We start from the raw sequence: 55,192 nt of genomic DNA, 5'->3' as shown, positions 1-55,192 counted from the left end.
GCAGAACGGCACCCCGGATTCCACGCACTCGGCGAACAGCGGATAGTAGCGGCGATCGGTGGGCGGCGCGTTCCACAGCCAGGGCACCACCCGCAGGCCGACGAATCCCTCCCGCACGCGGCGCCGCAGCTCGCGGACCGCCTCCATCGGCCGGTCCAGGTCGACGGTCGCCAGGCCGGCAAACCGGTTGGGGTGCAACCGAACCCACTCGGCTACCTCGTCGTTGGACACCAGGTCCTGACCGTTCGGGCCGCGCCACGCGCTGAGCAGGCCGACGTCGACGCCGCCGGCGTCCATCGCCGCGACGGTCGCCTCGATCGGGATGTCGGTATCGGGGATCGCGCCGCCGGTCCAGCGCCGCAGCGACGCCAGCATGTCGCTGCGCAGGAAGCGCAGGGTCGGATGCTGCATCCAGGCGTCGATGGTCACCGACCAACAGTAGCCGCCGGTCAGGCGGTCAGCGCGGCGCGGGCGGCGGCGTCGGTCTGCCGCGCGTACCCGCCGCCGAACAGCACCACGTGCGCCAGCAGCGGGTACAGCTGATGCAGGCCGATGCGGTCGCGCCAGCCGGGGCTCAGCGCCCGCACCCGCTGGTAGCCGTCGACGATGGCGTCGTAGTGCGGGCAGCCGAACAGCGCGAGCATCGCCAGGTCGGTCTCGCGGTGCCCCGCGTGCGCGGCGGGGTCGATCAGCACCACCCCGTCGGGGGTCCACATCACGTTGCCGGACCACAGGTCGCCGTGCAGCCGGGCCGGCGGATCGTGGTCGTCGAAGTCCCCGGCGCGGCAGCGCTCTATGACGGCGTCGATGGCCGCGCGGGTCGAGGCGTCGAGGCGGCCCGCCGCAAGCTCGGCCATCGGCGCCAGCCGCTCTCGCGCGTAGAAGTCGCCCCAGCGCTCGTGCCGGCGCAGCGACATCGGCAGCGGCTGTGAGAGCGGCCCGAAGAACCCGGGCCCGTCCCAGCCGTCGGGGCCCGCCCCGAAGGCCGGGGCGCCCGCGTCGTGGGTGACGGCCAGTTGGGCGCCGAACGCCCGGGCGGCCCCCGCGCTGGGCGGCACCGAATCGAGCCGCCGCAGCGTCAGGCTCGTTGCATCGACCGACTTGACCTGGGCGCAGAGCACCCCGCCGTCGATGCCGGAAAGCCAGCGCAATCCGGCGGCCTCCCAACCGAAGTAGCCGGCGGGCGCGTGCGGGTGGCGCTTGACGAAGTCGGCCACGCCGCTCAGGTTGTCACGTGGCTCGCATGCACGTCGTCGGCGGGACGCGCCTCGGTCTGTTCCTTGGCCCAGCGGTAGTCGGGTTTGCCCGCGGGCGAACGCTTTACCTCGTCGACCAGCCAAAGGCTGCGCGGCACTTTGTATCCCGCGATCTCGGTGCGCACGAAGCTGTCCAGTTCCGACAGCGACGGTCGCGTGCCCGGCCGGGCCTGCACGACGGCGGCCACGTGCTGCCCGTAACGCGGATCGGGCACGCCGACCACCAACGCGTCGAAGACGTCGGGGTGGCCCTTCAGCGCGCCCTCGACCTCCTCGGGGTAGATCTTTTCGCCGCCGCTGTTGATCGACACCGAGCCGCGGCCCAGCATGGTGACCGTGCCGTCCTCCTCGACGAGGGCCCAGTCGCCGGGGATGGCGTAGCGGACGCCGTTGATGGTCTTGAACGTTTCGGCGGTCTTCTTCTCGTCCTTGTAGTAGCCGACCGGGATGTTGCCCTTTTTGGCGATGAAACCGCGCACGCCCGAGCCGGGCGTCACCTCGTTGCCGTCCTCGTCGAGCACGACGGTGCGGTGGTCGATGGTCACCCTCGGCCCGCCGGCGTGCGGCGCGCCGGAGGCGACCACGCTGGTGCCGCCGAACCCGGTCTCCGAGGAGCCGATCGAGTCGGTGATGACCCGGTTGGGCAGCAGCTCGAGCAGCCGTTCCTTGATGCTCGGGGAAAACAGCGCCGCGGTGCTGGCCAGCAGGAACAGCGACGAGAGGTCGTAGTCGTTGTTCTTGTCGAGCGCGTCGAGCAGCGGCCGGGCCATCGCGTCGCCGGTGAAGAACAGCAGGTTCACCTTGTGGTCGTGGATGGTGCGCCACACCTCGTCGGCGTTGAATTCCGGTGCGAGCACGGTGGTTTGGCCCGAGAAGATCGACATCCAGGTCGCCGATTGGGTGGCGCCGTGGATCATCGGCGGGATCGGGTAGCGGATCATGGGCGGGTTGGCGGCGGCGGCCTTGGCCAGGTCGTACTCGTCCTTGACGAATTCGCCTGTGGCGAAGTCGGTTCCACCGAACAGCACCCGGTAGATGTCCTCGTGGCGCCACATCACGCCCTTGGGGAAGCCGGTCGTGCCACCCGTGTACAGCAGGTAGATGTCGTCGGCGCTGCGCTCCCCGAAGTCGCGATCGGGCGAGCCCTGCGCGATCGCGTCGTAGAACGAGACGCCGCCGTAGCGCTGGAAGTCGTCGTCGCTACCGTCCTCGACGACCAGCACCGTCCTGACGTTCGGGGTGTCGGGCAGCACGTTGGCGACCTTGTCGCTGTATTGGCGCTCGTGCACCAGCGCGACCATGTCGGAGTTGTCGAACAGGTAGCGAAGCTCGCCCTCGACGTAGCGGTAGTTGACGTTGACCAGGATGGCGCCGGCCTTGACGATGCCCAGCATCGCGATGACGATCTCGATGCGGTTGCGGCAGTACAGCCCGACCTTGTCGTCCTTCTTGACGCCCTGATCGATCAGGAAGTGCGCCAGACGGTTGGCCTTCTCCTCCAGTTGGGCGTAGGTCAGCTTCTCGTCGCCGCAGATGAGGGCGACACGGTCAGGCACAGCGTCGATCGCGTGCTCAGCGAGGTCGGCAATATTCAGGGCCACGGCCACCAAATTAGAACGTGTTACATTTCTTGACAAGCTCGCCCCCACCGTCGACCGAAAGGCAGTAGCCGTGGCCGAGACGCCAGCAAACGGACAGACCGGGCCGGACGCGATCGTCGAACAGCGCGGCCACACCCTGATCGTCACCCTGAACCGGCCCCACGCCCGCAACGCTCTGAGCACCGAAATGATGGAGATCATGGTGCAGGCGTGGGACCGCGTCGACAACGACGACGACATCCGCTGCTGCATCCTCACCGGCGCCGGTGGCTACTTTTGCGCCGGCATGGATCTCAAGGCGGCGACGAAACGGCCACCCGGTGATTCCTTCAAGGACGGCAGCTACGACCCGTCGCGGATCGACGCCCTGCTGAAGGGGCGACGGCTGACCAAACCGCTGATCGCGGCCGTCGAGGGGCCCGCGATCGCCGGCGGCACCGAGATCCTGCAGGGCACCGACATCCGCATCGCCGGCGAGAGCGCCAAGTTCGGCATCTCGGAGGCCAAGTGGAGCCTGTACCCGATGGGCGGTTCGGCGGTGCGGCTGGTGCGGCAGATCCCCTACACCGTCGCCTGCGACCTGCTGCTGACCGGGCGCCACATCACCGCCGCCGAGGCCAAGGAGATGGGGCTGATCGGCTACGTCGTGCCCGACGGGCAGGCGCTGGCCAAGGCGCTCGAGGTCGCTTCGTTGATCGAGAACAACGGACCGCTTGCCGTGCAGGCGATTTTGCGGGCGATCCGCGAGACCGAGGGCATGCACGAAAACGAGGCCTTCAAGATCGACACCCAGATCGGCGTCAAGGTGTTCCTGTCCGACGATGCCAAGGAAGGCCCGCGGGCGTTCGCCGAAAAGCGCAAGCCGAACTTCCAGAACAAGTAGCGCCCCTCCCTCCCCTCGCCGAGCCCCCTCCCTCGCCGAGCCCCCTCCCTCGCCGAGCCCCCTCCCTCGCCGAGCGTGAACTCATGGCGAGTTTTCGGCGTCTGAGGGCCGATTTTGCGCCCTCACGTCACGCTCGGCGCGGCTGTCGGTGGCTCTCGACAGACTCCCCTGCATGAGCGAGGCTTTCATCGGCAGCGAGGCCATCAAATCGGGCCGCGTGACTCGGCACCAGCTGCGCACCCGATTCGTCGCTCTGCATCCCGACGTCTACACACCGCGGGACACAGCCCTCACCGCGGTGACGCGTGCCCACGCCGCCTGGCTGTGGTCGCGGCGGCGCGGAATCGTCGCGGGACACTCCGCATCGGCGCTGCACGGCGCCAAATGGATAGATCACCGGGCGCCGGCACAGTTGCTGTACCAACACCGTCGGCCCCCGGCCGGCATCCGAACCTGGTCGGACACCGTCGCCGACGACGAGACCCAGTTGATCGGCGGCGTGCTGACGACGACCCCGGCCCGCACGGCATTCGATCTGGCCTGTCGCAATCCCCTCGGTAAAGCCGTCGCCGCCATCGACGCCCTCGCTCGGGCAAGCAGACTGACGGTCGCCGATGCGGAACTGATCGCCGACCGCTACAAAGGCCACCGACACATCAGGCGGGCAAGACGAGCGCTCACCCTTGTCGATCCCGGCGCGGAGTCACCCCGCGAAACCTGGCTGCGGCTGCTGGTCATCAAGGCCGGCTACCCGCGGCCACAGACCCAGATACCGGTGTATGGCGAATACGGAGAGCTTGTCGCGGTAGTCGACATGGGTTGGGACGACAAGAAAATCGCGCTCGAGTACGAGGGCATCCATCACTGGACCGATCCCCGCCAAGTGCGCAGGGATGCCGAGCGCTACGAAGCACTGTCCGAACTCGGGTGGATCACGATCCGGGTGATGGCCGGGCACACGCCGGGCGGCATTCTGGCGCGGCTGGCAACGGCATGGGCCCGCCGAACGCGAACGGCTACGAAAGAGGCGCGCTCGGCGTGAACGCCACCGGCATCTTCTCGAGGCCGGACACGAAGTTGGCCGGGCGCAGCGGTAGCGCGGCGTCCGACGCCAGCCGCATGTCGGGCAGGCGCTGCAGCAGCCGCGTCTGCATGATGGACAGCTCGAGCCGGGCGAGCTGGTTGCCGAGGCAGAAGTGCGTCCCGAAGCCGAACGCGAGGTGGTTGTTCGGGTAGCGCTCAATGTCGAAGCTCTCCGGGTCGTCGAAGACCTTCTCGTCGAAGTTCGCCGACTCGAACAGCAGGATGATCTTCTCGCCCTGGGTCAGCGCAGTGCCGTGGAACTCGGTGTCGGCGGTGACGGTGCGGGCCATGTTCTTCACCGGCGCCGTCCAGCGCAGCATCTCTTCGATCGCGTTGGGCAGCAGCTCCAGGTCGGCCGCCAGGCGCCGATGTTGATCGGGGTGCAGCAGCAGCTGCCGCGTCCCGCCGGACAGCGTGTGGCGCGTGGTCTCGTCACCGCCGATCAGCAGCAGCAGCACCTCGGTGACGATCTGGTGGTCCTCCAGGCGCGATCCCTCGACCTCCGCGTGCACGAGGACGCTGACCAAGTCGTCGGTCGGCTCGGACTTGCGGGCCGCGATCATGCCCATCATGTATTCGGTGTAGGCGGCGAAGGCGTCCATGGTGACCTGCATATCCGCCTCAGCCGCGGTGCTGCTCAGCGAGCTGACCAGGTCGTCGGACCACTTGAGGAACATCTCGCGCTCGGTGGGACGCACACCGAGCATGTCGCCGATCACGGCCATCGGCAGGGGCGCGGCGAGGTCCCAGACGAAGTCGCACTCGCCGCGTTCGCATACCGCATCGATCAACGTGTCGCACAGCGACGTGATCGAAGACTCGAGGTCCTTCACGCGCTTGCGGGTGAACCCGGAGTTGACGAGCTTGCGGCGCAACAGATGTTGCGGGTCGTCCATCTCGATCATCATCTCGACGCCCGGCTGGTCGGGCCGGATGCCGCCGGCGTTGGAGAACAACTCGGGGTTGCGCTCGGCCTCGATGACGGCCTGATACGTCGACGCCGCGGCCAGCCCGTTGCGGTCGCGGAAGACCGGCTCGTTCTCCCGCATCCACTTGTAGACCGATCGCGAATCCCCCGCGTAGAAGGTGCCGTCCGTCAGGTCTACGTCGGGTCGGGTCGCTGAATTCAAACTCATGGGATCTCCTGGGCGTCACCGAACGACATTTGGACGTTCTCGGCAGAGCTCGACAATAGCGCGCGCTTCGGAAGGCCAAGCGACGCCAGCTCTTTCGCGTAGGGATGGTCGCCCAGCCGGATGCGCGCCCCGCCGAACCGCGTGCGCACCCCCTCGAGCGTGTGCTCGAAGGCGGTCTCGCGGGTGACCCCGTCGCGGTGCGAATACGAGAGCTGCGCCTGGTGCCGCGGGGCCAGGCTGAAGGGCAGGCCCCGGCTGAATTCCATGTCGGCCACCAGTTGTCCGTCGACGCTGATGTCGAAACCGAACCGGCGCCCCTCGCGAACGGTGAAGTCCGCCATGACTTTCGGGTAGCCCCAGATCTTGGTGCCGGCCTCCAGCGTGAACGGCTGGTCGACGGGCAGGTGGTGGATGAAGGCACCGGCCGACCCCAACGCGCGCGGCCCGCGAGCGTCGGACCCGGGCGGGTTGACCATCACGCTGGTGCCGAATTCGTGGTACTCGCCCAGGTCGCCGTCGATGTAGTGCATCAGCATCAGGACCACGATCGCCCGCCCGGGCAGGTAGCGGCACACCCGCAGGCCGCTGTAGTCGATCAGGCGCTGCGCGGCGTCGGCGTCGACCGAGAACATGGCCATGTGCTGGTTTGCCTTGCGGATCTTCACCGGCATCGTCAGTACCGTGCCCGCGATGGTGTGCTGCGAGGCTGTCATCGGGCCAATCTAGAACGCGTTCTAATGCCCTGGCAAGGTTGGCCTATACCAGCGCCGCCACCTCGCGTAGCTGCTCGGTATTGCGGCCGCTGATCACCATCATGGTGACGCCGGCGGCCGCCCAAACCTCGATCTGCTTACGCACGTAGTCGACGTCACCGACGATCGCGGCGTCGTCGACGAGCTCGTCCGGAATGACCTCGGCGGCCTTGTCCTTTTGGTTGCTGCGGAAGAGCTTCGTCACGTCGTCGACCACCTCGGCGTAGCCCATGCGGCGGTACACGTCGGCGTGGAAGTTGGTGTCCTCGGCGCCCATGCCGCCCATGTAGAGCGCCAAGTAGGGCTTCATGGCCGCGAAGGCGGCGGCGCGGTCGTCGGTGATGACGATGTTGGCCGTCGCGCAGATCTCGAAGTCCTCGCGGCTGCGCCGGGCGCCCGGGCGGGCGAAGCCCTCGTCGAGCCATTCGTTGTACATGTCGGCCAGCCGCGGCGTGTAGAAGATCGGCAGCCAGCCGTCGCAGATCTCGGCGGCCAGCGCGACGTTCTTGGGCCCCTCGGCGCCCAGCATGATCGGGATGTCGGGGCGCAGCGGGTGGGTGATGGGTTTCAAAGGCTTGCCCAGACCGGTCGTCCCGGGCCCACTCAGCGGCAGCGGGTAGTGGGGGCCGTCGCTGGTGACCGGCTTCTCCCGCGCCCACACCTGGCGCAGGATGTCGATGTATTCACGGGTGCGGGCCAGCGGCTTGGGAAACGACTGGCCGTACCAGCCCTCCACGACCTGCGGGCCGGACACGCCCAGGCCGAGGATGTGCCGGCCCCCGGAGAGGTGGTCGAGCGTCAAGGCCGCCATCGCGCAGGCCGTCGGGGTCCGCGCGGACAGCTGGATCACCGAGGTGCCCAGCCGCAGCTTCTGCGTGGCGGAGCCCCACCAGGCCAGGGGCGTGTAGGCGTCGGATCCCCACGCCTCGGCGGTGAAGACCGCGTCGAAGCCGACTTCTTCGGCCGCGGCGACGAGTTCGGCGGCGTTCTGCGGCGGTTGAGCGCCCCAATACCCCAGCTGCAATCCCAGCTTCATTTGTCTCCGCCTCTCCAGGGCCACCCAGTGTTGAAACGATTCTTAGAACCTGTTCTACTCGAAGGCGTGACAGCCAGCTCGAGCAGCCCGACCCTGATCGATCACCCTGAGCCACCACTCTCCGCGCCACTGACGCTCGCCTTCGACTACACCCGTTCGGTGGGCCCCACGCTGAGCAAGTTCTTCACCGCGTTGCGTGAGCGCCGCATCCTCGGGGTGCGCGGATCGGATGGCCGGGTGCACGTCCCGCCGCCGGAATATGACCCCGTTACCTATGAGCCGCTGGGCGAGATGGCACCGGTGGGCGGCGTCGGCACCGTCGCGTCCTGGACGTGGCAACCCGAGCCGCTGGAGGGGCAACCGCTGGACCGGCCCTTCGCCTGGGCGCTGATCAAGCTCGACGGCGCCGACACCCTGCTGATGCACGCGGTGGACGCGGGCGAGCCGGAGGCGATCAGCACCGGAACCAGGGTGCACGCGCACTGGGCCGACGAGACGGTGGGCGCGATCACGGACATCGCCTACTTCGCGCTGGGTGAGGACGCCGAACCGGAGGGCGCGCCGAGTGACCAGGACCCGGTCACCATGGTTGTCACGCCGGTCTCGCTGACGATCCAGCACAGCGCCTCGCACGAGGAGAGCGCATACCTGCGGGCCATCGCCGAGGGCAAGCTGCTGGGCGCCAAGACCGGTGAAAACGGCAAGGTGTATTTCCCGCCGCACGGCGCCGACCCGGCCACCGGCCTGCCGACCACCGACTTCGTCGAACTGCCCGACAAGGGCACGGTGACGACGTTCGCGATCATCAACATCCCGTTCCAGGGCCAGCGCATCAAGCCGCCCTACGTGGCCGCCTACGTGCTGCTCGACGGCTCCGACATTCCGTTTCTGCACCTGGTCGCCGACGTCGACGCGCACGAGGTGCGCATGGGCATGCGGGTCGAGGCGGTGTGGAAACCCCGCGAGGAGTGGGGTTTTGGCATCGACAACATCGAGTACTTCCGGCCGACCGGGGAACCCGACGCCGACTACGACACCTACAAGCACCACCTGTAAAGGGCCCACCTGCACATGAGCGCTCGCAACGTTGCGGTCGTCGGCTTCGCCCACGCCCCGCATGTCCGCCGCACCGACGGCACCACCAACGGCGTCGAGATGTTGATGCCCTGCTTCGCCCAGCTCTACGACGACCTGAACATCACCAAGGCCGACATCGGCTTCTGGTGCTCGGGGTCCTCCGATTACCTTGCCGGCCGGGCGTTTTCGTTCATCTCCGCGATAGACTCGATCGGCGCCGTCCCCCCGATCAACGAGTCGCACGTCGAGATGGACGCGGCCTGGGCGCTCTACGAGGCCTACATCAAGATCCTGACCGGCGAGGTGGACACCGCGCTGGTGTACGGCTTCGGCAAGTCCTCGGCCGGGATACTCCGTCAGATTCTCTCGCGCCAGACCGACCCCTACACCGTCGCGCCGCTGTGGCCGGACTCGGTGTCGATGGCCGGGCTGCAGGCCCGCATCGGGCTGGATATCGGCAAGTGGAACGAATTGCAGATGGCGCGGGTCGCGTTCGATTCCTTCGCGAACGCCAAACGTGTCGACTCGGTGGAGCCCCCGGTCAGCCTCGACGAACTGCTGGAGCGGCCGTTCTTCGCCGACCCGCTGCGCCGCCACGACATCGCGCCGGTCACCGACGGCGCGGCCGCGATCGTGCTCGCCGCCGACGACCGGGCGCGCGAGTTGCGCGAAAACCCGGCCTGGATCACCGGCATCGAGCATCGCATCGAGACGCCGGTGCTCGGCGCGCGCGACCTCACCGAGTCGCCGTCGACCAAGGTGGCGGCGCACGTGGCGACCGGCGGCAATACCCACAACCTCGACGTCGCCGAGATCTGCGCGCCGTTCACCCACCAGCACCTGATCCTGGCGGAGGCCATCAGGATTCCGGGGAAGACGAAGGTCAATCCGTCCGGCGGTGCGCTGGCGGCCAACCCCATGTTCGTCGCCGGCCTGGAACGCATCGGCTTTGCGGCACAACACATCTGGAACGGTTCAGCCGAGCGGGTGCTGGCGCACGCCACCAGCGGTCCCGCCCTGCAGCAGAACCTGGTCGCGGTCATGGAAGGGAAGAACTGATGGCCGGTGCAGGGGCACACCTCGCCGCGGTATTGGGTACCGGGCAGACGAAGTATGTCGCCAAGCGCCAAGACGTTTCGATGAACGGCCTGGTGCGCGAGGCGATCGACCGGGCGCTGGAGGACTCGGGTTCCACCTTCGACGACATCGACGCCGTCGTGGTGGGCAAGGCGCCGGACTTCTTCGAGGGCGTCATGATGCCCGAGCTGTTCATGGCCGACGCCGTGGGCGCCACCGGCAAGCCGCTGATCCGGGTGCACACCGCGGGGTCGGTCGGCGGCTCCACCGGAGTCGTGGCCGCCAGCCTGGTGCAATCCGGCAAGTACCGGCGCGTGCTGGCGATGGCCTGGGAAAAGCAATCGGAGTCAAACGCCATGTGGGCGTTGTCGATTCCGATCCCGTTCATCAAGCCGGTGGGTGCCGGCGCGGGCGGGTATTTCGCCCCGCACGTGCGCTCCTACATCCGTCGATCCGGCGCGCCGACGAACATCGGCGCCATGGTCGCGGTCAAAGACCGGCTCAACGGCGCCAAGAACCCGCTGGCGCACCTGCACCAGCCCGACATCACCCTGGAGAAGGTGATGGAGTCGCCCATGCTGTGGGACCCGATCCGCTACGACGAGACCTGCCCCTCGTCCGACGGCGCCGCCGCCGTCGTTATCGGCAACGAGGAGGCCGCCGAAGCCCGCCTGGCCCAAGGCAATCCGGTCGCGTGGATCCACGCCACGGCGCTGCGCACCGAGCCGCTGCAGTTCTCCGGACGCGACCAGGTCAGCCCGCAGGCCGGGCGTGACGCGGCCGCCGCGCTGTGGAAGGCGGCCGGTATCACCAGCCCGATCGACGAGATCGACGCCGCCGAGATCTACGTGCCGTTCTCGTGGTTCGAGCCGATGTGGTTGGAAAACCTCGGGTTTGCACCCGAGGGCGAGGGCTGGAAGCTCACCGAGGCCGGCGAGACCAAGATCGGCGGGCGGCTGCCGGTGAACCCGTCGGGCGGCGTGCTGTCGTCGAACCCGATCGGCGCCTCGGGCCTGATCCGCTTCGCCGAGGCGGCGATCCAGGTGATGGGCAAGGGCGGGGACCACCAGGTCCCCGGCGCGCGAAAGGCGTTGGGGCACGCCTACGGTGGCGGCTCGCAGTACTACTCCATGTGGGTGGTCGGCGCCGACAAGCCCGAGAAGGCCTGACCGTGCACCCCGCGCACGAGGCCGGCCGCCGCTCCCGCGAGGCCGTCATGGCCAGGGACAAGGACGCCTGGCTGGCGGTGTTCGCCGACGACGCCATCGTCGAGGACCCCATCGGGCCGTCGCACTTCGACCCCGAGGGCAAGGGGCACCGCGGGCGCGACGCGATTTCGGCCTTCTGGGACAAGGCCATCGCCCCCACCACGAAGATCGAGTTCGTCTTCCGCGACACCTACCAGTGCGGCAACGAGGAAGCCAACGTCGGGCACATCCTGATCACCACGGGCGACTACCAGGTGACCGCGGAGGGCGTGTTCACCTACAAGGCCGACGACGAGGGCAAGATGACCGCCCTGCGAGCGTACTGGGAACTGGACCGCGCGACCGCGTCGGTCAAGAAGGTATCGGGCTAGATCGGCTCCAGCCCGGCCAGGTGCCGCTGCGCCAGGTCGCGATAGGCCTGCGGGTTGACGTTGACCCACATCTCCGCGCCGGTCCCCGCAATGGGGCCCTTGACTTGCGCCGGCGACCCGACCGCCAGCATCCCGGGCGGGATCTGGGTGCCGGCCAGCACCAGGGACCCGGCCGCGACCAGGCTGCGCGCGCCGATCACGGCGCCGTCCAGAACCGTGGCGTGGTTGGCGATCAGCGCCTCGGGCCCGACGTGGACGCCGTGGATGACGCACACGTGGGCCACCGTCGCCCCCGGGCCGATGTCCACCGGGATGCCGGGCGGCGCGTGCAACACCGATCCGTCCTGGATGTTGGCGCCCTCGCGCACCACGATCGGCCCGTAGTCGCCGCGCAGCACGGCGTTGAACCAGACCGAAGCGCCCGCCTCCACGGTGACGTCGCCGATCAGGGTCGCGGTCGGGGCCACGAACGCGGTGGGATCGACGCGCGGCGAGCGGCCCTCGAAAGCAAACAGCGGCATCGTCTACATATACCTCAAGGCGAATATGTCGTGGCCAGGGCCGCCGTCATTGCGCCACCCCGACCCAAAACTGTAACGTGTTCTAGTTAGAGACTAGTTGGAGGTGACAGGTGAGTACCGACACCAAAGCGGCCGGCATCCGGGAAATCGACCCCGGCGCTCTGCCGACGAGGTATGCCCGGGGCTGGCATTGCCTGGGCGTCGCCAAGGACTTCCAGGACGGCAAGCCGCACGCGATTCAGGCGTTCGGCACCAAACTGGTGGTTTTCGCCGACTCGCACGGGGACCTCAAGGTGCTCGACGGGTACTGCCGGCACATGGGCGGCGACCTGTCCGAGGGCACCATCAAGGGCGACGAGGTCGCCTGCCCGTTCCACGACTGGCGCTGGGGTGGCGACGGGCGCTGCAAGCTGGTGCCGTACGCCAAGCGCACGCCCAAGACGGCGCGCACCCGGTCGTGGACCACCGACGTCCGCGGCGGCCTGCTGTTCGTGTGGCACGACCACGAGGGCAACCCGCCGGACCCGGCGGTCCGGATCCCCGACATTCCCGAAGCCCACAGCGACGAGTGGACCAACTGGCGGTGGAACAGCATCCTCATCGAGGGGTCCAACTGCCGCGACATCATCGACAACGTCACCGACATGGCGCACTTCTTCTACATCCATTTCGGGTTGCCGACGTACTTCAAGAACGTCTTCGAGGGCCACATCGCCTCGCAGTACCTGCACAACGTGGGCCGGCCCGACGTGAACGACCTCGGAACCTCCTACGGCGAAGCGCATTTGGATTCCGAGGCGTCCTATTTCGGTCCGTCGTTCATGATCAACTGGCTGCATAACAGCTACGGCGGCTACAAGGCCGAGTCGATCCTGATCAACTGCCACTACCCCGTCACGCAGAACTCGTTCGTGCTGCAGTGGGGTGTCACCGTCGAAAAGCCCAAGGGCATGGACGACGAGATGACCGACAAGCTGTCGCGGGTGTTCACCGAGGGCGTCAGCAAAGGGTTCCTCCAGGACGTCGAGATCTGGAAACACAAGACGCGCATCGACAATCCGCTGCTGGTCGAGGAGGACGGCGCGGTCTACCAGCTGCGTCGCTGGTACCAGCAGTTCTACGTCGATGTGGCCGACATCCAGCCGGAAATGGTGGAGCGCTTCGAGATCGAGGTCGACACCACCCGCGCCAACGAGTACTGGAACGCCGAGGTCGAGGACAACCTGAAGGCCCGCGCCGAAGACGTTCCGGCCGAGCAACACTAGGGCCATGCCCGACGATCCGGTGCCCGACGTCGATCGGCTCGCCCGGTCGATGCTGGCGCTGCACGGCGACCACCACGACGACGACACGCCGCACGACGGTAAACCCGGCTCCGGATCCTGGTCGAAGTCAAGGGATTTCGCCGGTGATCCGCAGCGGGCCGCCGCGGTGGCCGAGGCCAGCCGCGCCGATCGCGAGCGCTACCTGACGTCGGGGCTGCTGCCGGTGGATTGCCGGTTCTGCCACGTCACGGTGACCGTCCGCAGGCTGGGCCCGGGCCACACCGCGGTGCAGTGGAGCACGCAGGCGGCCCAGCGCTGCGCGTACTTCACCGAAATACGGGACTCCGGCGGGCATACCGCGCGGGCGCGGGCATGCCCGAAGCTGAGCGACAGCATCGAGCACGCCGCCGCGGAGGGGTATTTGGACCACCCCGAGGACTGAGGCCCGGCGCTCTCACAGCCCGGCGAATCGCTCCTTGACCGCCTCGACGGTCAGCCCGTAGTCGGCCAGCGAATACGTGTGTTTGGGCGCGCGCTCCCCGGACTGGCTGTCGGCGTGGGTCTTTTCCATCGCGGCCCGCGCCTCGTCGGTCAGCGTCAGACCGAAATGGCGATAGATGTCGGCCACGGTGCCCATCGGGTCGGCGATCAGCTTGCGGTAGTCGACGTCGTAGAACTGGGCCGGATCGTATTTGGCGCGCGCGGTATTGAAGTGCTCCAGCCCGCGCGACCAGGTTTCCATTGCGTCAGCGCCGATTTCGGCGCCGACGAAGGTCGTCGACCAGCCCTCCGAGGTGTGCTGCGCCAGCGAGCACATCGAGGCCATGATGGTTTCGACGGGCCGGTGCGTCTGGATCACCAGCGCGTCGGGGTAGGTCGCCATCAGGGCGTCCAGCGCGAAGAGGTGGCTGGGGTTCTTCAGCACCCATCGCTTGTCGGCGTCGTTGAGCCCGATCAACTGGAGGTTCTTGCGGTGCCGGCGGTACGACGGCGTCCAGTCCTGCTGCGCCAACCACTTTGAGTAGGTGGGCAAATGCGACAGCGTCTCATAGGACACCGAATGCAGCGACTGCCGCAGCAGCTGCCAGCACTCCTCCAGCTCGTATGCGGCCATGAAGTGCAGGCCGGTGTAGCCGGGGTTCTCCGCGTGGTGCTGCGTGAACTGCGCGTCGAGCTGGCGGTACAGCGGGTGGGAATCCCAGGTTTCGCGGGGCGGGCGCGGCTGCGGGAACTCGGCCAGCCACATGTGCAGCCCCTGGTGCGCCGGGTCGGCCCCCAGCAGTCGGTGCAGCGCGGTGGTTCCGGTGCGCACCAGCCCGGTGACGAAGATCGGCCGCTGGATCGCCACGTCGGCGTGCTGGGGGTGCTGCTTCCACGCGGACTCGGACAGCAGCCGGGCCACCAGCGCACCGCGCAGGAAGAACCGATTCATCTTGCTGCCCAACACCGTCAGGCCCGCATCGCGCCGGTAGGAGTCGAGCAGCACCTCCAGCGCCTCGCGGTAGTTGTCGTCGTCGGCGCCGAAGTCGTCGAGGCCGGTCAGCTTGGTGGCCGATGCGTGCAGGTCGTCGACGGTGCCGACGTCGGTCCGATCGGTCATCAGGTGTGGTACTCCCCGCAGTTGACGTCCAGCGTCTGCCCGGTGATGCCGCTGGACATGTCGCTGGCCAAAAAGAGGATCGCCGAAGCCACCTCGTCCTCGGTGGGCAGCCGCTTGAGGTCGGAGCCGGCCGCCGTGGCCTCGTAGATCTGCTCGGCCGTGGTGCCGTACTTGCCGGCCTGGTGGTTGAAGTAGCCCTGCAGCGTCTCGCCCCAGATATAGCCCGGTGCAACGGAATTGACCCGGATCCCCTGCTCACCCAATTCGGTGGCCAGTGAGTGCGACATCGCCAGCAACGCGGACTTGGCCATCTTGTACGCGCCGTACTTGGCCTGCGAATGCCGAAGCACCATGGAGTTGACGTTGACGATCGACCCCTTCGACTCGGCCAACGCCGGCGTGAACCCCTGGATCAGCCGCAGCGCCCCGAGTGCGCTGAGTTCGATCGCGTCGCGGATGTGCTGAAAGCTGGTGCCCGAGAATGGTTTCAGCGACGGCACCCGGAACGCGTTGTTGATCAGCACATCCACCCTGCCGTAGGCCTCCAGCGTCGCATCGACGAGGTTTTTCACCTGGTCTTCGTCGGTGATGTCGGCACGCACCGTAGTCGCGCGGCCCCCGAGGTCGGCGATCTGCTTGGCGACGGCCTCCAACCGGTCCAGGCTGCGGGCGGCCAGCACCAGGTCGGCGCCGTCGCGTGCGCAACGGTGCGCCAGCGTGGTACCAAGGCCCGGGCCCACACCGCTGATCACCACGACCTTGCCGTCGAGCAACTTTGTCATCCCAGCATCCTTGCCTGAATTTGCTGTTGACGCAACGCGATTCGCGCTCGCCACCCGTCCTCGGAGATCTTGTTGTGCTCGAAGTACGGCAGCGCGCCCGGCACGGCATCGAAGTCGACGAGCTCGACCGTCGGCCCGTCGGCCTCGATGAGCTCGCGGGACACCCGTTGCCAGCGGAACTGCAGGAAGCCCCGCCGATGTCCCAGCGTCTCCACCCAGTTGGTCACGCCCGGGTTCTGGTCGGCCACGACGATGCGGACCTTGCCGTCCGGATCCGCCTGCGCCTGAGTGTTGTTCAGCGACGTCTGGTGGTTGATGTAGTCCAGCGAGATGTACCACAGGCTGCCCAGCTGGAAGCCCAGATAGGGAGCGTCCGAGACCGGGATCGTGATCACCAGGGCCTGATCGGGCTGCAGGTCGAAGTGCCCGGCCGACGAGTACTGGGTCGCCAGCCCGCCGGGGGTCAGCCTGGGCGCGACCATGGTGTTGACCGGGATGTCCAGGTAGAACCATTGGGGGAACTGCAGCCACGTCTTGATCCGGTTCACCAGTTGCTTACCCGCTGTGGCGTAACGCTTTTCGATCGTCTGGCGCGTCAACGGGGGCGGCGCGGTGCCCGCCGTGTCGGTCCGGGCGATGCTCAGCGTGCCGCGTTGCGCCGCCCAGTCGCCGTAGACCTCACGGATCACCAGTTGGCCGGGGCTGGTCGGTCGCACCCGCCACTCGAAGCTGCCGTCGGCGGCGATGTCGAGTTCACGATCGTCGAAGGCGGCCTGGCTGGCCGGCACGTTGTCGTCGGTGTACTCGCCGCCGAGCAGTTGGAAGCTCAGGTCGGTGGTGGTGCCGCGCCGGCCGGTGACGACGTACTCGTGGTCGGGCTGCACCCGGGTGCCGAAGTACAGGGTGTCGGGGTTGTCCAGGCCCATCTTGGTGAACGGCCCGGTGCCCGATTGCAGGAACGGGTGGTCGCGGTCGTAGTCGAAGGCCAGGTGCGTGCAGGCCGCGATGCAGCCGGCCAGATATTGCAGGCCTTCGAGCAGGTCGGCTTCGGTCTCGATGAACGGGGCGGCGGCGACGAGCTGTTCGGCCTCGGCGATCGCAGAGGCGAGCGGGCCACTCAAGGGGTTTGCGGACACGTCTAGACGCTAGAACGTGTTCTACTTTTTAGTCAATGGCGAACGTTCCCGCGTGTCCGCCCCGGTGTTCAGCGACGAGGCCGACTCACTACGGCGCGCACTGCTGGGACAGGTCGATCAGGTGCTGCCGCACATCCGGGTGCCGATTCAGGTAGGCGATGACGTCGCCGCCGTCGCCCTCCGCCTGCGACTTGGCCTGCAGCTGCGCATGCAGGTCCGGATGCCGGTTGAGGTACGCGTCGATGGAATTGCCCACCGTCTGGTTGCACGGCGGGTCCGCGCTGGCCGACGGCATGGCGATCAGCACCGAGGCGGCGGCGCCCACCAGCCCCCCGGCGACCAGGCCGTACAACCCCCGGCCCATAGCGACTTTCACAGTCATCGGATTGCTCCTTTGCACAGGCTTGCAATCCACAGTACCCGCGCCGGCGGGAGGGAAAACGGCTCCGCTGGTGAGGCGGGTCAGTTCGCCCGGGCTTCCGGTTCGGAAGGCTCGTCCAGCGGCATCGCCACCGCGACCCGCTCGCCCGACCCGCGCGCTTCCGTCGCGGTGGTCTCGGCCTTCGCGGTCTCCGAGACCTCCGCCGCCGGTCCCGCCGCGGTCGATGTCGCGGTGAGAGGCGTTGCGGCCGCGGGGATCGTCGCTTCCAAGGCCTCCTCGACTTCCGGTGCCACGGGTTCCGCCGGCGGCGCCGCAGCGGGCTCCTTCGCCGCCGGGGCCTGCGGCGCGGGCGCCGTGCCCGCGGATGCCGAGGAACTGTTCGCCGCGGCCGCCATCGTCATCGCCGCCATGCCGCCGGCCCCGATCAAGCCCGGGTTCATGCCACCGATGGCACCGACGCTCCCGGCGCTCCCGCCGCCGAGGCTTCCGGGGCCGACGCTCCCGGCGCCGACGTCGGCGCCGCCCGCCGTCCCGACACCGGCGTTGACGTCGCCGCCAGCCGCCGCGCCGGCGTAGCCGCTGTCCAGCGTTCCGCCGCCCGCGGCGACCCCACCGGCGCCGACACTCCCGCCCCCGTCGCCGCCCGTTCCGCCGGCGGCGCCGGCCGGGGCGACGCCGCCCGCGGCTCCGCCCGCCGCGCCGGTGGCACCGGTGCTGATCGGGCCTTGACCGGCAGCGCCGCCGGCCAGGCCGCCCATGCCCGGGATGCTGGGAATGGGCGGGAGGCTCGCCTGCCCGGACAGCAGTTGTCCGGCCGCCGCCGACGCCCCGCCGTGATAGCCCACCATCGCCGAGACGTCCTGGGCCCACATCTCGAGGTATTGGAACTCGGTTTCCGCGATCGCCGGCCAGTTCTGGCCGAACAGGTTGGACATCACCAGCTGCACGAGGCCGTTGCGGTTGGCGTCCACCTGCAACGGGTGCACGGTCGCGGCCAGCGCCGACTCGAAGGCGCTGGCCACCGCCTGGGCCTGGGATGCCGCGCCGGCGGCCTGCGTCGCGGCCGCGCTCAACCACCCGGCGTACGGGGCGGCCGCCGACGCCATCGCCTGCGCGGCCGCGCCCTGCCAGGCCTGGCTTGCCAAGGTCGACGTCACCGAGGAGAACGATTCGGCCGCGGACCCGAGCTCGGCCGCCAGCCCGTTCCAGGCCGCGGCGGCCTCCAGCATCGGCGCCGCGCCGGCACCCGCGTACATCAGCAGCGAGTTGATCTCGGGCGGCAACGTCAAGAAACTCATCGAATCCCCTAGCGGCGCATGCAATCAAGACAACGCTAAACCAACCCAGGCGGAGGATCGCTGCCTTCCGCCGGATTCAAAGCATTTTATAGATTAGTCCGCCCGCGCACAGGCCGATGAGCCCGGCCACGGGGTGGGCGTCAGTGGCCGAATCCCGAAACCAGGTTGGTCTTGTTGAAGCCGCCCGAGTTTACGGTGCCCGAGTTGTAGAAGCCGGTAGCCACACTCCCGGAGTTACCCAGGCCCACGGTCTGAAAGCCCGAGTTCCCGATGCCCGCGTCGTCCTGCGAAGTCGCCGTGTTGTACAGGCCCGAACTGTTGAAACCCCCGTTGAAGAAGCCGGAGTTGCCCGCGCCGGTGTTGAAGAAGCCCGACGACCCGGGCTTGGTGTTGCCGAAGCCCGAGTTCGTCCCCGGCCCGGTGCCGACGGCCCCAACGCCGGTGTTCAGCGACCCCGCATTGAAAGCGCCGGTATTCGTGCTGCCGGAGTTGCCCTCGCCGGTGTTGAGAATGCCTGAGTTCATGTCACCGGTGTTGAAGCGGCCCGCATTGAAGCTGCCGGTGTTGACCACCCCCGAGTTGAACATGCCGGCGTTCAGCTGGCCCGAGTTGCCGAACCCGAAGTTCGCCAGGCCGCCGTTGCCGATGCCGGTGTCCAAGCCGCCCGCGTTTCCGAAGCCCGTGTTGAGACCGCCCGAGTTGCCGAAACCGGTGTTATGGCCGGCGTTGACGGCGGCAACGAGCGAACCGGAGTTTCCGATCCCGACGTTTCCGTCGCTCGAGTTGAAGAAGCCCACGTTCCCGTTGCCGGAGTTGAAGAATCCGATGTTGTTGGTGCCGGAGTTTCCGAAGCCGATGTTGCCGCTGCCGGAGTTCAAACCGTTGAAGACGAAATGACCGGTGGTCCTGTCGAAGTACGCATTGCCTACACCGACCAGGTTGTTACCGGTGAGGCCAAACCCGATGTTGTTGTTGCCGGTGTTGCCCGCGCCGACGTTGCCATTGCCGCCGCTGTTGCCCATCCCGACGTTGGACACCCCGACGTTGCCGAAGCCCACGTTGCCGGTGCCGGTGTTGCCGCTGCCGTAGTTGTTGTTGCCGATGTTGCCGTTGCCGAAGTTGCCGTTGCTCGGAGCGATGCTGATTCCGTTGCCGCTGCCGAAATTGCCGTTGCCGATGTTGCCGCTGCCGAAGTTGGAGTTTCCGGTGTTTCCGCCGCCGACGTTCGCGTCGCCCCTGTTTCCGCCGCCGGCGTTGGTGTTGCCCGTGTTGCCGCTGCCCAGGTTGAGGTTGCCCTTGTTGCCGCCGCCGAGGTTGGCGTTGCCGATGTTGCCGGGCAACAAATTCGGCAGGCTCATGAGCGCCTGCTCCAGCTGCTCGATGGGCGTCATCGCCGCCGCCGCCGACGAAGCCCCCGAGTAATAGCCGAACATCGCCTCGACGTCGGCCGCCCACATCTGTTCGTATTCGCCCTCGAGCTGCGCGATCACGGGCGCGTTGAAGCCGAACCAGTTCGACATCACCAGCTGCACCAGCGAGTTGCGGTTGAGGTTCACCAACGGCGGCTGCACGGTCGCGGCCTGCGCCGCCTCGAACGCGCTGACCACCGCCTGGGCCTGGGCCGCCGCCTCGGAGGCCTGCGCGGCCGCGGCGCTCAACCACCCGCTGTACGGTGTGGCCGCGGCCGTCATCGCGGCGGCCGCCGGGCCCTGCCACGCCTGACCCGTCAGACCCGCCGTCACCGACGAAAACGACGCCGCCGCATCGGCCAGTTCCGCGGCCAGCCCGTCCCAGGACGCGGCGGCCTCCAGCAAGGGCGCCGATCCCGCGCCCGAAAACATCAGCAAAGAATTAATTTCCGGCGGCAACATTATGAAACTCATCGTTTCCGTCCTTTTCGGCGCGAACACAGACGTCAAAGGGACGGTAAGGCGGATTCGGCGTGGCGTCTCGCTTTTGGGCAAATTCGGCGGCTAATAAAGTCGCCGCGGATCAACGGGCTCCGTCAGCGGGTGACGACGGCCCCGTCGGCCTGTTCGCGCTTGATCTCCAGAGCGATGTCGATGAGCTGGTCTTCCTGGCCGCCGATGAGCTTGCGCTGACCCGCCCGGTGCAGCAGCGCGTGGGCCGGCACGCCGTAGCGCTCGGCCTGCCGCACGGCGTGCTTGAGGAAGCTGGAGTAGACGCCCGAATAGCCCATGATCAGCGCGTTGCGGTCGAGCAGGCATTCGGCCGGCATGGCCGGGCGAACGACGTCCTCGGCGGCGTCGGCGATGTCGAAGAAGTCGATGCCGGTCTTCACGCCGATCTTGTCGAACACCCCGATCAGGGCCTCGACCGGCGCGTTGCCCGCCCCGGCCCCGAAGCGGCGGCAGGAGCCGTCGATCTGCTTGGCGCCCGCGCGGACGGCCTCGACCGAGTTGGCCACCCCCAGCCCGAGGTTCTCGTGACCGTGGAAACCGACCTGGGCGTCATCGCCCAGTTCTGCGACGAGCGCCGCCACCCGGTCGCGCACTCCTTCGAGGACGAGCGCACCGGCCGAGTCGACGACGTAGACGCACTGGCAGCCGGCGTCGGCCATGATGCGCGCCTGGGCGGCCAGCTTCTCCGGCGGGATGGTGTGGGCCATCATCAGGAAGCCGACGGTTTCCAACCCGAGCTCACGGGCCAGCCCGAAGTGCTGGATCGACACGTCGGCTTCGGTGCAGTGGGTGGCGATCCGGCAGATCGAGCCGCCGTTGTTCTGCGCCTCCTTGATGTCCTCCTTGGTGCCGACGCCGGGCAGCATCAGGAAGGCGATCTTGGCCTCCTTGGCCGTCTCGGCCGCGAGCTTGATCAGCTCCTGCTCGGGCGTCTTGGAGAACCCGTAGTTGAAGCTCGACCCGCCCAGCCCGTCGCCGTGCGTCACCTCGATGACCGGCACGCCCGCGGCGTCCAGCGCCGCCACGATGGCGCCGACCTCGTCCTTGGTGAACTGGTGGCGCTTGTGGTGGGAGCCGTCCCGAAGCGACGTGTCGGTCATCCGGACGTCCCAGATGGGATTGAAGAAGATGTCGCTCATCGGGTGCCTCCCGCAACGCTCAGCGTCTCCTTGGCGATCTCCTCGCCGACCTTGGTCGCCGCCGCGGTCATGATGTCCAGGTTGCCCGCGTACGGCGGCAGGTAATCCCCGGCGCCCTCGACCTCCACGAAGGTGGTCACCAGGGCCTGCCCGCCGGAGTTGATCGAGGGGTCGTCGAACTGCGGCTCGTTGAGCAGCCGGTAGCCGGGCACGTAGGTCTGCACCTCGGCGACGACGTCGTGGATGGACTTGGCGATCGCGTCGCGGTCGGCGTCCTCGGGGATGGCGCAGAAGATGGTGTCGCGCATGATCATCGGCGGGTCGGCCGGGTTGAGGATGATGATCGCCTTGCCCCGCTTGGCGCCGCCGATGGTCTCGACGCCCTTGCTGGTGGTCTTGGTGAACTCGTCGATGTTGGCCCGGGTGCCCGGCCCCGCCGAGACCGACGCCACCGACGCCACGATCTCGGCGTACGGCACCTCGACGGCCCGCGACACGGCATACACGATCGGGATCGTGGCCTGCCCGCCGCAGGTGATCATGTTGACGTTCGGCGCGTCCAGGTGCTCGCGCAGGTTGGCCGGCGGGATCACCGCGGGACCCACCGCGGCCGGCGTCAGGTCGATGGCCCGGATGCCGGCGGCCTCGTACTTCGGCGCGGCGTCTCGGTGGACGTAGGCGCTGGTCGCCTCGAACACCAGGTCGGGCTTCTCCGACTGCGCCAACAGCCAGTCGACGCCCTCGTGGGTGGTCTCCAACCCGAGCTTGCGGGCCCGCGCCAGGCCTTCGCTCTCGGGGTCGATCCCCACCATCCAGCGGGGTTCCAGCCAGTCGGAGCGAAGGAGTTTGTAGAGCAGGTCGGTGCTGATGTTTCCCGACCCGACGATCGCCACACTCGCCTTAGACGGCATGATGCTCCCTTTTATCTGGATTAGTTCAAAACTAATCCGACACTATTCAAACGACAACCGAACGGAACCCAGCCCGGTGAACTCGGCGACGAATTCGTCTCCGGCGTGTGCATCGATCGCCCGGGTGCACGATCCGGGTAACACGATGTCACCTTTTCGCAGCCGCACCCCGAAGCTTTCCACCTTGCGGGCCAACCACGCGACCGCGGTGACCGGGTTGCCCAGCACCGCGTCGCTGCGGCCCTCGGCGATCACCTCGCCGTTGCGGGTCAGGACCGCGTCGATCGCCTTGACGTCGATGTCGGCCGGCGCGACCCTCCCCTCGCCCAGCACGAAACCCGCCGACGAGGCGTTGTCGGCGATGGTGTCGCACAGCGCGATCTTCCAGTCGGTGATGCGGGTGTCGATCAGCTCGATCGACGGGGCCAGGGCTTCGGTGGCCGCCAGCACGTCGTCCTCGGTGCAGCCGGCGCCCGGAAGGTCGGCGGACAGGATGAAACCCACCTCGACCTCGACGCGGGGATACAGGTAGCGGCCGGCCTTCACCGGGGTGTCCTCGAACACCTGCATCTCGTCGAGCAGATGGCCGTAGTCCGGCTCGTCGACCCCCATCATCTGCTGCATCGCCAGCGACGACAGGCCCACCTTGTGGCCCAGCACGCGGGCCCCTTCGGCCACCCGCTGGCGGATGTTGATCAGCTGAATTTCGTAGGCGTCGACGACGTCGATGTCCGGGTACGCGGCGGTCAGCGGCGCGATGGGTTCGCGGCTTCGCTCCGCTTGCGCCAGGTCGGCGGCCAGCTCGTCGCGGATCGCAACACTGAGCATTCCTCCGAAGTCCCCTCGTCCTCAAGTCATCGGTGTGACCGGGCCAGTAGCGCCCGGCCCGGGCAATTCTATAACGTGTTCTACATGACAGCGCAGGAGTACGACGTCGTCGTGGTCGGGAGCGGCGGGGCCGGCATGGTGGCTGCCCTTGCCGCCGCGCACCGGGGCCTCTCGACAATAGTGATCGAGAAGGCCCCCCATTTCGGCGGCTCCACCGCGCGCTCCGGGGGCGGCGTCTGGATTCCCAACAACGAGGTGCTCCAGCGCGACGGCGTTCGGGACACCGCCGAGGCGGCCCGCACCTACCTGCACGGCATCATCGGCGACATCGTGGAGCCCGAGCGCATCGACGCCTACCTCGAGCGCGGTCCCGAGATGCTCTCGTTCGTGCTCAAGCACACGCCGTTGAAGATGTGCTGGGTGCCGCGCTACTCCGACTACTACCCCGAGGCGCCGGGCGGTCGCGCCGAGGGCCGGTCGATCGAGCCCAAGCCGTTCAACGCCCGCAAGCTCGGCGCCGACGAACCCGGCCTCGAACCCGCTTATGGCAAGGTCCCGCTCAACGTGGTTGTGATGCAACAGGATTACGTGCGGCTCAACCAGCTCAAGCGGCACCCGCGGGGCGTGGCGCGCAGCCTGAAGGTCGGCGCGCGCACCATGTGGGCCAAGGCGACCGGCAAGAACCTGGTCGGCATGGGGCGCGCGCTGATCGGGCCGCTGCGGATCGGGTTGCAGCGCGCCGGCGTTCCGGTGGTGCTCAACACCGCCCTGACCGACCTGTATGTCGAGGACGGCGTGGTCCGCGGGGTCTATGCGCGCGACGCCAGTTCGTCGGAATCCGCCGAGCCACAACTGATCCGGGCCCGACGCGGGGTGATCCTGGCCTGCGGCGGTTTCGAGCACAACGAGCAGATGCGGGTGAAGTACCAGCGCGCGCCGATCACCACCGAATGGACCGTCGGTGCCAAGGCCAATACCGGCGACGGCATCCTCGCCGGCGAAAAGCTGGGCGCCGCGTTGGACATCATGGAGGACGCCTGGTGGGGCCCGACGGTGCCGCTGGTCGGCGCGCCGTGGTTCGCGCTGTCGGAGCGCAACTCGCCGGGGTCGATCATCGTCAACATGTCCGGCAAGCGGTTCATGAACGAATCGATGCCCTACGTCGAAGCCTGCCACCACATGTACGGCGGGGAATACGGCCAGGGACCGGGCCCGGGCGAGAACATCCCCGCCTGGCTGGTGTTCGACCAGCAGTACCGCGACCGCTACATCTTCGCGGGACTGCAGCCCGGACAACGCATTCCGCGCAAGTGGCTGGACTCCGGTGTGATCATCCAGGCCGACACCTTGGAGCAGCTCGCCGAGAAGGCCGGCCTTCCGGTCGACGAATTCGTGGCCACCGTGCGGCGATTCAACGGGTTTGCGCGCTCCGGCGTCGACGAGGACTACCGGCGCGGCGAGAGCGCCTACGACCGCTACTACGGCGACCCGACCAACAAGCCGAACCCCAACCTCGGCGAGCTCACCCACGCGCCCTACTACGCCGCCAAGATGGTGCCCGGCGACCTGGGCACCAAGGGCGGCATCCGCACCGACGTGCACGGCCGCGCGCTGCGCGACGACGGCAGCGTCATCGACGGCCTTTATGCCGCGGGCAATGTCAGCGCGCCCGTAATGGGGCACACCTATCCCGGCCCGGGCGGCACCATCGGTCCGGCGATGACGTTCGGTTACCTCGCCGCCCTGCACATCGCCGAGGGGGCCTGACATGCCGATCGACGTAGACGTCGCGCTGGCCGCCGAGCTGGACCCCATCGAATTCTCTTGGACCAGTAGCGATATCCAGCTGTATCACCTGGGGCTGGGCGCCGGCGCGGACCCGATGGACCCCCGCGAACTCCGTTATCTGGTGGACGAGACACCCCAGGTGCTGCCGACCTTCGGCAACGTTGCGGCCAGCTTCCACATGACCAAGCCGCCGACGGTGCAGTTCCCGGGCATCGACATCGAGCTGGGCAAGGTGTTGCACGCGTCCGAGCGCGTGGAAGTGCCCGCGCCGCTGCCGCCGTCGGGGTCGGCCCGCGCGGTCACCCGGTTCACCGAGATCTGGGACAAGGGCAAGGCCGCGGTGATCTGGAGCGAGACGGCGGTCAGCGCCCCCGACGGCACGCTGCTGTGGACGCAGCGGCGATCGATCTTCGCCCGCGGCGAGGGCGGATTCGGCGGGGAACGCGGGCCGTCCTCGTCGGACGCCGCGCCCGACCGGGCGCCGGATCTCGAGGTCGACGTGCCGATCCTGCCGCAGCAGGCGCTGTTGTATCGGCTGTGCGGCGACCGCAACCCGCTGCACTCGGATCCCGAATTCGCCGCCGCCGCAGGCTTTCCCCGGCCGATCCTGCACGGGCTGTGCACCTACGGCATGACGTGCAAGGCGATCACCGACGCGCTGCTGGACGGCGATGCCGGCGCGGTGGCCGCCTACGGCGCGCGGTTCGCCGGCGTGGCCTTCCCGGGTGAGACGCTCAAGGTCGGCATCTGGAAAGAGAACGGCCGGTTCGTGGCCAGCGTTGTCGCGCCTGCGCGCGACAACGCCGTCGTGCTGAGCGGCGTGGAGTTGGTCCCCGCCTGACCCACAGCTGGTTTGCGCCCCAGCAGTCACACCCGTACCTGCGGGGAGGGCATGACATGCTTCGCAAAGCGCTGGCGCATGCGATATCACTGTCGCCTCAATCGAAACCGAAGAGGTCGCCCAGACTCGGCCCACGGTTTCCGGAGAGCTTTTGCACCACCCATTGATTCATCGAGACGTTCTGCTCGGTGGCTTCGATGGCGAGCCGCGCGTGTAACGCCGGGGACGTCCTGACGACGAACTTGCCGCTGTATTGGCGCTCGGTCAGTGGCCTCGGCACGTCTTCGCCGGCCGCTTGCCGCTCGGCGATGAACTCGTCGACCGCGTGCTCGATAGCGGCGGTGGCCTCCCGCAGGGTCGGGGCCCAGCGCGACAACCACGAGAATTCGATACACCGGCCAACGAATTCGCCATGCTCAGCCGACCATTCAACCCGGTAGGTATAGCGGTTCACGGTCGGCGCGATATCGCATGCGCCATCAAGTTGGAGAAGGTATTACCACTTTCCCCGAGTGACTGATGTGATTCCTGGTACACGGCGCCAGCGTGTCACGCGTAACCGCCCGCGTCACTTCAGCCCACCGAGGGGATGGGGACAAGCCTCAGCCGAGGATCAACCCCGACGTCGGCACGCCGGTCCCCGCGGTGACGAGCACATGCTCGACGTCGGGCACCGGGTTCACCGAGGTGCCGCGCAGCTGCCGCACGCCCTCGGCGATGCCGTTCATGCCGTGGATGTAGGCCTCGCCGAGTTGACCGCCGTGCGTGTTGATCGGAAGCCTGCCGCCCACCTCGATCGCACCGTCGGCGATGAAGTCCTTCGCCTCGCCGCGGCCACAGAAGCCCAACTCCTCCAACTGAATCAGCGTGAACGGCGTGAAGTGGTCGTACAACACCGCGGTCTGGATATCGGTCGGCTTGAGACCGGATTGCTGCCACATCTGCCGACCGACCAGCCCCATCTCGGGCAGCCCGAGTTCGTCGCGGTAGTAGCTCACCATCGTGTACTGGTCGGGGCTGGACCCCTGGGCCGCCGCCTCGATGATCGCCGGCCGCTGCTTGAGGTCCCGCGCGCGCTCCACCGAAGTCACCACGATCGCCACCGCGCCGTCGGTCTCCTGGCAGCAGTCCAACAGCCGCAGTGGCTCGGCGATCCACCGCGAATTCTGGTGGTCCTCAATGGTGATCGGCTTCTGGTAGAAGTACGCCTTGGGGTTCTTGGCGGCATGCTTGCGGTCGGCCACCGAGATAGCGCCGAAGTCCCGGCTGGTCGCGCCGGAGGAGTGCATGTAGCGCTGGGCGATCATCGCGACCTGCGCTGCCGGGGTGGAAAGCCCGTGCGGGTACGAGAAAGAATTGTCCACGCCGGTCGAGTCGGCGCTCTCCGTCAGCCGCGTTTGCACCTGGCCGAACCGCATCCCGGACCGTTCGTTGAACGCCCGGTAGGCGACGACGACATCGGCCACGCCGGTCGCGACCGCCATCGCCGCCTGCTGGATGGTCGCGCACGCGGCCCCGCCGCCGTAGTGGATCTTGGAGAAGAACTTCAGTTCGCCGATCCCGGCCGCCCGCGCGACGGCCACCTCGGTGTTGGTGTCCATCGTGAACGTGGTCAGCCCGTCGACATCGGCAGGGCTCAGGCCGGCGTCGTCCAACGCGTCCAGCACCGCCTCGGCGGCCAGGCGCAGCTCGCTGCGGCCGGAGTCCTTCGAAAAGTCGGTGGCGCCGATCCCGACGATCGCCGCCTTCCCGGACAACATCACGCGGCCCCCATCGTCAGCGTCGCGGTCGCAATCACATGATCGCCAAGGCTGTTGCGGCCCACCACCTTCACGGTGATCAGCCCGTCGTCGACGGCGGTCACCTCGCCGGAGAACGTCACGGTGTCGTAGGCGTACCACGGCACCCCGAGCCGCAGCCCGATCGACTTGATCAGCGCCGACGGCCCGGCCCAGTCGGTGAGGTAGCGCTGGACCAGGCCGGTATCGGTGAGGATGTTGACGAAGATGTCCTTGGAGCCCTTCGCGACGGCCTTGTCCCGGTCGTGGTGCACGTCCTGGAAGTCCCGGGTGGCGATGGCCGTCGAGATGATGAACGTGGGGTCCCCATACAGTTTCAACTCGGGCAGCACGGTGCCAACGGATGCTGTCATTCGTCCGGCTCCCACGCGTAGAGGCTCCATTCCGGAAAGTCGATATACGTTGCGCGCACGGGCATTCCGATCTTCACCGTGGCCGGGTCCGCACCCCGCAGCTCGCCCAGCATTCGCACGCCCTCCTCGAGCTCGACCAACGCGATCACGAACGGCAACGTGCGGCCGGGCACCTTCGGCGCGTGGTGCACGACGAAGCTGAACACCGTCCCCTTACCGCTGGCCACCACGTAGTCGATCGGCTCGGACTTGTCCTGCCAGACCGCGGGCACCGGCGGGTGCTGCAGGCCGCCGTCGGCGAGCCGCTGAATCCGCAACTCGTGCGCCTTGACGCCCTCCCAGAAGAACGCGGTGTCCCGCGACGACGACGGGCGCATCATGGCGTCGGGGTCCAGGTCGTCGGGGACGGCGGAACCGGACGACTCCTCCCGCGGCTTGAACTTGAGGATGCGCCAGTTCATCTCGGCGACGTCCTCGTCACCGACGCGCCAGATGATGTGCTGGTTGACGAAGAAGCCCTCGCCGAGGGCGGTCTGCTTAGGCCCGACAATGTCGCCCATCTCCGAGGAGATGGTGACCTCTTCGCCCGGCTGCAGATAGCGGTGGTAGGTCTGCTCGCAGTTGGTGGCGACCACACCGATGTAGCCGTTGTCGTCGAACAGCTGCATGATCGGGCCCAGCGGGTCGTCCTTCGGACGCTCCCCGCCCAGGCCGAACATCGTCCACACCTGAATCATGGCCGGCGGCGCGACAATTCCCGGATGCCCGGCGGCTCGGGCCGCGGCCTCGTCCACGTAGATCGGATTGCGGTCACCGAGCGCCTCGACCCAGTTGTTGATCGTCGGCCGGTTCACCGGATCACGGCCGGCGCGCGGCTTCGCTCCGGCGGTCGCCTTGATCTCCGCGATCGCTTCGGCAATGTCCGTCATCTGGGCACCCTCGGCACCTTCAGCCCCGCGGCCGCAATCATTTCACGCATGACTTCGTTCACGCCTCCACCGAAAGTGATCACCAGGTTGCGTTTGGTTTGAGAGTCCAGCCAACGGAGCAGCTCGGCGGTGTCCGGCTCGGCGGGGTCGCCGTACTTGCCGACGATCTCCTCGGCGAGCCGGCCGATGTACTGAACCCGCTCCGTCCCAAAGACTTTCGTCGACGCGGCGTCGGCGACGTTGATGTCCTCACCGGCCGCGGCCACCTGCCAGTTGAGCAGCTCGTTGATCCGCCACATCGCGTAGATCTCGCCGAGCGCCCGCTTGACATCGGCGTGGTCGATCGGCGTGACCCCGTCGGCGCCCGGCTTGGACGCCCAGGCGTGCACGCGGTCGTAGATGCCGGCGGTCCGGCCCGCGGGGCCCAGCATGACCCGCTCGTTGTTGAGCTGGGTGGTGATCAGGCGCCACCCGCCGTTCTCCTCGCCGACCAGCATGTCGGCGGGCACCCGCACGTCGTTGTAGTAGGTGGCGTTGGTGTGGTGGGCGCCGTCGGACAAGATGATGGGCGTCCAGGAGTAGCCGGGATCCTTGGTGTCGACGATGAGGATCGAAATGCCCTTGTGCTTCACGGCTTCCGGGTCGGTCCGGCAGGCCAGCCAGATGTAGTCGGCGTCGTGCGCGCCGGTGGTGAACACCTTCTGGCCGTTGACGATGTACTCGTCGCCGTGCCGCACGGCGGTGGTCCGCAGGGACGCCAGGTCGGTGCCCGCCTCGGGTTCGGTGTAGCCGATCGCGAAGTGCACCTCGCCGGCCAGGATCGCCGGCAGGAACTTCTTCTTCTGCAGTTCGCTGCCGAACTGCTGCAGCGTCGGCCCGACCGTCTGCAACGTCACCGCGGGCAGCGGCACGTCGGCCCGGTGCGCCTCGTTGACGAAGATCGACTGCTCGATCGGGCCGAAACCCAGGCCGCCGAACTCCTTTGGCCACCCGACACCGAGCTTGCGGTCCTTGCCCATCCGCCGGATCACCGCGCGGTAGGCCTCGTTGTGGCGGTCCTGCTCCATCGCCTTCATCTCGTCGGACGAGATGAGGTTCGAAAAGTATTCCCGCAGTTCGGCTTGCAGCTGCCGCTGCTCCGGGGTCAGGTCTATGAACATTGCGCCCCTACCAGATCGAGACGATGAGAAGGACCGCCCACCAGCCGGGTCAGGTCCTTGATCGTGGAGTAGTACCGGTGCATGGGATAGGTGATGTCCATGCCCATCCCGCCGTGCAGGTGGTGGCACAGCTGCATCACCGGCGGCGCCTGCGAAGCCAGCCAGTACCCGAGCACATCGAGGTCGCTGTCGGCGTCTCGGCCCTCCGACAGCCTCCACACCACCGACTTCGCCGCCAAATCGATGGTGCGCGAAGCGATGTAGACCTCGGCCAGTTGCGCCGCCACGGTCTGGAACGTCGACAACGGCTTGCCGAACTGCTTGCGACCCGCCACGTAGTCGGCGGTGAGACGCAGCGCCCCGGCCACCAGGCCGTCGGCGTAGGCGCCGATCGCCGCCAGCGCCAGCTGGTTGACCCGGGGCGGGGCCGCGCCGGCCAGCACGTCGGCATCGGCGACTGCCACGCCATCGAACGTGACCGTGTACTCGTCCGACCCGTTCGACGTCGGCGTGCGCACCAGCCGCACGCCGTCGGCCCGGGGCGAGACGACCGCGACGGCGCTGTCGGCGGTCACGATCAGCCAATCGGCCTGTTCGGCATAGGGCACACCGATTTTGGTGCCCGACAGCCGCCCGCCCGCAAGCGTGGTGGCGGGCCGGTCGGGCAGCGCCGCGCCGGGCTCGTTGAGCGCCGCGGTCAACACCCCGCCCTTGGCGACCCCGGCCAGGAAACGGCCCTGCTGCTCCTCCGACGCGAGGTCGAGCAGCGGCACCACGCCGAGGCCCAGCGTGGCCAGCGCCGGGGTGATGGCGCCGTGGCGGCCGATTTCGGTGAGCAACGTGGCGACCTCGGGCAGACCCACGCCGTCGCCGCCGAGGCTTTCCGGCACCGGCAGCGCCGTCACGCCGCCGCCGACCAGGGCGTCCCAACTCAATTCCCGCTCGAGCACGGACGTGACCACGTCGGCGACGGCCTGCTGCGTCGCGGTGAGATCGAAGTCCATCAGCCCGCCACTGGGGATTGACCGGTGTAGTCGACCTGCCAGTGCTTGATGCCGTTGAGCCAGCCGGACCGCAGGCGCTCCGGCTTGGAGATCGACGTGAGGTCGGGCATGTGGTCGGCCACGGCGTTGAAGATCAGATTGATCGTCATCCGGGCCAGGTTGGCGCCGATGCAGTAGTGCGCACCGGTGCCGCCGAACCCGACGTGCGGGTTGGGGTCGCGGAAGATGTTGAAGGTGAACGGGTCCTCGAAGACCTCTTCGTCGAAGTTGGCCGACCGGTAGAACATCAGCACCCGCTGGCCCTTCTTGATGGTCACCCCGGACAGCTCGTAGTCCTCCAGCGCGGTGCGCTGGAAACAGCTGACCGGGGTAGCCCAGCGGACGATCTCGTCGGCGGCGGTCGCCGGGCGCTCCTTCTTGTACAGCTCCCACTGGTCGGGGAAGTCGGCGAACGCCATCATCCCCTGGGTGATGGAGTTCCGGGTGGTCTCGTTGCCGGCCACGGCGAGCATCACCACGAAGAAGCCGAACTCGTCGTCGGAGAGCTTTTCGCCGTCGATGTCGGCCTCGATCAGCTGGGTCACGATGTCATCGCCGGGGTTCTTCGACTTCTCCTCGGCCATCTGCATGGCGTACTGGATCAACTCGAACGACGACATCTTCGGGTCGATATCGGCGTACTCGGGGTCGTCGTTGCCCGTCATCTCGTTGGACCAGCGGAACAGCTTGTCGCGGTCCTCCTGCGGCACCCCGAGCAGCCCGGCGATCGCCTGCAGCGGCAGCTCGCAGGACACCTGTTCGACGAAGTCGCCGGACGACATGGCGGCGGCGTCGCGGGCGATCTTCTGGGCGCGCTCGCGGAGCTCGTCCTCGAGGCGTCCGACGGCGCGCGGCGTGAAACCGCGGGAGATGATCTTGCGCAGCCGGGTGTGGTGCGGCGCGTCCATGTTGAGCATGACGAAGCGCTGGACCTCGATGTCCTCGCGCGCGATGTCGTTGTTGAACCGCGGGATCACGCCGTTCTCGTAGCTGGAGAAGATGTCGCTGCGCCGCGAGATCTCCTTGACGTCGTTGAGCTTGGTGATCGCCCAGTAGCCGCCGTCGTGGAAGCCGCCGCCCTCGCCCGGGGCCTGCTCGTTCCACCAGATCGGCGCGGTCGCGCGCACCTCGGCAAACTCTTCGACCGGAATGCGCTCGGTCCAGATGTCGGGGTCGGTGAAATCGAACCCGGGCGGGAGATTGGGGCTGGGCACGGCGTACTTCTCCTTACTAGCTCTACTAGTGGCGCTCTGTTGCCAGTAAAACATGCCTTAACCGCAGACAAAAGGCGCCGAAGCATCGTCGCTTGTCATAGTAATGAAACGTGTTCTAGCCTGGCCCCATGGGTAACCCGGTAATCGTTGAAGCCACCCGCAGCCCGATCGGCAAACGCAACGGATGGCTGTCCGGACTGCACGCCACCGAGCTGCTCGGCGCGGTGCAGAAGGCACTGGTCGACAAGGCCGGCATCGACGCCGGCGACGTCGAACAGGTCGTCGGCGGCTGCGTCACGCAGTACGGCGAGCAGTCGAACAACATCACCCGGGTGAGCTGGCTCGTCGCGGGCCTGCCGGAACACGTCGGCGCCATGACGGTGGACTGCCAGTGCGGCAGCGGCCAGCAGGCCAACGGCGTCGTCGCCGGCCTGATCGCGGCCGGCGCCATCGACATCGGCATCGCGTGCGGCATCGAGGCCATGAGCCGCGTCGGCCTGGGCGCCAACGCCGGCCCGGACCGCAGCATCCTGCGGCCCGAGTCGTGGGACATCGACCTGCCCGACCAGTTCACCGCGGCCGAGCGGATCGCCAAGCGCCGCGGCATCACCCGCGAAGACATCGACGCGTTCGGGTTCGAGTCGCAGGCCCGGGCCAAGCGCGCGTGGGACGAGGGCCGGTTCGACCGGGAGATCTCGCCGATCGAGGCGCCGGTCCTCGACGAGCAGAAGCAGCCCACCCGCGACCGTCACATGGTCTCGCGTGACCAGGGCCTGCGCGACACGACGATGGAGGGACTGAGCCAGCTCAAGCCGGTCCTCGAGGGCGGCATCCACACCGCGGGCACGTCGTCGCAGATCTCCGACGGCGCGGCCGCCGTGCTGTGGATGGACGAGGACAAGGCCAAGGCGCTCGGGCTGCGGCCGCGGGCGCGGATCGTCAGCCAGGCGCTGGTGGGCGCCGAGCCCTACTACCACCTGGACGGGCCGGTGCAGTCGACGGCCAAGGTGCTGGAAAAGGCCGGCATGAAGATCGGCGACATCGACCTCACCGAGATCAACGAGGCCTTCGCGTCGGTGGTGCTGTCCTGGGCGCGCGTCCACGAGCCCGACATGGCGCGGGTCAACGTCAACGGCGGCGCGATCGCGCTGGGGCACCCGGTGGGGTCCACCGGCAGCCGGCTGATCACCACCGCGCTGCACGAGCTCGAGCGCTCCGACCAGACCACCGCGCTGATCACCATGTGCGCGGGCGGCGCCCTGTCCACCGGCACCATCATCGAGCGCATCTGACCCGTAGTGGTCGTTTCCGAACAGAGCCGGATCGCCGCGGCGCAGGCATACATCGATGCGCTGGTCAGCCGCGACGGCGACGCCGTCCCCTTCGCGGCCGGATGCACCCGCGTCGAGCAGGGCATCAAGAACGGGTTTTCGGGAAATCACCTGCGCCGCAGCCTCAATCGCGGCCCGCAGTACCGGGTCATCGCGGACACGACGCCCCCGGACTACCGCATCGCCGGCGACGAGGTGCATGCGGCGTACACCGTGGTGACCAAGGCGGCGCTCGGTGCCCGGCGGCTCGCGGCGCGGGTCACCGAGACGTTCCTGATCCCCGCCGAAAGCCCGAGCGGGAAGGCCGAAATCCACCACATTAGAGTTCGCTTTCGACCATTCATCCAGCGCTAGGACGTCAATGGACAAGCCCAAAAATTTGAACTCGCCCGTGACCGGCTTCATCATCAAGTGGATGTCCCGGGGCAACGCCTGGATGTACCGCGCCAGCAAGGGCAAGTGGGGCGGCACCTTTCAGAAGAGCCCGGTCGCGCTGCTCACCACGACCGGTCGCAAGTCCGGACAGCCGCGCGTGAGCCCGCTGCTGTATATGCGCGAAGGCGAGCGCGTGATCCTGGTGGCATCGCAGGGCGGCCGCGACAAGCACCCGCTGTGGTATCTCAACCTCAAGGCGGACCCCAAAGTCACCGTGCAGATCAAGGACGAGGTGCTGCAGTTGCGGGCGCGCGACGCCACCGCCGAGGAGCGCGAGGAGTACTGGCCGAAGCTGGTGGCGATGTATCCGTCGTTCGACGACTACCAGTCCTGGACCGATCGGGTGATCCCGGTCATCATCTGTGATCCGTGAACCGGATTCGCAACTCCCGACTGATCGCGCTGCTGCTCAAATACTTTGCGCGCGCGCATATCTGGGTGTACCGGCGCACCAACGGCCGAATCGGCGCCAAGCTGCTGCGCTTCCCGGCCGCGCTGGTGACCACGACCGGGCGCAAGTCGAACGAGCCGCGAACCACCGCGACGCTGTACCTGCGCGACGCCGATCGGGTGATCCTGCCGGCGTCCTTCGGCGGGCGCGAGGAGAACCCGCTGTGGTACCTCAACCTCAAGGAGAATCCCGAGGTGCGGGTGCAAATCAAAGATGAGGTGCGGCAGTTGCGGGCCCGCGACGCCACGCCAGAAGAGCGTGACCGCTACTGGCCCCGGCTAATTGACATGTATCCGCGCTACCGGAACTATCGCGAAGCCTCGGACCGGTTGATTCCCCTGGTGGTGTGCGAGCCACGTTGATTCTGCGTCCAGGGCGCGATTCACTCGCACTTTTGCACCGTGAACGCAGAGTCAGCGCAACGGGTTACGCGCCGTAGACCGGGATAGGGGGGCGCGCCTTGGCCAGCAGGTCGGCGACGACGGGCCCGAGCTCGGCGGGATCCCACCGCGCGCCCTTGTCGATCTGCGGGCCGTGCGCCCAGCCCTCGGCGACGCGGATCTTGCCGCCCTCCACCTCGAACACCTTCCCGGTGACGTCGCGCGATTCGGCGCTGCCCAGCCAGACGACCAGCGGCGACACGTTCTCCGGGGCCATCGCGTCGAAATCCTGGTCCTGCGTCGCCATCATCTCGGCGAAGACGGTCTCGGTCATGCGGGTGCGTGCCGACGGCGCGATGGCGTTGACGGTCACGCCGTAGCGGCCCATCTCGGCGGCGCCGACGAGGGTCATCGCCGCGATGCCGGCCTTGGCGGCGCTGTAGTTGCCCTGCCCGACGCTGCCCTGCAGGCCCGCGCCCGAGCTGGTGTTGATGATCCGCGCGTCGACCGTCTTGCCCTCCTTGGAGAGTCCGCGCCAGTACGACGCGGCGTGGCGCATCGTGGCGAAATGCCCCTTGAGGTGCACGGCGATGACGGCGTCGAACTCCTCCTCGCTGGTGTTGGCCATCATCCGGTCGCGGACGATGCCGGCGTTGTTCACCAAAACGTCGAGGCCGCCGAAGGTTTCGACGGCGGACTGGATCAGGCCGGCCGCCTGGTTCCAGTCGGCGATGTTGGATCCGTTGGCGACGGCTTCCCCACCGGCCGCGGTGATCTCGTCGACGACGCCCTGCGCGGCGCTGCCGCCGCCGGCGGGCGAGCCGTCCAGGCCCACCCCGATGTCGTTGACCACCACGCGCGCGCCCTCGGCCGCGAAGGCCAGCGCATGCGCGCGGCCGATGCCGCCGCCCGCTCCGGTGACGATGACGACGCGGCCGTCAACCACTCCCATAGTTTGTTTCTCCTCTACTTGATCGCGCTGGCGTTGGTGGTGGACAGGTAATGCGGCGGCTCGCCGCCCCCGTGCACCTCCAGCGTGGCGCCGCTGATGTAGGACGCCATGTCCGAGGCCAAAAACGCTGCGGCCCAACCGACATCCTCGGGCTTGGCCAGCCGGCCCAGCGGCACGTTCTTGGAGATCGCGGCGATCGACTCCGCGTCGCCGTAGAACAGTTCGGACTGTTCGGTCTCCACCATGCCGACCACGCACGCGTTCACCCGGACCTTCGGCCCCCACTCGACGGCCAGGGTCTGCGTGAGGCTTTCCAGGCCGGCCTTGGCCGCCCCGTAGGCCCCGGTGCCCGGCGACGGCCGGCGGCCGGACAGGCTGCAGATGTTGACGACCGACCCGCCCCGGGGTTGGCTCTGCATTCGCTCGTTCGCGTGCTGTGAAACCGACAGCGCGCCAAGCAGGTTGAGCTCGATGATCTTGCGATTGAACTTTGCGCTGGACTCCGCGGTCAGCACATACGGCGAGCCTCCGGCGTTGTTCACGACGACGTCGAGCCCGCCGTGCTTGTCGGCGATCGAGTCGACCATCGCCTTGACGGCGTCGTCGTCGCGCACGTCGCACGAGTGAAACTCATACGGCAGGCCGTCGACCGGCCGCCGCGCGCAGGTAATGACGGTGGCCCCCTGCCCGGCGAAAACCGAGCTGATGCCGGCGCCCACGCCCCGCACGCCGCCGGTGACCAGAACCACCCGACCGGCCAGCCTTAGATTGATGCCTTCCGAAAGGGGCGAGCCTGCTTCGGGCGGAGTCACTGTGCTAGCGTACCAAGCAAGTGCTTGCTTAGGTAGCCGACCCTATTGTTCCGAGGACGTGCACGTTGACCATCACATCCACCACCACCGAACCGGGCATCGTCGCGGTCACCGTCGACTACCCGCCCGTCAACGCCATCCCGTCGCGCGGCTGGTTCGAGCTGGCCGACGCGATCACCGCCGCCGGCAATGACCCCCAGACCCACGCGGTGATCCTGCGCGCCGAGGGCCGTGGCTTCAACGCCGGGGTGGACATCAAGGAGATGCAGCGCACCGAGGGATTCACCGCCCTCATCGACGCCAACCGCGGCTGCTTCGCCGCGTTCCGCGCGGTGTACGAATGCGCGGTGCCGGTGATCGCGGCGGTGAACGGATTCTGCGTCGGCGGCGGCATCGGTCTGGTCGGCAACTCGGACGTGATCGTGGCCTCCGACGACGCCACGTTCGGCCTGCCCGAGGTCGAACGCGGCGCCCTCGGCGCGGCGACGCACCTGTCGCGGCTGGTGCCCCAGCACCTGATGCGCCGGCTGTTCTTCACCGCCGCCACCGTCGACGCCGCCACCCTGCACCACTTCGGCTCGGTGCACGAGGTGGTGCCGCGGGATCAGTTGGACGAGGCCGCCTTGCGGGTGGCCCGCGACATCGCCGCCAAGGACACCCGCGTCATCCGCGCCGCCAAGGAGGCCCTCAACTTGATCGACGTCCAGCGGGTCAACTCGAGTTACCGCATGGAACAAGGCTTTACGTTCGAGCTCAACCTCGCCGGGGTGTCCGACGAGCACCGCGACGCGTTTGTGAAGAAGCCATGAGCGACAAACGAACCACCCTCGACGAGGCCGTCGCCGGGTTGCGCAGCGGCATGACGATCGGCATCGGCGGCTGGGGCTCCCGGCGCAAGCCGATGGCCTTCGTGCGCGCCATGCTGCGCACCGACATCACCGACCTGACCGTGGTCACCTACGGCGGACCCGATTTGGGACTGCTCTGCTCGGCGGGCAAGGTCAAGCGCGTCTACTACGGGTTCGTGTCGCTGGATTCCCCGCCCTTCTACGACCCGTGGTTCGCCAAGGCCCGCACCAGCGGAGCCATCGAGGCCCGCGAAATGGACGAGGGCATGCTGCGCTGCGGCCTGCAGGCCGCGGCCCAACGCCTGCCGTTCCTGCCGATCCGCGCCGGACTGGGCAGCGCGGTCCCCGACTTCTGGGAGGGCGAATTGCGAACAGTGACTTCGCCCTACCCCACCGACGGGGGGTACGAGACGCTGCTCGCCATGCCCGCCCTGCGCCTGGACGCCGCGTTCGTGCACCTCAATCTCGGTGACAGCCAGGGCAATGCCGCTTACACCGGCATCGACCCCTACTTCGACGACCTCTTCCTGATGGCCGCCGACAAGCGCTACCTTTCGGTGGAACGCGTCGTGCCGACCGAGGAGCTGGTCAAGGCCGTGCCGCCGCAGGCGCTGCTGGTGAACCGGATGATGGTCGACGCGGTCGTGGAGGCGCCCGGCGGCGCCCACTTCACCACCGCCGCACCGGATTACGGCCGCGACGAGAAGTTCCAGCGCCACTACGCCGAGGCCGCCTCCACCGACGAGGGCTGGCAGAAGTTCGTCCAGACCTACCTTTCCGGCGGCGAAGACGACTACCAGGCCGCGGTGCGCGCCTTTGGTGAGGAGGCGGCGAAGTGACCAGCACCCGAGCCGAGATCTGCGCGGTCGCGTGCGCCGAGTTGTTCAGGGACGCCGGCGAAATCATGGTCAGCCCGATGACCAACATGGCCTCGGTCGGCGCCCGGCTGGCGCGGTTGACCTTCTCCCCCGACATCCTGTTGACCGACGGCGAGGCGCAGCTGCTGGCCGACACCCCGGCGCTGGGCAAGGCCGGCGCGATCGAGGGGTGGATGCCGTTCGGGCGCGTCTTCGAGACCCTGGCGTGGGGCCGGCGCCACGTGGTGATGGGCGCCAATCAGGTTGACCGCTTCGGCAATCAGAACATCTCGGCGTTCGGCCCGCTGCAGCACCCGACCCGGCAGATGTTCGGCCTGCGGGGCGCGCCCGGCAACGCGATCAACCACGCCACCAGCTACTGGGTCGGCAACCACTCCAAGCGGGTGTTCTGCGAGGTGGTCGACGTGGTCTGCGGCATCGGCTGGGACAAGGTGGACGCCGACAACCCGGCATTCCGGTTCGCCAACACCTACCGGGTGGTGTCCAACCTCGGGGTGTTCGACTTCGGCGGGCCGGACAGGACGATGCGGGCGGTGTCCCTGCACCCGGGCGTGCAGCCCGACGAGGTTCGCGAGGCCACGTCGTTCGAGGTGCATGGCCTCGACGGGGCCGAGGAAACAAGGCTGCCCACCGACGACGAGCTGCGCCTGATCCGTGCCGTCATCGACCCGAAGGCGCTGCGCGACAGAGAGATCCGTTGATGAGGCTGCGCACGCCGCTGACCGAGCTGGTCGGCGTCGAGCATCCGGTGGTGCAGACCGGGATGGGGTGGGTGGCCGGCGCCCGGCTGGTGTCGGCCACGGCCAACGCGGGCGGCCTCGGCATCCTGGCGTCGGCGACGATGACCCTCGACGAGTTGGCGGCCGCCATCGGCAAGGTCAAGGCCGCGACCGACAAGCCGTTCGGCGTGAACATCCGCGCCGACGCCGCCGACGCCGGCGACCGCGTCGAGCTGATGATCCGCGAGGGCGTCAAGGTGGCGTCGTTCGCCCTGGCGCCCAAGCAGGAGCTGATCGCCCGGCTGAAAGATGCTGGGGCGGTGGTGATCCCGTCGATCGGCGCGGCCAAACACGCGCGCAAGGTCGCGGGCTGGGGCGCCGACGCGATGATCGTGCAGGGCGGCGAGGGCGGCGGCCACACCGGGCCCGTCGCGACCACGCTGTTGCTGCCGTCGGTGCTGGACGCCGTTCAGGGGACGGGGATCCCGGTGATCGCGGCGGGCGGATTCTTCGACGGCCGGGGGCTCGCCGCGGCGCTGTCCTATGGTGCGGCCGGCGTGGCGATGGGCACCCGGTTCCTGCTCACCTCGGACTCCACCGTGCCCGATGCGGTCAAGCGGCGCTACCTGGAGGCCGCGCTGGACGGGACGGTCGTCACCACGCGCGTCGACGGCATGCCGCACCGGGTGCTACGCACCGGGCTGGTGGAGAAGCTGGAAAGCGGCTCCCCGGTGCGGGGTTTCGCGGCCGCGGTGCGCAACGCGGCGAAGTTCAAGAACATGTCCCAGATGACCTGGCGCTCGATGGTCCGCGACGGCCTGGCGATGCGCCACGGCAAGGAGCTGACCTGGTCCCAGGTGGTGATGGCGGCCAACACCCCGATGCTGCTCAAGGCGGGGCTGGTGGAGGGCAACACCGAGGCCGGCGTGCTGGCTTCCGGGCAGGTGGCCGGCATCCTCGACGACCTACCGTCGTGCGCCGAGCTCATCGAGTCGATCGTCCGGGATGCGGTCGAGCACCTGCGGGCCGCGTCTGCGCTGGTAGAGGGCGCGTAGTCGAACCATAGTGAAGGTGATAGCTAAACTTCTCTGGAATTAAGCTATTATCTTCAAATGCCTCGGGTGAAGCGCATTTCTTCACCGCGGGCGACGCTCATCGGCGACGTCGTCGGTTCCCGCCGCGCCGCCGACCGCACAGAGTTGCACCGCGTCGTCGCGGGCGCCCTGCGGTTGGTCGCCGAGGGCGCGATCGACGCCCCGGCGTTCACGGTCGGCGACGAGTTCCAGGGCAGCTACCCCACCGTCGGCGCCGCGATCGACGCCGCCGTGACGCTGCGGCTGGCCGTCGGGCCCGAGATCGACGTCCGGTTCGGCATCGGCTGGGGCGCGGTCACCGTCCTCGACGCCGACGCGGGCATCCAGGACGGCCCGGGCTGGTGGACCGCCCGCGAGGCCATCCAGCGGACCGCCGAAGCCCAGCGGCAGCCCGGACTCACGCTGGTGCGCACGACATTCCGGGCCGACGGCGACGCCCGCGGCGACGTCGCCGCGGTCAACGCCGCACTGATTTGTCGGGACCATCTGCTTGGATCGCTCGATGAGAGATCGTTGCGGATCGTGAGGGGGTTGATGACGGGCCGGACCAAAAAGGAGCTCGCCGCGGCCGAGGGCATCAGCCCGTCGGCGGTGTCCCAGCGGGCGGCGCGCGACGGCCTGGATCTGATTGTCCTTGCCGGCCAATACCTTCGGAGCCTGCCGTGAGCGCGGTGGCGGTCTTCCTGGTGGCGGCCGGGATCGCCGACCTGTGCCGGCGGGCGGTCCGCGCCGCGTGGCCGCCCCTGGTGACCGGGCCGATCGTGGTCGTGGCGTGCGCGACGCTGGGCGCCCTGTGGCACCGGGGGGACGTCCCCTTGCTCGCGCTGGCCGCCGCCGCGGTGGTCGCCTGGGAATGGCTGTGCCGGCGCAGCGAGCGCAGCGGCCAACAGCAAGCGGCCCCGCTGGCCGTGTTCGGGGTCGCGCTGGCGGCGCTGGCCGGATTGTCCGGGTGGTCGTCGCCGGTCGCGGGCGTCGTCGCGCGGTGGTCGGCCTGGGTGCGGCTGCCGCTCCACGACGTCACACCGACCCGGCTGCTGATGATCGGCGGCGTGGTGCTGGTTCAGTTCGCCACCGCAAATCAGTTGGTGCGCCTGGTGCTTGGCTCCGTGGGGGCGGTGCGTCCGGCCGGCGAGCCGCAGCCGTCGGACCGGCTCAAGGGCGGCCGGCTGCTGGGCCCGATGGAGCGCCTGCTGATCCTGAGCCTCGGCGTCGGCGGGCAGGTGGCCGCGGCCAGCGCCGTCGTCGCCGCCAAGGGCATCATCCGCTTTCCGGAGCTGAGCGCCCAAAAGACCCGCAACGGCGGGGTCGGCATCGACGAGGTGACCGAGTACTTCTTGGTGGGCAGCTTCACCAGCTGGCTGCTGGCCCTCGGCGGCATCGCTCTGGTCCTGGCCGCCTAAGCGACGCCCCCACTTACCGCGAGTGTGAATTCCACGACGCGACACGCCGGTGCGGCGTCGTGGATTTCACTTTCGGCGGTCATGGACGCCATCCCGCGGCTCGCATCGCCGCGGCAACCCGGGCGACGAACGTGCCCTGCCGGTATCGCAGCAAGTCACTACTGACCCGGATGATCGTCCAACCCAAGTCGGCCAACGCAACCTGCCGGTCGATGTCCCGGTCGCGCTGCGCCGGATCAGTCCAATGTTGCGGTCCGTCGTACTCGACGCCGACGAGCAGCTCCCGGTAGCCCATATCGATGCGCGCGACGAAGTCGCCGTAGTCATCGAGCACCAGGATCTGCGTTTGCGGTCTCGGCAATCGCGCCTCGATCAACGCGAGCCGGGTTCGCGTCTCCTGCGGTGATTCGGCGCCGCCGTCGACGAGCGGAAGGACAGTGCGGAGCCGGGCCAGACCACGCGCGCCGCGATGTTCGGCCATCACGGCTTCGACGTCGGTGGACTTGACATCGGTGGCGTTCGCTAGGGCATCGAGTCGCTGGACCGCACGCAGGCGTGACGGCGTCCACCGCCCGATGTCGAAAGCCGTTCGCGCCGGGCTCGTTACGCGCATACCGTCGACGTGGACCACCTCACCGGGGAGCAACGTTTCGGTGTGCACCGCGATGCCGGGCGGCGGATGGCGGTTGTCGTGAATCAGGTCGGCGCCGAGTGCGGGATCCACCCACTTGGCCCCGAGAAGCGCCGCCGCGGAGTTGCCCGCAACGATCGCCTCGCGGCGCGACCACAGCCAGGCCGCTTGCGCCCGCTCCACCGCGGTCAGCCCGACGCCCGCGGAGCTGTAGACGCCCGGGTACACCGGCCGGTAGAGGGCGCGCATCGCGCGCTCCGGAATGGCCTTGGCGGCCAGGGCCTCACTGCCCAGAAACAGCTCCGTCATGCCCCGATGCTGCCAAGGCCGACCGACAACGCCGCGAGTGTGAAATCCACGACGCGACACGCCGTTGCGGCGGGGTGGATTTCACACTCGGCGATGAAGAGGGCTACAGGCGCTCGATGATGGTGACGTTGGCGGTGCCGCCGCCCTCGCACATCGTCTGCAACCCGTAGCGGCCGCCGACGCGCTCGAGCTCGTTGAGCATGGTGGTGAACAGCTTGGCGCCGGTGGCGCCCAGGGGATGACCGAGCGCGATCGCGCCGCCGTTGGGGTTGACCTTCTCCGGGTCGGCCTTGATCTCCTTGAGCCAGGCCAAAACCACCGGCGCGAAGGCCTCGTTGATCTCGACGGTGGCGATGTCGTCGATGGACAACCCGGTCTTGTCCAGGGCGTAGCGCGTCGCCGGGATGGGCCCGGTGAGCATGAACACCGGGTCCGCGGCGCGGGCGCTGATGTGATGAATCCTGGCGCGCGGGGTCAGCCCATGGTCCTTGACGGCCTGCTCGGAGGCGAGCAGCACCGCGCTGGCGCCGTCGGAGATCTGGCTGGCCATCGCGGCCGTCAGGCGTCCACCCTCGACGAGCGTCTTGAGCCCGGCCATCTTCTCCAGCGACGACTCGCGCGGGCCCTCGTCGACCCGGAACGGACCGGATTCGGTTTCGACGGTGATGATTTCGTCGTCGAAGTGTCCGCCGCGGATCGCCGCGAAGGCGCGCTCGTGGCTGGTCAGCGAGTAGCGCTCCATCTCTTCGCGCGACAGGTTCCACTTCTCGGCGATCAGCTCCGAGCCGCGGAACTGCGAGATCTCCTGGTCGCCGTAGCGGTGCAGCCACTGCTTGGACTCGTTGGTCGGCGAGGTGAAGCCGAACTGCTCGCCGACGGTCATCGCCGACGAGATCGGGACCTGGCTCATGTTCTGCACGCCGCCGGCCACGATGAGGTCAGCCGTGCCGGACATAATCGCCTGCGCGCCAAAGGAAATGGCCTGCTGGCTGGAACCGCACTGCCGATCCACGGTGACGCCGGGAACCTCTTCGGGATAACCGGCGGCCAGCCACGAGAGACGGGCGATGTTGCCGGCCTGTCCCCCGATGGCGTCGACGCAACCGGCGATCACGTCGTCGACGGCGGCGGGGTCCACGTCGACGCGATCGAGCAGGCCGCGCCATCCCAGCGCGCCGAGGTCGACGGGATGTATTCCGGCCAGGGCGCCATTGCGCTTGCCGACCGCGGTGCGCACGGCGTCGATGACGTAGGCCTCAGGCATATTTCATGCTCCTTCTTTGGTGATGCCGCCAAGCACGATGGCGAGATATTGCCGGCCCACCTGCTGCGCGGTGAGCGGCCCGCCGGGCTGATACCAGCGCACCGACACCCAGGTGGTGTCACGGATGAAACGGTAGACGAGGTCGACATCGAGGTCGGGCCGGAAGTAGCCCTCGTCGACGCCCTGATTGAGCACCTCGACCCACATCTTGCGTTGTTGGCGGTTCATGTCCTCGATGTAGGAGAACCGGGACTGCGCTAACAGCCTTTTGGCCTCGTCCTGGTAGATGACGACCTGGGCGTGGCGGTCCTCGATCGCCTCGAACGACGCCATGAACAGGCCCTTGAGCCGCTCCAGCGGATTGGCCTCGGTGTCCATGATTTCGCGGTAGCGGACGAACAGCCAATCCAGGAAGCTACGCAACAGCTCGTCCACCATCTCCTCTTTGGACGAGAAGTGGTGGTACAAACTGCCGGACAGGATGCCGGCGCCGTCGGCGATGTCGCGCACCGTGGTGGCGCGCAGGCCGCGCTCGGCGAACATGGTCGCGGCGAGCTCGAGCAACTCGTCTCGCCGGCTATTCGCCTGACCGGCCACTCGGTCCATCCGCCCAGGGTATCAACCAAGCGCTTGCTCGGCCAACCAATCGTATCGATTGAGGAAGAAGCGGCCATTAATTATCGGGTACGTCAACAAATCAAGTGTTTTTAGAAATTCTTGTCAATCTCAAATAGATGCGCTTTCAGCGTCGTAGCATCCTGATGGCGCGGATTCCCCTAACCGGAGGACCTGCATCGCCGTGAAAAAACCCGCCGGTCGCGTGGGCAGCGGCCGGAAAAACGCCGAGGAGGCCAATCATGGTGAATTTTCCGATGTTGCCGCCGGAGATCAATTCGCTACTGATGTTCAGCGGTGCGGGTTCTGCCCCGATGTTGCAGGCCGCGGCGGCCTGGAACGGGTTGGCCGATGAATTGGGCTCCGCGGCGGAGTCGTTTTCCTCGGTGACCTCGGGGCTGGCCGGCCAGGCCTGGCAGGGCCCGGCATCTCAGGCCATGACGGCGGCGGCCACTCCATATGCGGGGTGGCTCAACGCGGCCTCGGCGCAGGCGGCCGGGGCGGCCGCCCAGGCCCAGGCGGTGGCCGGCGCCTTCGAGGCCGCTCAGGCCGCGACGATTCATCCGTTGCTGGTCGAGGCCAACCGCAACGCGTTCGTGCAACTGGTGCGATCGAATTTCCTCGGGCTCGCCGGGCCGGCGATCGCCGCCGCCGAGGCGCAATACGAGGAGATGTGGGCCGCCGACGTGTCGGCGATGACGGGATACCACGCCGGTGCGGCTGCAGCCGCCGCACAGTTGAACCCCGTCGCGCAGCTGCTGCAGAACCTGCCCAACATCGGTATCGGCAACAAGGGCGGCACCGGCAACATCGGTAACGGCAACAACGGCGCCGCGAACGTCGGTAGCGGCAACACCGGCAGCGGCAACTTCGGCGGCGGCAACAACGGCAACAACAACGTCGGTAGCGGAAACATCGGCAATAACAACTTCGGCAGCGGAAACATCGGCATCGGCAACATCGGCATGGGAAATACCGCGATCAGCAGCAATACCGGCGCCAACGTCGGGTTCGGCAATACCGGCAACAACAACATCGGCCTGGGCAACACCGGCATCGGAAACCAAGGCGCCGGCAACAACGGCAACAACAACATCGGCTTCGGTCTCACCGGCAACAATTTGGTCGGTATCGGGAACGCGTACTACAACACCGCCACCGGACAATTCACTTTCGCCGGGTTGAACTCCGGCACCAACAACATCGGCTTCGGCAACTCCGGCACCGGCAACATCGGCTTCTTCAACTCCGGCGACGGCAATGTCGGTATTTTCGACTCGGGCTCCAATCTCATTCCCGCCAACCTGGGCAAACTGCAAGGCATCGGTATCGGAAACTCGGGCTTCGGCAACATCGGCTTCGGCAACACAGGGCAGGGCAACTTCGGCTTCGGCGATGCCGGCCAACTGAACACCGGCTTCGGCGACGCGGGGGCCAACAACACGGGCGTCGGAAACTCGGGCAACTTCAACACCGGCATGAACAATTCGGGCAGCGTCAACACGTTCAGCGGGAACTCCGGCAACGTGAACACCGGCTTCTTCAACTCAGGCAACGTGAACACCGGCTTCGGGATCACCACCGATTCCGGTGCCACCAACTCGGGCTTCGGCAACGTAGGCACCGACGTCTCCGGCTTCAACAACACCGCCACCGGTCCCAATGCGGGCGCTGTATCGGGATTCTTCAATAAGGTTAGCGGCGGTACCTTCTTCAACGGCGACATATCGGGCTTCTTCAATACCGGTGTCACGGGCGCCCTACCCGCCTTCCCGATCGGATTCGTCGCCGGCCTCGACTCCGGCATGTTCAACTCGGGTACCGGTGTGGCGGGCTTCTTCAGCCTCACCCAGTTCCTGAAGAACCTGTAGGTAGCTGCGGCGCACCGCCGCGGTTCACACCATCGGCCGGCGCCACCGGCATCAGCAATCATCCTGTGCTGCCTATCCCTGCCAAAATCCAACATCCGAAACGCGAACGCCGTAGCATCTGCGGCGAAATCACTCGTTTTCATTCGGGCACCGTTCCCTCGGGCAGCGGCAGAGCAAACGGCTAGGAGCCAAGCGTGGTGAGTTTTCCGATGTTGCCGCCGGAGATCAATTCGTTGCTGATGTTCGATGGCGCCGGCCCTGCGCCGATGTTGCAGGCCGCGGCGGCCTGGAACGGGTTGGCCGACGAACTGGGCGCCGCGGCGGAATCGTTTTCGTCGGTGACCTCCGGGCTGGCCGGCCAGGCCTGGCAGGGCCCGGCGTCGGCGGCGATGCTGGCCGCCGCCACTCCCTATGCCGGCTGGCTCAACACCGCGTCGGCGCACGCGGCAAGTGCGGCCTCGCAAGCCCAAGCGGTGGCCAGCGTGTTCGAAACCGCCCAGCAGGCCACGATCCATCCGCTGGCCGTGGCGGCCAACCGCAATGCGTTCGTGCAACTGGTGCGCTCGAACTTCCTTGGCCTGGCCGGGCCGGCGATCGCCGCCGCCGAGGCCCAGTACGAGGAGATGTGGGCCGCGGACGTCGCGGCGATGACGGGCTACCACGCGGGCGCGTCGGCCGCCGCCGCGCAGCTGAACCCCGCGGCCAGCCTGCAGGACTTCCTGGCGAATCTGGGCGTCGGCAACAAGGGCATCGCCAACCTGGGTAACGGCAATACGGGAAACAACAACCTGGGCAGCGGAAACATCGGCAGCCAGAACGTCGGCGGCGGAAACAAGGGCAGCGGCAACGTCGGAAGCGGTAACACCGGCAACTCCAACTTCGGCTCGGGCAACCTCGGCAACGGCAACGTCGGCTTCGGAAACATCGGCGATGCCACGGTCAACCTAGTCCCGGGCAACAACAACGTGGGGATCGGCAACACCGGGAACAGCAACATCGGCCTCGGCAACACCGGCAACGGCAACTACGGCGGCGGGAACACCGGCACCGGGAACATCGGCTTGGGCAACACCGGCAACAACAACTGGGGCCTGGGACTGTCCGGCAACAATCGGTTCGGCATCGGGGACACCTACTTCGACCGGGCCACCAACCAGTTCCACCTTGGCGGGCTGAACTCGGGCAGCGGCAACATCGGCATCGGGAACTCCGGCACCAACAACGTCGGCTTCTTCAACTCGGGCACCGGCAACGTCGGCATCTTCGATTCGGGAACCAACCTCGGAGTACTTCCCAGCAGCCACAACAACTTTGGCATCGGGAACTCGGGCGCCGGCAACTTCGGCATTGGAAACTCGGGCACCCTGAACAGCGGCATCGGGAACACGGGCACGATCAACACGGGATTCGGAAACTCGGGCAGCTACAACACGGGCGCCGGGAACGCGGGCATCGTCAACTCGGGCTTCGGGAACGCGGGAGACATCAACACGGGCAACGGGAACTCGGGCAACAGCAACACGGGGATGTGGAACGCGGGCAATGTGAACACCGGGGTCGGGTCCGCCACCGATACCGGCCAGGTCAACTCGGGCTTCAACAACACGGGGGCCGGTAACTCGGGCTATGGCAACACCGGCAATCAGATGTCGGGCTTGCTCAACACGGCGCGGGGCGGCGTTGCAAACGAAGGAATCTCGGGTTTTTCCAACCTGGCGTCGGGCGGCTCGAACACTGACGGCGGCATGTCGGGCTTTTTGAACACCGCCGTTACACAGGCGGCGTTGAATCAACCCGTCGGCTTCTACAGCGGATTCAACTCGGGCTTGTTCAATATCGGCACGGGCATCGCGGGCCTGTTCAACATCGGTCGCCTGTAGGGCTATTGACGAAAATGCAAACTCTGTTCGCGACGTCGTTGTAGCATCTGTCGCATACCGCCCCGTCCCAGCCGGGGACCAGCTGTTTCCCGGTGGCGGTCTACAAGTTGGGAGGTCTATCGTGGTCAATTTTCCGATGTTGCCGCCGGAGATCAATTCGTTGCTGATCTTCGATGGGGCGGGCGCTGCGCCGATGTTGCAAGCGGCGCAAGCGTGGTCGGGGCTGGCAGAAGAGTTGGGCACGGCGGCGCAGTTGTTCGCCGCGGTGACTTCCGGATTGACCGGCCAGGCGTGGCAGGGTCCGGCGGCTCAGGCGATGGCGGCCGCGGCCACACCGTACAGCGGGTGGTTGAGCGCGGCGGCGACTCAGGCGACCGCGGCGGCCGGGCAGGCGCGCGCGGTGGCCAGCGCGTTCGAAGCCGCCCAGGCCGCGACGGTCCATCCGCTCGCCGTGGCGGCCAACCGCAACGCGTTCGTGCAGTTGGTGCGGTCGAACTTCCTCGGGCTCGCCGGGCCGGCGATCGCCGCGGCGGAGGCGCAGTACGAGGAGATGTGGGCCGCGGACGTGGCGGCGATGGTCGGCTACCACGGTGGGGTGTCGGCGGCGGCGGCGCAGCTGGTGCCCGCCCAGACGCTGCAGGGCCTGCTGTCCCAGCTGCCCAACCTGGGGCTCGGCAACATCGGCAACGCCAACGTCGGCGGCGGCAACAAGGGCAGCGGCAACGTCGGTAGCGGCAACAACGGCAGCTCCAACCTGGGCGGCGGGAACGTCGGCAACAACAACGTCGGCAGCGGCAACACGGGCAACCACAATTTCGGCGCCGGAAACATCGGCGCGGGAAACATCGGGTTCGGAAACTGGGGCAACACGTCCACCACGGGCGGCAACGTCGGCATGGGAAACACCGGCAACAACAACGTCGGCCTCGGGAACCAGGGCATCGGAAACTACGGCGGCGGCAACGTCGGCAACGGCAACATCGGTGGCGGGAACCAGGGCAACAACAACGTCGGGTTCGGGCTGACCGGCAACAACCAGGTCGGCATCGGAAACACCTACTTCGACAGGGCCACCAACCAGTTCCACCTCGGTGGCCTGAACTCGGGCACCGGCAACATCGGCTTCGGGAACTCGGGCAGCGGCAACATCGGGTTCTTCAACTCCGGCACCGGCAATGTCGGCATCTTCAATACGGGTGCCAACACCCTGACAAACGGGCACCTGAACGACTTCGGCTTCGGCAACTCGGGCAGCAACAACATCGGCTTCGGCAACTCGGGCATCGGCAACACGGGCATCGGCAACTCGTGGCAATCCAATACGGGCTTCGGGAACTCCGGCGCCCAGAACACCGGATTCGGCAATGCGGGCCAAAACAACACCGGCAACTGGAATTCGGGCAACGTCAACACCGGAGACGGGAACTCGGGCTTCGTCAACACCGGAATGTGGAACTCGGGCAGCACGAACACCGGCGTCGGCGTCACCACCGATTCGGGCCTGCCCAACTCGGGCTACGGCAACGTGGGTAGCAACATCTCGGGCTTCTTCAACACGGCCGGCGGCGGCGTCTTCAACGGTGAGGTGTCCGGTTTCTTCAACACGGTCACCGGCGGCAGTTTCGCGAACTGGCAGGTTTCCGGCGTCGGTAACCACATCGTCCCGGACAGCCCGCTGATCATCTTGTTCGGCTCCAGCGGCTACGCCTCGGGCCTGTTCAACATGAGCACCACGGCGTCCGGAATCTTCAACCTGAGCCGGATGATGGGTTGACGGTCATGGCATCGGGTGCGGTGAACCGAACAGGATCGTGTCCAGCGCGTAGGCGATGGCGATCAACTCGAAACCGCCTGCGAGCGTGACCAATCCGACGTTGGCGGCCAGCGGATCACCGAGCGCGTTCACCAGCCCGGAAAGGGGGTGGCCGTCGAGCATTTGGGTGATCCCGTTTCCGAACAGGTTGGCATCGTAGGACGGGAGGGTGAACGCGATGGCCGTCGCGATATCCGCGGTCGGCAGCAGCGTCCCGTAGGCCGTCGAGAGCGTCGTCGCCAATCGGCCGGCGACGGTGTTGTTGGCCGACTGCAGCGCCGCGATGACGGCGTCGGCCGTCGACACCGGCGACATGGGCGGAGCCGGAAGCGTGAACCCCGACATGCCCGACGGCGACAGCTGCGGCAGTGAGGGAGGCCCCTCGGCGCGAAAGTCGCTGACGGCCAACGTGATTCCCTGCTGGGTGCCGATGACCAGATCGCGGCCGAGGGCGGTGGTCGCGCTGAGCGGTGGCAGGAAGCCGAACGACGTGGGGACGTTGGCGGGTCCGGTGGAATAACCGAAAGCCGGGTCGCCATAGCCCCAGTTGACCAGGTACCTCAGGTCCGGCTGAAGCAAGTCGGCCAACGGGTTCCCGACGTATGGAAGAAGACGCAGCGGGTCCAGCAGCGGCAGGTTCTGGGTCGGAATCATGTAGTAGGTGGTCTGGGTGGGTCCCTGGGTAGGCAGCTGCACTTTGGTGTCGATTTGCGTCGACGTGAGGAGGGGGTAGTTGCCGTGCACCAGGGGGATGCCCATCAACGCGTTGAGGTCGGCGAGGAAATCGATCGGGTACTGCGGGAAGTCGGCGAAACCGTCGTATTCGAGCGTGTAGATGACGGTCGGAAAGGCATTGCCGGGCGTCGCGCCGTAGAAGGTAAAGCCGAGACTCGGCAGGCTCAGACCGGCGAAACGTGCGAACACCCCACCGTTGGGGTTCATCGGATCGCCCAGCAGCACGAAATTGACCTGGGGACTCGACACGCCCTCGGCGAGGAGTCTCGGCATCTCCAGGGACGCCACGATCGCGCTCTGGGAGTAGCCCAAGACGGCGATGGGACTTCCGGGCGGCAGGGCGGCGAGCTGTTGCAGGATGGCGTTGTTGAGCGCGGTGACCCCGCGGGCCACCGAGATGTCGAGCGTCAAGTCTTTGACGCCACTGAACGGATACAACCCGTTCGCGATGGTGACGGGCTGGGGCGCGGTGGCCGACGGGAAATTCGGCTGGACGTAGTTGGTGTAGACGTCGTGCAGATAGGTGGGTGACGGTGTTGGCACGCCGCTTTCGCTCATGATCAAGGCGGCGGCGACCGGCGGATCCGAAAATGCCGACCGCAGCGCCACACCTGGGGAGGCACCGCCGGTAAGGGGCGCCAACATCGTCCCGAGTGCGCTTGACGCCGCCATTTCGGCGTCCGCGTAGGCGTCGCCGGCCGCGGCCAACGCCTGCCCGAACGCGTCGTGAACCATCGCCGCCCGCCGAATGAGGGCCTGATATTCCCGCGCGTACGCGTTGAAAAGCGTCGCCGTGGTCGTGGACACCTCATCGGCGGCCGCGGGAATCAATTCGGTCGTCGGGGCGGCGGCATCGGCCTGCTCGATCGCCCAACCGATTCTGGCGACATCCGCAGCGACCGCCGCGATCCGCTGGGGTTGCGCAAACACCGTCGCCATCGGCCGACCTTCCCACTCGTGGGATTTGTTGAGCTGTCCGCCTCGGTACGGATCTTATCCCCGCCGGAGTTATTTACGCCCGCGCAACAATGGATTTCGCGTCGGCCCCGATAAATATCTTTTTGGCCCAAACATCTGGTATCCGCCCTGCCGCCGTCCTAGCATTTCATGCGAACCACCTCATTCCACTCGCGCACCGATCGCCGCGGTGGCGACCGGTGAAAATCCGGTAGGAGGTGCGAGATGGTCAATTTTCCGATGCTTCCTCCTGAGCTCAATTCTTTGCTGATGTTCAGCGGCGCGGGCTCAGCCCCGATGTTGGAGGCCGCGGCCGCCTGGAACGGACTGGCCGATGAGCTTGCGGCAGCGGCGAATTCGTTTGCCTCGGTGACCTCCGGCGTGACCGCCCAGGCGTGGCAGGGGCCGGCGTCGGCGGCCATGGCGGCCGCGGCCGCGCCGTATGCGGGCTGGCTCGGCACCGCGTCGGCGCAGGCGGCCGGCGCCGCCGCGCAGGCGCAGGCGGTGGCGAGCGCCTTCGAAGCCGCCCGGCAGGCAACGGTTCATCCGCTGCTGGTGGCGGCCAACCGCAATGAGTTCGTGCAGCTGGTGCGGTCGAATTTCCTCGGGCTCGCCGGACCGGCGATCGCCGCGGCCGAGTCGCAGTACGAACAGATGTGGGCGGCCGACGTCTCGGCGATGGCGGGCTATCAGGCAGGCGCCGAGACGGCCGCCGCGAACCTGAATCCGCTCGCGCAGCTGCTGCAGGCCCTGCCCAACCTCGGTGTCGGCAACAAGGGCGGCACCGGCAACATCGGCAACGGCAACACCGGCAGCGCCAACATCGGTAGCGGAAACACCGGCAGCGGAAACGTGGGCGGCGGCAACGGCACCGCCGCGCAGCCGGCCCTCAACAACATCGGCAGTGGCAATCAGGGCAACAACAACTTCGGCGGCGGCAACGTCGGCAACGCCAACATCGGTTTCGGCAACTTCGGCAATCCCAGCACCAGTACCAGCCCGGGCCACAATGTGGGCTTCGGCAACACCGGCAACAACAACATCGGCCTGGGAAACTTCGGTGACGGCAACCGGGGCGGTGGGAACACCGGCAACAACGATATTGGCTTCGGCCTCACCGGCAACAACCTGATCGGGATCGGCAACGCGTACTACGACACCACCACCGGCCAGTTCACCTTTGCCGGGCTGAACTCCGGCGCCGGCAATATCGGCTTCGGCAATTCGGGCACCAACAACATCGGCTTCTTCAACTCGGGCCACGGCAACGTGGGGATCTTCAACGCGAACCTCACCGGGCCAGGCACCTTCCCGAACTTCGGCATCGGAAATTCCGGCACCGGCAACATCGGCTTCGGGGAATCGGGCGCCGGAAACTTCGGCTTCGGGAACTCCGGCCTGGCCGACACCGGGTTCTTCAACTCGGGCCAGCTCGACACCGGCGCCGGGAACGCGGGCGGCTTGCTGTTCTCGGGCGGCGACACGGGCTTCGCGAATTCGGGCAACAACAACACCGGCAACGGGAATTCCGGGAATACGAACACCGGCTTCTGGAACTCGGGCAACGTGAACACCGGCTTCGGGTTCACCACGGACTCCGGTGCCGTCAGCTCGGGCTTCGGCAATACCGGCCCCAATGTCTCGGGCTTCTTCAATTCGGCCACCGGCCCTGGATTTATCAACGGCGGCATCTCGGGCATCGGAAATACGGCCACCGGCGGGACGCTCGGCTCCGGCTTCATGTCGGGCTTCTTCAACACCGGCACCGTCAACAGCACGACCGGGATAGCCGGGGTCGTCTCGGGCGTGGCGAACTCCGGCAATCAGCTGTCGGGCGTGTTCAACATCGTGAGCCTGTTGAAGCAACTGGCGTCCTGATCCGGAGGCACCGTCACGGGTGCTGGCTGGAAACCGAAATCACCTCTCCGGTGAGATAACTCGAGTAGTCGCTGGCCAGAAACGCGATGGTGGAGGCGATTTCCCACGGCTCGGCGGCGCGGCCGAATGCCTCGCCGGCCGACAGCCGGTCCAGCAGGTCGGCCGAGGTGGTCTTGTCCAGGAACTTGTGCCGCGCGATGCTCGGCGACACCGCGTTGATCCGGACCCCGTATTCGACGGCTTCGATTGCGCTGCACCGGGTCAGCGCCATCACGCCGGCCTTGGCCGCGGCGTAGTGGGACTGCGAGTGCTGGGCGCGCCAGCCCAGGACGCTGGCGTTGTTGACGATCACGCCGCCGTGGTTGGCCTGGCGGAAGTAGCGCAGCGCCGCGCGGGTGGCGCGGAACACTGACGTCAGCGTCACGTCCAGGACGCGGTCCCATTCGTCGTCGGTCATGTCGACCACCGGCGTCTGCCCGCCCAGCCCGGCGTTGTTGACCAGCACGTCGATGCGGCCCAGGCGGGCGGTGGTCGAGTCGATCAGGGCCTCGACCTGCGCGGTCGACGTCACGTCGCACACCGCCTTCTCGACGCGGCCCAGGCCCAGCGCGGACAACTCGTCGGCGGTCTCCCCCAGCCGCCGCTCGTGGTGGTCGGACACCATCACGTCGGCCCCCTCGGCCAGGGCCCGCCGGGCGGTGGCCGAACCGATCCCGGTGCCGGCGGCGGCGGTGACGATGACCACCTTGCCTTTCAGGAGCCCATGTCCGGCAACCTCTTTCGGCGCTTCCGACAGACTCATCCTTTGACCTCTCGCGGTAGGCCGAGCACCCGCTCGGCGATGATGTTGCGCTGGATCTCGTTGGAACCGCCGTAGATGGTGTCGGCGCGGGTGAACAGGAAAAGCCGCTGCCACTCGTCGAATTCCCCGTCGGACAGCGCCAGCGACGGCTTTCCGATCACGTCCATCGCCAGCTCACCCAGGTCGCGATGCCAGTTGGCCCACAACAACTTCGACACGTTGTCCTGGCCGGGCTGCTCGACATCCATCGTTGCGAGGGCATACGAACGCATGGCCCGCAGGCCCGTCCACGCCCGGGTCAGGCGCTCCCGGATGAACGGGTCGTCGGCGGCACCGTTGCGCTGCGCGAGCTCGGTGAGGTTGGAAAGCTCACGGGCGTAGCGGATTTGCTGCCCGAGGGTGGAAACACCGCGCTCGAACGTCAGCGTTCCCATGGCGACCCGCCAGCCGTCGCCGGGCTCGCCGACCACCAGCGAGGCATCGGTGCGGGCGTCGTCGAAGAACACCTCGTTGAACTCCGAGTCGCCGGTGAGCTGGATGATCGGGCGGACCTGCACGCCCGGCTGATCAAGCGGCACAAGCAGATACGACAGCCCGGCGTGCCGCTTGGAGCCCTTCTCGGTGCGCGCGACCACGAAGCACCACTGCGCCCAGTGCGCCAGCGACGTCCACACCTTCTGGCCATTGATCACCCACTGGTCGCCGTCGAGCTCGGCGGTGGTCGCCACGTTGGCGAGGTCGCTGCC

Annotated in this window: 54 protein-coding genes and 1 pseudogene (2 of these 55 only partly in view); 24 read left to right on the top strand and 31 right to left on the bottom strand. The window is 67.6% G+C overall.

The window, feature by feature from the left end; genetic code table 11:
- The 3 genes in view from AC5Y4Z_RS08500 to AC5Y4Z_RS08490 are tightly spaced (at most 20 nt apart) and all read right to left on the bottom strand, a layout consistent with a single transcriptional unit that may run on beyond the window.
- Positions 1-429, bottom strand: partial view of an amidohydrolase family protein gene (locus tag AC5Y4Z_RS08500; protein ID WP_499962559.1) — the 5' portion only. It extends 396 nt beyond the left edge of the window; 429 of the gene's 825 nt are visible here — the first part of the coding sequence; it begins with the start codon at positions 427-429; its stop codon lies beyond the left edge, outside the window.
- Positions 430-449: 20 nt separating this feature from the next.
- On the bottom strand, positions 450-1,217 hold the full coding sequence (locus AC5Y4Z_RS08495; protein WP_499962557.1) for a fructosamine kinase family protein: 768 nt from the start codon (positions 1,215-1,217) through the stop codon (positions 450-452).
- A 5-nt stretch (positions 1,218-1,222) separates the two neighbouring features.
- The gene (locus tag AC5Y4Z_RS08490) at positions 1,223-2,863 is read right to left on the bottom strand and encodes an acyl-CoA synthetase (RefSeq protein ID WP_499962555.1); all 1,641 of its coding nucleotides are present in this window, start codon (positions 2,861-2,863) and stop codon (positions 1,223-1,225) included.
- A gap of 64 nt (positions 2,864-2,927) precedes the next feature.
- Between AC5Y4Z_RS08490 and AC5Y4Z_RS08485 the strand changes: the two genes are divergently transcribed.
- Both AC5Y4Z_RS08485 and AC5Y4Z_RS08480 read left to right on the top strand, forming a co-directional pair.
- Positions 2,928-3,740: a crotonase/enoyl-CoA hydratase family protein gene (locus AC5Y4Z_RS08485; RefSeq protein WP_499962553.1), complete on the top strand. Its 813-nt coding sequence runs from the start codon at positions 2,928-2,930 to the stop codon at positions 3,738-3,740.
- Between the two features lie 172 nt (positions 3,741-3,912).
- Positions 3,913-4,782, top strand: a complete 870-nt coding sequence (locus AC5Y4Z_RS08480) for a type IV toxin-antitoxin system AbiEi family antitoxin (RefSeq protein WP_499963292.1) — start codon at positions 3,913-3,915, stop codon at positions 4,780-4,782.
- On the opposite strand, the gene AC5Y4Z_RS08475 is transcribed toward AC5Y4Z_RS08480, so the two are convergent.
- The 3 genes from AC5Y4Z_RS08475 to AC5Y4Z_RS08465 are packed head-to-tail and all read right to left on the bottom strand — an operon-like array spanning position 4,757 to position 7,747.
- Complete coding sequence (locus AC5Y4Z_RS08475) at positions 4,757-5,959, bottom strand: cytochrome P450 (RefSeq protein ID WP_499962551.1); 1,203 nt, start codon at positions 5,957-5,959, stop codon at positions 4,757-4,759. The genes AC5Y4Z_RS08480 and AC5Y4Z_RS08475 overlap by 26 nt on opposite strands.
- Entirely contained in the window at positions 5,956-6,672 is a 717-nt protein-coding gene (locus tag AC5Y4Z_RS08470) for an acetoacetate decarboxylase family protein (RefSeq protein WP_499962549.1), read from the bottom strand. The genes AC5Y4Z_RS08475 and AC5Y4Z_RS08470 overlap by 4 nt, the downstream gene beginning before the upstream one ends.
- Positions 6,673-6,715: 43 nt before the next feature.
- A complete protein-coding gene (locus AC5Y4Z_RS08465; protein WP_499962547.1) occupies positions 6,716-7,747 on the bottom strand; it encodes an LLM class F420-dependent oxidoreductase in 1,032 nt (343 codons plus the stop codon).
- Positions 7,748-7,813: 66 nt separating this feature from the next.
- Here AC5Y4Z_RS08465 and AC5Y4Z_RS08460 point away from each other — a divergent pair, with 66 nt between their 5' ends.
- The 4 genes from AC5Y4Z_RS08460 to AC5Y4Z_RS08445 are packed head-to-tail and all read left to right on the top strand — an operon-like array spanning position 7,814 to position 11,480.
- Entirely contained in the window at positions 7,814-8,803 is a 990-nt protein-coding gene (locus AC5Y4Z_RS08460) for a Zn-ribbon domain-containing OB-fold protein (RefSeq protein WP_499962545.1), read from the top strand.
- 15 nt (positions 8,804-8,818) lie between these two features.
- Entirely contained in the window at positions 8,819-9,883 is a 1,065-nt protein-coding gene (locus AC5Y4Z_RS08455) for a thiolase family protein (protein ID WP_499962543.1), read from the top strand.
- Positions 9,883-11,070: a thiolase family protein gene (locus AC5Y4Z_RS08450; RefSeq protein ID WP_499962541.1), complete on the top strand. Its 1,188-nt coding sequence runs from the start codon at positions 9,883-9,885 to the stop codon at positions 11,068-11,070. Before AC5Y4Z_RS08455 ends, AC5Y4Z_RS08450 begins: the two co-directional genes overlap by 1 nt.
- A 2-nt stretch (positions 11,071-11,072) precedes the next feature.
- On the top strand, positions 11,073-11,480 hold the full coding sequence (locus AC5Y4Z_RS08445) for a nuclear transport factor 2 family protein (RefSeq protein ID WP_499962540.1): 408 nt from the start codon (positions 11,073-11,075) through the stop codon (positions 11,478-11,480).
- Here the strand turns inward: AC5Y4Z_RS08445 and AC5Y4Z_RS08440 are convergent.
- On the bottom strand, positions 11,477-12,001 hold the full coding sequence (locus AC5Y4Z_RS08440; RefSeq protein WP_499962538.1) for a gamma carbonic anhydrase family protein: 525 nt from the start codon (positions 11,999-12,001) through the stop codon (positions 11,477-11,479). The genes AC5Y4Z_RS08445 and AC5Y4Z_RS08440 overlap by 4 nt on opposite strands.
- Before the next feature lie 110 nt (positions 12,002-12,111).
- On the opposite strand from AC5Y4Z_RS08440, the gene AC5Y4Z_RS08435 reads away from it, so the two are divergent.
- Complete coding sequence (locus AC5Y4Z_RS08435; RefSeq protein ID WP_499962536.1) at positions 12,112-13,266, top strand: 3-ketosteroid-9-alpha-monooxygenase, oxygenase component; 1,155 nt, start codon at positions 12,112-12,114, stop codon at positions 13,264-13,266.
- Positions 13,267-13,270: 4 nt separating this feature from the next.
- On the top strand, positions 13,271-13,708 hold the full coding sequence (locus AC5Y4Z_RS08430; protein ID WP_499962534.1) for a hypothetical protein: 438 nt from the start codon (positions 13,271-13,273) through the stop codon (positions 13,706-13,708).
- A 12-nt stretch (positions 13,709-13,720) separates the two neighbouring features.
- On the opposite strand, the gene AC5Y4Z_RS08425 is transcribed toward AC5Y4Z_RS08430, so the two are convergent.
- From AC5Y4Z_RS08425 to AC5Y4Z_RS08385, 9 genes and pseudogenes are all read right to left on the bottom strand, one after another.
- On the bottom strand, positions 13,721-14,866 hold the full coding sequence (locus AC5Y4Z_RS08425; RefSeq protein WP_499962532.1) for a sulfotransferase family protein: 1,146 nt from the start codon (positions 14,864-14,866) through the stop codon (positions 13,721-13,723).
- Positions 14,866-15,648, bottom strand: a complete 783-nt coding sequence (locus tag AC5Y4Z_RS08420; protein ID WP_499962529.1) for an SDR family oxidoreductase — start codon at positions 15,646-15,648, stop codon at positions 14,866-14,868. Before AC5Y4Z_RS08420 ends, AC5Y4Z_RS08425 begins: the two co-directional genes overlap by 1 nt.
- Positions 15,645-16,769 (bottom strand): hypothetical protein, encoded by a 1,125-nt coding sequence (locus tag AC5Y4Z_RS08415; protein ID WP_499963290.1) that lies wholly within the window; start codon positions 16,767-16,769, stop codon positions 15,645-15,647. Before AC5Y4Z_RS08415 ends, AC5Y4Z_RS08420 begins: the two co-directional genes overlap by 4 nt.
- A gap of 103 nt (positions 16,770-16,872) precedes the next feature.
- Positions 16,873-17,166 (bottom strand): hypothetical protein, encoded by a 294-nt coding sequence (locus AC5Y4Z_RS08410; protein WP_499962527.1) that lies wholly within the window; start codon positions 17,164-17,166, stop codon positions 16,873-16,875.
- 728 nt (positions 17,167-17,894) lie between these two features.
- Positions 17,895-18,464, bottom strand: a pseudogene (locus AC5Y4Z_RS08405) (PPE family protein); the annotation flags it as partial.
- 140 nt (positions 18,465-18,604) lie between these two features.
- On the bottom strand, positions 18,605-20,347 hold the full coding sequence (locus AC5Y4Z_RS08400; RefSeq protein WP_499962525.1) for a PPE family protein: 1,743 nt from the start codon (positions 20,345-20,347) through the stop codon (positions 18,605-18,607).
- 122 nt (positions 20,348-20,469) lie between these two features.
- Complete coding sequence (dmpG, locus tag AC5Y4Z_RS08395) at positions 20,470-21,525, bottom strand: 4-hydroxy-2-oxovalerate aldolase (protein WP_499962523.1); 1,056 nt, start codon at positions 21,523-21,525, stop codon at positions 20,470-20,472.
- Complete coding sequence (locus AC5Y4Z_RS08390; protein WP_499962521.1) at positions 21,522-22,436, bottom strand: acetaldehyde dehydrogenase (acetylating); 915 nt, start codon at positions 22,434-22,436, stop codon at positions 21,522-21,524. The genes dmpG and AC5Y4Z_RS08390 overlap by 4 nt, the downstream gene beginning before the upstream one ends.
- 42 nt (positions 22,437-22,478) lie before the next feature.
- Entirely contained in the window at positions 22,479-23,264 is a 786-nt protein-coding gene (locus AC5Y4Z_RS08385) for a 2-keto-4-pentenoate hydratase (RefSeq protein WP_499962519.1), read from the bottom strand.
- An 84-nt stretch (positions 23,265-23,348) separates the two neighbouring features.
- Between AC5Y4Z_RS08385 and kstD the strand changes: the two genes are divergently transcribed.
- Entirely contained in the window at positions 23,349-25,031 is a 1,683-nt protein-coding gene (gene kstD, locus AC5Y4Z_RS08380) for a 3-oxosteroid 1-dehydrogenase (protein ID WP_499962517.1), read from the top strand.
- A 1-nt stretch (position 25,032) separates the two neighbouring features.
- Positions 25,033-25,893, top strand: a complete 861-nt coding sequence (gene chsH3 / locus AC5Y4Z_RS08375) for an enoyl-CoA hydratase ChsH3 (protein WP_499962515.1) — start codon at positions 25,033-25,035, stop codon at positions 25,891-25,893.
- Between the two features lie 97 nt (positions 25,894-25,990).
- Here chsH3 and AC5Y4Z_RS08370 read toward each other — a convergent pair whose 3' ends face one another.
- The 7 genes from AC5Y4Z_RS08370 to AC5Y4Z_RS08340 all read right to left on the bottom strand — a co-directional run bounded on the left by AC5Y4Z_RS08370 (position 25,991) and on the right by AC5Y4Z_RS08340 (position 32,391).
- Positions 25,991-26,347 carry a type II toxin-antitoxin system HicB family antitoxin gene (locus tag AC5Y4Z_RS08370; protein ID WP_499962513.1) on the bottom strand — a complete coding sequence of 119 codons (357 nt, stop codon included), beginning with the start codon at positions 26,345-26,347 and terminating at the stop codon, positions 25,991-25,993.
- 148 nt (positions 26,348-26,495) lie between these two features.
- Positions 26,496-27,653 carry a 17-hydroxy-3-oxo-4-pregnene-20-carboxyl-CoA lyase gene (gene ltp2 / locus AC5Y4Z_RS08365; protein ID WP_499963288.1) on the bottom strand — a complete coding sequence of 386 codons (1,158 nt, stop codon included), beginning with the start codon at positions 27,651-27,653 and terminating at the stop codon, positions 26,496-26,498.
- Positions 27,653-28,045, bottom strand: a complete 393-nt coding sequence (locus tag AC5Y4Z_RS08360; protein ID WP_499962511.1) for a MaoC family dehydratase — start codon at positions 28,043-28,045, stop codon at positions 27,653-27,655. Before AC5Y4Z_RS08360 ends, ltp2 begins: the two co-directional genes overlap by 1 nt.
- The gene (locus tag AC5Y4Z_RS08355; RefSeq protein ID WP_499962509.1) at positions 28,042-28,974 is read right to left on the bottom strand and encodes a bifunctional MaoC family dehydratase N-terminal/OB-fold nucleic acid binding domain-containing protein; all 933 of its coding nucleotides are present in this window, start codon (positions 28,972-28,974) and stop codon (positions 28,042-28,044) included. Before AC5Y4Z_RS08355 ends, AC5Y4Z_RS08360 begins: the two co-directional genes overlap by 4 nt.
- Positions 28,971-30,134 (bottom strand): acyl-CoA dehydrogenase FadE29, encoded by a 1,164-nt coding sequence (gene fadE29, locus AC5Y4Z_RS08350; protein ID WP_499962507.1) that lies wholly within the window; start codon positions 30,132-30,134, stop codon positions 28,971-28,973. Before fadE29 ends, AC5Y4Z_RS08355 begins: the two co-directional genes overlap by 4 nt.
- Positions 30,125-31,138, bottom strand: a complete 1,014-nt coding sequence (locus AC5Y4Z_RS08345; RefSeq protein ID WP_499962504.1) for an acyl-CoA dehydrogenase family protein — start codon at positions 31,136-31,138, stop codon at positions 30,125-30,127. Before AC5Y4Z_RS08345 ends, fadE29 begins: the two co-directional genes overlap by 10 nt.
- The gene (locus AC5Y4Z_RS08340) at positions 31,138-32,391 is read right to left on the bottom strand and encodes a cytochrome P450 (RefSeq protein WP_499962502.1); all 1,254 of its coding nucleotides are present in this window, start codon (positions 32,389-32,391) and stop codon (positions 31,138-31,140) included. Before AC5Y4Z_RS08340 ends, AC5Y4Z_RS08345 begins: the two co-directional genes overlap by 1 nt.
- Before the next feature lie 128 nt (positions 32,392-32,519).
- On the opposite strand from AC5Y4Z_RS08340, the gene AC5Y4Z_RS08335 reads away from it, so the two are divergent.
- Genes AC5Y4Z_RS08335 through AC5Y4Z_RS08320 form a run of 4 tightly spaced genes read left to right on the top strand, consistent with a single transcriptional unit; the run spans position 32,520 to position 34,970 of the window.
- Positions 32,520-33,683 (top strand): steroid 3-ketoacyl-CoA thiolase, encoded by a 1,164-nt coding sequence (locus tag AC5Y4Z_RS08335; RefSeq protein WP_499962500.1) that lies wholly within the window; start codon positions 32,520-32,522, stop codon positions 33,681-33,683.
- Positions 33,684-33,689: 6 nt separating this feature from the next.
- The gene (locus AC5Y4Z_RS08330) at positions 33,690-34,076 is read left to right on the top strand and encodes a DUF8021 domain-containing protein (RefSeq protein WP_499962498.1); all 387 of its coding nucleotides are present in this window, start codon (positions 33,690-33,692) and stop codon (positions 34,074-34,076) included.
- A 7-nt stretch (positions 34,077-34,083) separates the two neighbouring features.
- Positions 34,084-34,530 carry a nitroreductase family deazaflavin-dependent oxidoreductase gene (locus tag AC5Y4Z_RS08325; protein WP_499962496.1) on the top strand — a complete coding sequence of 149 codons (447 nt, stop codon included), beginning with the start codon at positions 34,084-34,086 and terminating at the stop codon, positions 34,528-34,530.
- Complete coding sequence (locus AC5Y4Z_RS08320; protein WP_499962494.1) at positions 34,527-34,970, top strand: nitroreductase family deazaflavin-dependent oxidoreductase; 444 nt, start codon at positions 34,527-34,529, stop codon at positions 34,968-34,970. The genes AC5Y4Z_RS08325 and AC5Y4Z_RS08320 overlap by 4 nt, the downstream gene beginning before the upstream one ends.
- Positions 34,971-35,034: 64 nt before the next feature.
- On the opposite strand, the gene AC5Y4Z_RS08315 is transcribed toward AC5Y4Z_RS08320, so the two are convergent.
- Positions 35,035-35,940 carry an SDR family oxidoreductase gene (locus AC5Y4Z_RS08315; protein ID WP_499962492.1) on the bottom strand — a complete coding sequence of 302 codons (906 nt, stop codon included), beginning with the start codon at positions 35,938-35,940 and terminating at the stop codon, positions 35,035-35,037.
- Between the two features lie 14 nt (positions 35,941-35,954).
- Entirely contained in the window at positions 35,955-36,713 is a 759-nt protein-coding gene (locus AC5Y4Z_RS08310; RefSeq protein WP_499963286.1) for an SDR family oxidoreductase, read from the bottom strand.
- Positions 36,714-36,817: 104 nt separating this feature from the next.
- On the opposite strand from AC5Y4Z_RS08310, the gene echA20 reads away from it, so the two are divergent.
- From echA20 to AC5Y4Z_RS08280, 6 genes are read left to right on the top strand one after another with little or no spacing between them, the layout of a single operon-like run.
- Positions 36,818-37,561 carry a (7aS)-7a-methyl-1,5-dioxo-2,3,5,6,7,7a-hexahydro-1H-indene-carboxyl-CoA hydrolase gene (gene echA20 / locus AC5Y4Z_RS08305; protein ID WP_499962490.1) on the top strand — a complete coding sequence of 248 codons (744 nt, stop codon included), beginning with the start codon at positions 36,818-36,820 and terminating at the stop codon, positions 37,559-37,561.
- Entirely contained in the window at positions 37,558-38,439 is an 882-nt protein-coding gene (ipdA, locus tag AC5Y4Z_RS08300) for a cholesterol ring-cleaving hydrolase subunit IpdA (protein WP_499962488.1), read from the top strand. Before echA20 ends, ipdA begins: the two co-directional genes overlap by 4 nt.
- Positions 38,436-39,179, top strand: coding sequence for a cholesterol ring-cleaving hydrolase subunit IpdB (gene ipdB / locus AC5Y4Z_RS08295; protein ID WP_499962486.1), 744 nt, complete (start codon positions 38,436-38,438; stop codon positions 39,177-39,179). Before ipdA ends, ipdB begins: the two co-directional genes overlap by 4 nt.
- On the top strand, positions 39,179-40,252 hold the full coding sequence (gene ipdC / locus AC5Y4Z_RS08290; RefSeq protein WP_499962484.1) for a (3aS,4S,5R,7aS)-5-hydroxy-7a-methyl-1-oxo-octahydro-1H-indene-4-carboxyl-CoA dehydrogenase: 1,074 nt from the start codon (positions 39,179-39,181) through the stop codon (positions 40,250-40,252). The genes ipdB and ipdC overlap by 1 nt, the downstream gene beginning before the upstream one ends.
- A 57-nt stretch (positions 40,253-40,309) precedes the next feature.
- Positions 40,310-40,957, top strand: a complete 648-nt coding sequence (locus tag AC5Y4Z_RS08285; protein ID WP_499962482.1) for a SatD family protein — start codon at positions 40,310-40,312, stop codon at positions 40,955-40,957.
- Positions 40,954-41,691 carry a hypothetical protein gene (locus AC5Y4Z_RS08280; protein WP_499962480.1) on the top strand — a complete coding sequence of 246 codons (738 nt, stop codon included), beginning with the start codon at positions 40,954-40,956 and terminating at the stop codon, positions 41,689-41,691. The genes AC5Y4Z_RS08285 and AC5Y4Z_RS08280 overlap by 4 nt, the downstream gene beginning before the upstream one ends.
- Positions 41,692-41,770: 79 nt before the next feature.
- Here the strand turns inward: AC5Y4Z_RS08280 and AC5Y4Z_RS08275 are convergent, their stop codons facing one another.
- The 3 genes from AC5Y4Z_RS08275 to kstR2 form a co-directional block, all read right to left on the bottom strand.
- The gene (locus AC5Y4Z_RS08275; protein WP_499962478.1) at positions 41,771-42,631 is read right to left on the bottom strand and encodes a type IV toxin-antitoxin system AbiEi family antitoxin; all 861 of its coding nucleotides are present in this window, start codon (positions 42,629-42,631) and stop codon (positions 41,771-41,773) included.
- Between the two features lie 103 nt (positions 42,632-42,734).
- Entirely contained in the window at positions 42,735-43,895 is a 1,161-nt protein-coding gene (gene fadA6, locus AC5Y4Z_RS08270; protein WP_499962476.1) for a steroid 3-ketoacyl-CoA thiolase FadA6, read from the bottom strand.
- 3 nt (positions 43,896-43,898) lie between these two features.
- Positions 43,899-44,501: a TetR family transcriptional regulator KstR2 gene (gene kstR2, locus AC5Y4Z_RS08265; RefSeq protein WP_499962475.1), complete on the bottom strand. Its 603-nt coding sequence runs from the start codon at positions 44,499-44,501 to the stop codon at positions 43,899-43,901.
- A gap of 251 nt (positions 44,502-44,752) precedes the next feature.
- Here kstR2 and AC5Y4Z_RS08260 point away from each other — a divergent pair, with 251 nt between their 5' ends.
- The 3 genes from AC5Y4Z_RS08260 to AC5Y4Z_RS08250 all read left to right on the top strand — a co-directional run bounded on the left by AC5Y4Z_RS08260 (position 44,753) and on the right by AC5Y4Z_RS08250 (position 50,035).
- Positions 44,753-46,381: a PPE family protein gene (locus tag AC5Y4Z_RS08260; protein ID WP_499962473.1), complete on the top strand. Its 1,629-nt coding sequence runs from the start codon at positions 44,753-44,755 to the stop codon at positions 46,379-46,381.
- 209 nt (positions 46,382-46,590) lie between these two features.
- Positions 46,591-48,261 carry a PPE family protein gene (locus tag AC5Y4Z_RS08255; RefSeq protein WP_499963284.1) on the top strand — a complete coding sequence of 557 codons (1,671 nt, stop codon included), beginning with the start codon at positions 46,591-46,593 and terminating at the stop codon, positions 48,259-48,261.
- 121 nt (positions 48,262-48,382) lie between these two features.
- Positions 48,383-50,035 carry a PPE domain-containing protein gene (locus AC5Y4Z_RS08250; RefSeq protein ID WP_499962471.1) on the top strand — a complete coding sequence of 551 codons (1,653 nt, stop codon included), beginning with the start codon at positions 48,383-48,385 and terminating at the stop codon, positions 50,033-50,035.
- 3 nt (positions 50,036-50,038) lie between these two features.
- Here the strand turns inward: AC5Y4Z_RS08250 and AC5Y4Z_RS08245 are convergent, their stop codons facing one another.
- Positions 50,039-51,748 carry a PE family protein gene (locus AC5Y4Z_RS08245; protein ID WP_499962469.1) on the bottom strand — a complete coding sequence of 570 codons (1,710 nt, stop codon included), beginning with the start codon at positions 51,746-51,748 and terminating at the stop codon, positions 50,039-50,041.
- Between the two features lie 243 nt (positions 51,749-51,991).
- On the opposite strand from AC5Y4Z_RS08245, the gene AC5Y4Z_RS08240 reads away from it, so the two are divergent.
- A complete protein-coding gene (locus AC5Y4Z_RS08240) occupies positions 51,992-53,644 on the top strand; it encodes a PPE family protein (RefSeq protein ID WP_499962468.1) in 1,653 nt (550 codons plus the stop codon).
- Positions 53,645-53,657: 13 nt separating this feature from the next.
- Here AC5Y4Z_RS08240 and ipdF read toward each other — a convergent pair whose 3' ends face one another.
- Entirely contained in the window at positions 53,658-54,446 is a 789-nt protein-coding gene (gene ipdF, locus AC5Y4Z_RS08235) for a (5R,7aS)-5-hydroxy-7a-methyl-1-oxo-2,3,5,6,7,7a-hexahydro-1H-indene-carboxyl-CoA reductase (protein ID WP_499962466.1), read from the bottom strand.
- On the bottom strand, positions 54,443-55,192 hold the 3' portion of the coding sequence (gene ipdE1 / locus AC5Y4Z_RS08230; RefSeq protein WP_499962465.1) for an acyl-CoA dehydrogenase IpdE1. Its footprint extends 399 nt past the window's final position; 750 of the gene's 1,149 nt are visible here — the last part of the coding sequence; the start codon falls outside the window, past its right edge — the gene reads right to left on this strand; it ends in the stop codon at positions 54,443-54,445. The genes ipdF and ipdE1 overlap by 4 nt, the downstream gene beginning before the upstream one ends.

This window comes from Mycobacterium sp. NGS63 (assembly GCF_059812295.1).
This window is presented reverse-complemented; position numbering and strand designations above follow the sequence as displayed.

Excerpts from the sequence above, each read along its gene's own strand:
- AC5Y4Z_RS08425 (WP_499962532.1), bottom strand. The coding sequence starts at position 14,866 with ATGACCGATCGGACCGACGTCGGCACCGTCGACGACCTGCACGCATCG.
- AC5Y4Z_RS08410 (WP_499962527.1), bottom strand. The coding sequence starts at position 17,166 with ATGACTGTGAAAGTCGCTATGGGCCGGGGGTTGTACGGCCTGGTCGCC.
- AC5Y4Z_RS08480 (WP_499963292.1), top strand. The coding sequence starts at position 3,913 with ATGAGCGAGGCTTTCATCGGCAGCGAGGCCATCAAATCGGGCCGCGTG.
- AC5Y4Z_RS08325 (WP_499962496.1), top strand. The coding sequence starts at position 34,084 with ATGGACAAGCCCAAAAATTTGAACTCGCCCGTGACCGGCTTCATCATC.
- AC5Y4Z_RS08240 (WP_499962468.1), top strand. The coding sequence starts at position 51,992 with ATGGTCAATTTTCCGATGCTTCCTCCTGAGCTCAATTCTTTGCTGATG.
- AC5Y4Z_RS08440 (WP_499962538.1), bottom strand. The coding sequence starts at position 12,001 with ATGCCGCTGTTTGCTTTCGAGGGCCGCTCGCCGCGCGTCGATCCCACC.
- AC5Y4Z_RS08385 (WP_499962519.1), bottom strand. The coding sequence starts at position 23,264 with ATGCTCAGTGTTGCGATCCGCGACGAGCTGGCCGCCGACCTGGCGCAA.
- ipdA (WP_499962488.1), top strand. The coding sequence starts at position 37,558 with ATGAGCGACAAACGAACCACCCTCGACGAGGCCGTCGCCGGGTTGCGC.
- AC5Y4Z_RS08450 (WP_499962541.1), top strand. The coding sequence starts at position 9,883 with ATGGCCGGTGCAGGGGCACACCTCGCCGCGGTATTGGGTACCGGGCAG.
- AC5Y4Z_RS08255 (WP_499963284.1), top strand. The coding sequence starts at position 46,591 with ATGTTGCCGCCGGAGATCAATTCGTTGCTGATGTTCGATGGCGCCGGC.
- dmpG (WP_499962523.1), bottom strand. The coding sequence starts at position 21,525 with ATGAGCGACATCTTCTTCAATCCCATCTGGGACGTCCGGATGACCGAC.
- AC5Y4Z_RS08470 (WP_499962549.1), bottom strand. The coding sequence starts at position 6,672 with ATGACAGCCTCGCAGCACACCATCGCGGGCACGGTACTGACGATGCCG.
- AC5Y4Z_RS08345 (WP_499962504.1), bottom strand. The coding sequence starts at position 31,138 with ATGGACTTCGATCTCACCGCGACGCAGCAGGCCGTCGCCGACGTGGTC.
- AC5Y4Z_RS08355 (WP_499962509.1), bottom strand. The coding sequence starts at position 28,974 with ATGACGGACATTGCCGAAGCGATCGCGGAGATCAAGGCGACCGCCGGA.
- AC5Y4Z_RS08245 (WP_499962469.1), bottom strand. The coding sequence starts at position 51,748 with ATGGCGACGGTGTTTGCGCAACCCCAGCGGATCGCGGCGGTCGCTGCG.
- ltp2 (WP_499963288.1), bottom strand. The coding sequence starts at position 27,653 with ATGTTGTCCGGGAAGGCGGCGATCGTCGGGATCGGCGCCACCGACTTT.
- kstD (WP_499962517.1), top strand. The coding sequence starts at position 23,349 with ATGACAGCGCAGGAGTACGACGTCGTCGTGGTCGGGAGCGGCGGGGCC.
- AC5Y4Z_RS08335 (WP_499962500.1), top strand. The coding sequence starts at position 32,520 with ATGGGTAACCCGGTAATCGTTGAAGCCACCCGCAGCCCGATCGGCAAA.
- AC5Y4Z_RS08360 (WP_499962511.1), bottom strand. The coding sequence starts at position 28,045 with ATGACAGCATCCGTTGGCACCGTGCTGCCCGAGTTGAAACTGTATGGG.
- fadE29 (WP_499962507.1), bottom strand. The coding sequence starts at position 30,134 with ATGTTCATAGACCTGACCCCGGAGCAGCGGCAGCTGCAAGCCGAACTG.
- AC5Y4Z_RS08390 (WP_499962521.1), bottom strand. The coding sequence starts at position 22,436 with ATGCCGTCTAAGGCGAGTGTGGCGATCGTCGGGTCGGGAAACATCAGC.
- kstR2 (WP_499962475.1), bottom strand. The coding sequence starts at position 44,501 with ATGGACCGAGTGGCCGGTCAGGCGAATAGCCGGCGAGACGAGTTGCTC.
- ipdC (WP_499962484.1), top strand. The coding sequence starts at position 39,179 with ATGAGGCTGCGCACGCCGCTGACCGAGCTGGTCGGCGTCGAGCATCCG.
- fadA6 (WP_499962476.1), bottom strand. The coding sequence starts at position 43,895 with ATGCCTGAGGCCTACGTCATCGACGCCGTGCGCACCGCGGTCGGCAAG.
- AC5Y4Z_RS08420 (WP_499962529.1), bottom strand. The coding sequence starts at position 15,648 with ATGACAAAGTTGCTCGACGGCAAGGTCGTGGTGATCAGCGGTGTGGGC.
- ipdF (WP_499962466.1), bottom strand. The coding sequence starts at position 54,446 with ATGAGTCTGTCGGAAGCGCCGAAAGAGGTTGCCGGACATGGGCTCCTG.
- AC5Y4Z_RS08315 (WP_499962492.1), bottom strand. The coding sequence starts at position 35,940 with ATGGGAGTGGTTGACGGCCGCGTCGTCATCGTCACCGGAGCGGGCGGC.
- AC5Y4Z_RS08455 (WP_499962543.1), top strand. The coding sequence starts at position 8,819 with ATGAGCGCTCGCAACGTTGCGGTCGTCGGCTTCGCCCACGCCCCGCAT.
- AC5Y4Z_RS08275 (WP_499962478.1), bottom strand. The coding sequence starts at position 42,631 with ATGACGGAGCTGTTTCTGGGCAGTGAGGCCCTGGCCGCCAAGGCCATT.
- AC5Y4Z_RS08260 (WP_499962473.1), top strand. The coding sequence starts at position 44,753 with ATGGTGAATTTTCCGATGTTGCCGCCGGAGATCAATTCGCTACTGATG.
- AC5Y4Z_RS08475 (WP_499962551.1), bottom strand. The coding sequence starts at position 5,959 with ATGAGTTTGAATTCAGCGACCCGACCCGACGTAGACCTGACGGACGGC.
- AC5Y4Z_RS08430 (WP_499962534.1), top strand. The coding sequence starts at position 13,271 with ATGCCCGACGATCCGGTGCCCGACGTCGATCGGCTCGCCCGGTCGATG.
- chsH3 (WP_499962515.1), top strand. The coding sequence starts at position 25,033 with ATGCCGATCGACGTAGACGTCGCGCTGGCCGCCGAGCTGGACCCCATC.
- AC5Y4Z_RS08285 (WP_499962482.1), top strand. The coding sequence starts at position 40,310 with ATGCCTCGGGTGAAGCGCATTTCTTCACCGCGGGCGACGCTCATCGGC.
- AC5Y4Z_RS08465 (WP_499962547.1), bottom strand. The coding sequence starts at position 7,747 with ATGAAGCTGGGATTGCAGCTGGGGTATTGGGGCGCTCAACCGCCGCAG.
- AC5Y4Z_RS08400 (WP_499962525.1), bottom strand. The coding sequence starts at position 20,347 with ATGAGTTTCATAATGTTGCCGCCGGAAATTAATTCTTTGCTGATGTTT.